The 54,982-nt window shown below is 58.4% G+C and carries 59 protein-coding genes; 33 read left to right on the top strand and 26 right to left on the bottom strand.

Annotated elements, in window-relative coordinates:
* The first annotated feature begins 334 nt into the window (after positions 1–334).
* The 8 genes from AB5Z05_RS17510 to AB5Z05_RS17475 all read left to right on the top strand — a co-directional run bounded on the left by AB5Z05_RS17510 (position 335) and on the right by AB5Z05_RS17475 (position 6,113).
* Positions 335–1,192 carry a hypothetical protein gene (locus AB5Z05_RS17510; protein WP_338773690.1) on the top strand — a complete coding sequence of 286 codons (858 nt, stop codon included), beginning with the start codon at positions 335–337 and terminating at the stop codon, positions 1,190–1,192.
* A 274-nt stretch (positions 1,193–1,466) separates the two neighbouring features.
* Entirely contained in the window at positions 1,467–1,814 is a 348-nt protein-coding gene (locus AB5Z05_RS17505; RefSeq protein ID WP_338773688.1) for a hypothetical protein, read from the top strand.
* 344 nt (positions 1,815–2,158) lie between these two features.
* Complete coding sequence (locus AB5Z05_RS17500) at positions 2,159–2,383, top strand: helix-turn-helix transcriptional regulator (RefSeq protein ID WP_368152415.1); 225 nt, start codon at positions 2,159–2,161, stop codon at positions 2,381–2,383.
* Positions 2,384–2,395: 12 nt separating this feature from the next.
* Positions 2,396–4,078, top strand: coding sequence for a DUF927 domain-containing protein (locus AB5Z05_RS17495; RefSeq protein ID WP_368152413.1), 1,683 nt, complete (start codon positions 2,396–2,398; stop codon positions 4,076–4,078).
* A gap of 50 nt (positions 4,079–4,128) precedes the next feature.
* A complete protein-coding gene (locus AB5Z05_RS17490; protein WP_045523228.1) occupies positions 4,129–4,392 on the top strand; it encodes a pyocin activator PrtN family protein in 264 nt (87 codons plus the stop codon).
* 576 nt (positions 4,393–4,968) lie between these two features.
* A complete protein-coding gene (zur, locus tag AB5Z05_RS17485) occupies positions 4,969–5,427 on the top strand; it encodes a zinc uptake transcriptional repressor Zur (protein ID WP_005335805.1) in 459 nt (152 codons plus the stop codon).
* Entirely contained in the window at positions 5,417–5,878 is a 462-nt protein-coding gene (locus AB5Z05_RS17480; RefSeq protein WP_005335807.1) for a chemotaxis protein CheX, read from the top strand. The genes zur and AB5Z05_RS17480 overlap by 11 nt, the downstream gene beginning before the upstream one ends.
* 4 nt (positions 5,879–5,882) lie before the next feature.
* Complete coding sequence (locus AB5Z05_RS17475; RefSeq protein WP_368152410.1) at positions 5,883–6,113, top strand: hypothetical protein; 231 nt, start codon at positions 5,883–5,885, stop codon at positions 6,111–6,113.
* Between the two features lie 73 nt (positions 6,114–6,186).
* On the opposite strand, the gene brnQ (AB5Z05_RS17470) is transcribed toward AB5Z05_RS17475, so the two are convergent.
* The 3 genes from brnQ (AB5Z05_RS17470) to AB5Z05_RS17460 all read right to left on the bottom strand — a co-directional run bounded on the left by brnQ (AB5Z05_RS17470) (position 6,187) and on the right by AB5Z05_RS17460 (position 10,120).
* Complete coding sequence (gene brnQ, locus AB5Z05_RS17470; protein ID WP_368152458.1) at positions 6,187–7,464, bottom strand: branched-chain amino acid transport system II carrier protein; 1,278 nt, start codon at positions 7,462–7,464, stop codon at positions 6,187–6,189.
* A 449-nt stretch (positions 7,465–7,913) separates the two neighbouring features.
* Positions 7,914–9,218, bottom strand: a complete 1,305-nt coding sequence (brnQ, locus tag AB5Z05_RS17465) for a branched-chain amino acid transport system II carrier protein (protein ID WP_005335813.1) — start codon at positions 9,216–9,218, stop codon at positions 7,914–7,916.
* Positions 9,219–9,409: 191 nt separating this feature from the next.
* A complete protein-coding gene (locus tag AB5Z05_RS17460; protein WP_368152407.1) occupies positions 9,410–10,120 on the bottom strand; it encodes a tRNA1(Val) (adenine(37)-N6)-methyltransferase in 711 nt (236 codons plus the stop codon).
* Positions 10,121–10,239: 119 nt separating this feature from the next.
* Between AB5Z05_RS17460 and srmB the strand changes: the two genes are divergently transcribed.
* Entirely contained in the window at positions 10,240–11,463 is a 1,224-nt protein-coding gene (srmB, locus tag AB5Z05_RS17455) for an ATP-dependent RNA helicase SrmB (protein ID WP_005335816.1), read from the top strand.
* A gap of 72 nt (positions 11,464–11,535) precedes the next feature.
* On the opposite strand, the gene AB5Z05_RS17450 is transcribed toward srmB, so the two are convergent.
* The 4 genes from AB5Z05_RS17450 to rnr are packed head-to-tail and all read right to left on the bottom strand — an operon-like array spanning position 11,536 to position 15,762.
* Complete coding sequence (locus AB5Z05_RS17450) at positions 11,536–11,991, bottom strand: GNAT family N-acetyltransferase (RefSeq protein WP_368152405.1); 456 nt, start codon at positions 11,989–11,991, stop codon at positions 11,536–11,538.
* Between the two features lie 56 nt (positions 11,992–12,047).
* A complete protein-coding gene (locus AB5Z05_RS17445; RefSeq protein WP_368152402.1) occupies positions 12,048–12,620 on the bottom strand; it encodes a Crp/Fnr family transcriptional regulator in 573 nt (190 codons plus the stop codon).
* Between the two features lie 2 nt (positions 12,621–12,622).
* Positions 12,623–13,372 carry a 23S rRNA (guanosine(2251)-2'-O)-methyltransferase RlmB gene (gene rlmB, locus AB5Z05_RS17440; RefSeq protein WP_040093937.1) on the bottom strand — a complete coding sequence of 250 codons (750 nt, stop codon included), beginning with the start codon at positions 13,370–13,372 and terminating at the stop codon, positions 12,623–12,625.
* Positions 13,369–15,762 carry a ribonuclease R gene (gene rnr / locus AB5Z05_RS17435; RefSeq protein ID WP_368152401.1) on the bottom strand — a complete coding sequence of 798 codons (2,394 nt, stop codon included), beginning with the start codon at positions 15,760–15,762 and terminating at the stop codon, positions 13,369–13,371. Before rnr ends, rlmB begins: the two co-directional genes overlap by 4 nt.
* Positions 15,763–15,896: 134 nt before the next feature.
* On the opposite strand from rnr, the gene AB5Z05_RS17430 reads away from it, so the two are divergent.
* Positions 15,897–16,919, top strand: coding sequence for a GGDEF domain-containing protein (locus tag AB5Z05_RS17430; RefSeq protein WP_019445736.1), 1,023 nt, complete (start codon positions 15,897–15,899; stop codon positions 16,917–16,919).
* A 131-nt stretch (positions 16,920–17,050) separates the two neighbouring features.
* On the opposite strand, the gene ompA is transcribed toward AB5Z05_RS17430, so the two are convergent.
* Together ompA and AB5Z05_RS17420 are read right to left on the bottom strand one after the other, a co-directional pair.
* A complete protein-coding gene (gene ompA, locus AB5Z05_RS17425) occupies positions 17,051–18,085 on the bottom strand; it encodes a porin OmpA (RefSeq protein ID WP_042052454.1) in 1,035 nt (344 codons plus the stop codon).
* A 265-nt stretch (positions 18,086–18,350) separates the two neighbouring features.
* Positions 18,351–19,388 (bottom strand): SGNH/GDSL hydrolase family protein, encoded by a 1,038-nt coding sequence (locus AB5Z05_RS17420; protein WP_368152398.1) that lies wholly within the window; start codon positions 19,386–19,388, stop codon positions 18,351–18,353.
* A 254-nt stretch (positions 19,389–19,642) separates the two neighbouring features.
* Here AB5Z05_RS17420 and AB5Z05_RS17415 point away from each other — a divergent pair, with 254 nt between their 5' ends.
* A complete protein-coding gene (locus tag AB5Z05_RS17415; protein WP_005335826.1) occupies positions 19,643–20,029 on the top strand; it encodes a YgiW/YdeI family stress tolerance OB fold protein in 387 nt (128 codons plus the stop codon).
* Positions 20,030–20,114: 85 nt separating this feature from the next.
* Here AB5Z05_RS17415 and mltC read toward each other — a convergent pair whose 3' ends face one another.
* From mltC to mutY, 3 genes are all read right to left on the bottom strand, one after another.
* Entirely contained in the window at positions 20,115–21,218 is a 1,104-nt protein-coding gene (gene mltC / locus AB5Z05_RS17410; protein WP_042052484.1) for a membrane-bound lytic murein transglycosylase MltC, read from the bottom strand.
* A 117-nt stretch (positions 21,219–21,335) separates the two neighbouring features.
* A complete protein-coding gene (locus AB5Z05_RS17405) occupies positions 21,336–21,608 on the bottom strand; it encodes an oxidative damage protection protein (RefSeq protein ID WP_005335828.1) in 273 nt (90 codons plus the stop codon).
* A gap of 8 nt (positions 21,609–21,616) precedes the next feature.
* Positions 21,617–22,669, bottom strand: a complete 1,053-nt coding sequence (gene mutY / locus AB5Z05_RS17400; RefSeq protein ID WP_139495088.1) for an A/G-specific adenine glycosylase — start codon at positions 22,667–22,669, stop codon at positions 21,617–21,619.
* 236 nt (positions 22,670–22,905) lie between these two features.
* Between mutY and AB5Z05_RS17395 the strand changes: the two genes are divergently transcribed.
* Positions 22,906–24,144, top strand: coding sequence for a multifunctional CCA addition/repair protein (locus AB5Z05_RS17395; RefSeq protein WP_368152394.1), 1,239 nt, complete (start codon positions 22,906–22,908; stop codon positions 24,142–24,144).
* A 118-nt stretch (positions 24,145–24,262) separates the two neighbouring features.
* Here AB5Z05_RS17395 and AB5Z05_RS17390 read toward each other — a convergent pair whose 3' ends face one another.
* A complete protein-coding gene (locus tag AB5Z05_RS17390; RefSeq protein ID WP_005335834.1) occupies positions 24,263–25,861 on the bottom strand; it encodes a BCCT family transporter in 1,599 nt (532 codons plus the stop codon).
* A 9-nt stretch (positions 25,862–25,870) separates the two neighbouring features.
* Complete coding sequence (locus AB5Z05_RS17385; protein ID WP_368152456.1) at positions 25,871–26,398, bottom strand: hypothetical protein; 528 nt, start codon at positions 26,396–26,398, stop codon at positions 25,871–25,873.
* 163 nt (positions 26,399–26,561) lie between these two features.
* Between AB5Z05_RS17385 and AB5Z05_RS17380 the strand changes: the two genes are divergently transcribed.
* Positions 26,562–27,041: a MarR family winged helix-turn-helix transcriptional regulator gene (locus AB5Z05_RS17380; RefSeq protein ID WP_042081587.1), complete on the top strand. Its 480-nt coding sequence runs from the start codon at positions 26,562–26,564 to the stop codon at positions 27,039–27,041.
* Between the two features lie 69 nt (positions 27,042–27,110).
* Here the strand turns inward: AB5Z05_RS17380 and AB5Z05_RS17375 are convergent, their stop codons facing one another.
* On the bottom strand, positions 27,111–27,692 hold the full coding sequence (locus AB5Z05_RS17375; RefSeq protein ID WP_128814904.1) for a YjaG family protein: 582 nt from the start codon (positions 27,690–27,692) through the stop codon (positions 27,111–27,113).
* Between the two features lie 162 nt (positions 27,693–27,854).
* Between AB5Z05_RS17375 and AB5Z05_RS17370 the strand changes: the two genes are divergently transcribed.
* Positions 27,855–28,799: a D-2-hydroxyacid dehydrogenase gene (locus AB5Z05_RS17370; protein ID WP_236767055.1), complete on the top strand. Its 945-nt coding sequence runs from the start codon at positions 27,855–27,857 to the stop codon at positions 28,797–28,799.
* 71 nt (positions 28,800–28,870) lie between these two features.
* Here the strand turns inward: AB5Z05_RS17370 and mepM are convergent, their stop codons facing one another.
* Positions 28,871–30,208 (bottom strand): murein DD-endopeptidase MepM, encoded by a 1,338-nt coding sequence (gene mepM, locus AB5Z05_RS17365; RefSeq protein ID WP_236767054.1) that lies wholly within the window; start codon positions 30,206–30,208, stop codon positions 28,871–28,873.
* Positions 30,209–30,468: 260 nt separating this feature from the next.
* On the opposite strand from mepM, the gene AB5Z05_RS17360 reads away from it, so the two are divergent.
* Both AB5Z05_RS17360 and AB5Z05_RS17355 read left to right on the top strand, forming a co-directional pair.
* Positions 30,469–31,767, top strand: coding sequence for a LapD/MoxY N-terminal periplasmic domain-containing protein (locus AB5Z05_RS17360; RefSeq protein ID WP_368152390.1), 1,299 nt, complete (start codon positions 30,469–30,471; stop codon positions 31,765–31,767).
* Positions 31,764–32,705, top strand: coding sequence for a TAXI family TRAP transporter solute-binding subunit (locus AB5Z05_RS17355; protein ID WP_362786263.1), 942 nt, complete (start codon positions 31,764–31,766; stop codon positions 32,703–32,705). The genes AB5Z05_RS17360 and AB5Z05_RS17355 overlap by 4 nt, the downstream gene beginning before the upstream one ends.
* Here the strand turns inward: AB5Z05_RS17355 and AB5Z05_RS17350 are convergent.
* Together AB5Z05_RS17350 and znuA are read right to left on the bottom strand one after the other, a co-directional pair.
* Complete coding sequence (locus AB5Z05_RS17350) at positions 32,700–33,374, bottom strand: transglutaminase-like cysteine peptidase (RefSeq protein WP_042052461.1); 675 nt, start codon at positions 33,372–33,374, stop codon at positions 32,700–32,702. The genes AB5Z05_RS17355 and AB5Z05_RS17350 overlap by 6 nt on opposite strands.
* 67 nt (positions 33,375–33,441) lie before the next feature.
* Positions 33,442–34,380, bottom strand: coding sequence for a zinc ABC transporter substrate-binding protein ZnuA (znuA, locus tag AB5Z05_RS17345; protein ID WP_368152388.1), 939 nt, complete (start codon positions 34,378–34,380; stop codon positions 33,442–33,444).
* Between the two features lie 93 nt (positions 34,381–34,473).
* Between znuA and znuC the strand changes: the two genes are divergently transcribed.
* Both znuC and znuB read left to right on the top strand, forming a co-directional pair.
* Positions 34,474–35,250 (top strand): zinc ABC transporter ATP-binding protein ZnuC, encoded by a 777-nt coding sequence (znuC, locus tag AB5Z05_RS17340; protein ID WP_236767051.1) that lies wholly within the window; start codon positions 34,474–34,476, stop codon positions 35,248–35,250.
* 21 nt (positions 35,251–35,271) lie between these two features.
* On the top strand, positions 35,272–36,051 hold the full coding sequence (znuB, locus tag AB5Z05_RS17335) for a zinc ABC transporter permease subunit ZnuB (RefSeq protein WP_005354863.1): 780 nt from the start codon (positions 35,272–35,274) through the stop codon (positions 36,049–36,051).
* Positions 36,052–36,060: 9 nt separating this feature from the next.
* Here the strand turns inward: znuB and AB5Z05_RS17330 are convergent, their stop codons facing one another.
* Complete coding sequence (locus AB5Z05_RS17330; RefSeq protein WP_042052463.1) at positions 36,061–36,951, bottom strand: LysR substrate-binding domain-containing protein; 891 nt, start codon at positions 36,949–36,951, stop codon at positions 36,061–36,063.
* A 91-nt stretch (positions 36,952–37,042) separates the two neighbouring features.
* On the opposite strand from AB5Z05_RS17330, the gene AB5Z05_RS17325 reads away from it, so the two are divergent.
* Positions 37,043–37,900 carry a DMT family transporter gene (locus AB5Z05_RS17325; protein WP_021231711.1) on the top strand — a complete coding sequence of 286 codons (858 nt, stop codon included), beginning with the start codon at positions 37,043–37,045 and terminating at the stop codon, positions 37,898–37,900.
* A 4-nt stretch (positions 37,901–37,904) separates the two neighbouring features.
* On the opposite strand, the gene AB5Z05_RS17320 is transcribed toward AB5Z05_RS17325, so the two are convergent.
* Positions 37,905–38,492, bottom strand: coding sequence for a uracil-DNA glycosylase family protein (locus tag AB5Z05_RS17320; RefSeq protein WP_368152383.1), 588 nt, complete (start codon positions 38,490–38,492; stop codon positions 37,905–37,907).
* 99 nt (positions 38,493–38,591) lie between these two features.
* Here AB5Z05_RS17320 and rarD point away from each other — a divergent pair, with 99 nt between their 5' ends.
* Positions 38,592–39,482, top strand: a complete 891-nt coding sequence (gene rarD, locus AB5Z05_RS17315) for an EamA family transporter RarD (protein WP_069526909.1) — start codon at positions 38,592–38,594, stop codon at positions 39,480–39,482.
* On the opposite strand, the gene AB5Z05_RS17310 is transcribed toward rarD, so the two are convergent.
* Positions 39,464–40,198 (bottom strand): substrate-binding periplasmic protein, encoded by a 735-nt coding sequence (locus AB5Z05_RS17310; protein WP_368152380.1) that lies wholly within the window; start codon positions 40,196–40,198, stop codon positions 39,464–39,466. The two genes, rarD and AB5Z05_RS17310, sit on opposite strands and share 19 nt — an antisense overlap.
* 44 nt (positions 40,199–40,242) lie before the next feature.
* Here AB5Z05_RS17310 and AB5Z05_RS17305 point away from each other — a divergent pair, with 44 nt between their 5' ends.
* Positions 40,243–40,587 (top strand): GIY-YIG nuclease family protein, encoded by a 345-nt coding sequence (locus AB5Z05_RS17305; RefSeq protein WP_005335870.1) that lies wholly within the window; start codon positions 40,243–40,245, stop codon positions 40,585–40,587.
* Positions 40,588–40,677: 90 nt separating this feature from the next.
* Here AB5Z05_RS17305 and pspG read toward each other — a convergent pair whose 3' ends face one another.
* From pspG to AB5Z05_RS17285, 4 genes are all read right to left on the bottom strand, one after another.
* Positions 40,678–40,896 (bottom strand): envelope stress response protein PspG, encoded by a 219-nt coding sequence (pspG, locus tag AB5Z05_RS17300; protein ID WP_005335871.1) that lies wholly within the window; start codon positions 40,894–40,896, stop codon positions 40,678–40,680.
* 48 nt (positions 40,897–40,944) lie between these two features.
* Positions 40,945–41,151: a PspC domain-containing protein gene (locus AB5Z05_RS17295; RefSeq protein ID WP_005335873.1), complete on the bottom strand. Its 207-nt coding sequence runs from the start codon at positions 41,149–41,151 to the stop codon at positions 40,945–40,947.
* 2 nt (positions 41,152–41,153) lie between these two features.
* Positions 41,154–41,816 (bottom strand): phage shock protein PspA, encoded by a 663-nt coding sequence (gene pspA / locus AB5Z05_RS17290; protein ID WP_368152378.1) that lies wholly within the window; start codon positions 41,814–41,816, stop codon positions 41,154–41,156.
* Between the two features lie 210 nt (positions 41,817–42,026).
* The gene (locus AB5Z05_RS17285; RefSeq protein ID WP_005335875.1) at positions 42,027–42,755 is read right to left on the bottom strand and encodes a 1-acylglycerol-3-phosphate O-acyltransferase; all 729 of its coding nucleotides are present in this window, start codon (positions 42,753–42,755) and stop codon (positions 42,027–42,029) included.
* A gap of 181 nt (positions 42,756–42,936) precedes the next feature.
* Here AB5Z05_RS17285 and AB5Z05_RS17280 point away from each other — a divergent pair, with 181 nt between their 5' ends.
* Genes AB5Z05_RS17280 through AB5Z05_RS17265 form a run of 4 tightly spaced genes read left to right on the top strand, consistent with a single transcriptional unit; the run spans position 42,937 to position 46,682 of the window.
* Positions 42,937–43,314, top strand: coding sequence for a hypothetical protein (locus AB5Z05_RS17280; protein ID WP_005354882.1), 378 nt, complete (start codon positions 42,937–42,939; stop codon positions 43,312–43,314).
* A gap of 53 nt (positions 43,315–43,367) precedes the next feature.
* Entirely contained in the window at positions 43,368–45,410 is a 2,043-nt protein-coding gene (locus AB5Z05_RS17275; protein WP_368152376.1) for a protein-disulfide reductase DsbD family protein, read from the top strand.
* 9 nt (positions 45,411–45,419) lie between these two features.
* Positions 45,420–46,163 (top strand): DsbA family protein, encoded by a 744-nt coding sequence (locus AB5Z05_RS17270; protein ID WP_368152374.1) that lies wholly within the window; start codon positions 45,420–45,422, stop codon positions 46,161–46,163.
* 3 nt (positions 46,164–46,166) lie between these two features.
* On the top strand, positions 46,167–46,682 hold the full coding sequence (locus AB5Z05_RS17265; protein WP_368152372.1) for a protein disulfide oxidoreductase: 516 nt from the start codon (positions 46,167–46,169) through the stop codon (positions 46,680–46,682).
* 76 nt (positions 46,683–46,758) lie between these two features.
* On the opposite strand, the gene AB5Z05_RS17260 is transcribed toward AB5Z05_RS17265, so the two are convergent.
* Complete coding sequence (locus AB5Z05_RS17260) at positions 46,759–47,583, bottom strand: LysR family transcriptional regulator (protein ID WP_368152371.1); 825 nt, start codon at positions 47,581–47,583, stop codon at positions 46,759–46,761.
* 130 nt (positions 47,584–47,713) lie between these two features.
* Here AB5Z05_RS17260 and AB5Z05_RS17255 point away from each other — a divergent pair, with 130 nt between their 5' ends.
* From AB5Z05_RS17255 to AB5Z05_RS17220, 8 genes are all read left to right on the top strand, one after another.
* A complete protein-coding gene (locus AB5Z05_RS17255) occupies positions 47,714–48,592 on the top strand; it encodes an NAD(P)-dependent oxidoreductase (RefSeq protein WP_368152369.1) in 879 nt (292 codons plus the stop codon).
* The gene (locus AB5Z05_RS17250; protein WP_368152367.1) at positions 48,589–49,341 is read left to right on the top strand and encodes an SDR family NAD(P)-dependent oxidoreductase; all 753 of its coding nucleotides are present in this window, start codon (positions 48,589–48,591) and stop codon (positions 49,339–49,341) included. The genes AB5Z05_RS17255 and AB5Z05_RS17250 overlap by 4 nt, the downstream gene beginning before the upstream one ends.
* Positions 49,342–49,621: 280 nt before the next feature.
* Positions 49,622–49,906, top strand: a complete 285-nt coding sequence (locus AB5Z05_RS17245) for a DnaJ domain-containing protein (protein WP_115521264.1) — start codon at positions 49,622–49,624, stop codon at positions 49,904–49,906.
* Positions 49,907–49,929: 23 nt separating this feature from the next.
* Positions 49,930–50,472, top strand: coding sequence for a hypothetical protein (locus AB5Z05_RS17240; RefSeq protein WP_368152366.1), 543 nt, complete (start codon positions 49,930–49,932; stop codon positions 50,470–50,472).
* A gap of 12 nt (positions 50,473–50,484) precedes the next feature.
* On the top strand, positions 50,485–51,252 hold the full coding sequence (locus AB5Z05_RS17235) for a hypothetical protein (RefSeq protein WP_005343119.1): 768 nt from the start codon (positions 50,485–50,487) through the stop codon (positions 51,250–51,252).
* An 11-nt stretch (positions 51,253–51,263) separates the two neighbouring features.
* Complete coding sequence (locus AB5Z05_RS17230; protein ID WP_368152365.1) at positions 51,264–52,166, top strand: hypothetical protein; 903 nt, start codon at positions 51,264–51,266, stop codon at positions 52,164–52,166.
* A 215-nt stretch (positions 52,167–52,381) separates the two neighbouring features.
* Positions 52,382–52,765 carry a hypothetical protein gene (locus AB5Z05_RS17225; RefSeq protein ID WP_368152363.1) on the top strand — a complete coding sequence of 128 codons (384 nt, stop codon included), beginning with the start codon at positions 52,382–52,384 and terminating at the stop codon, positions 52,763–52,765.
* Between the two features lie 634 nt (positions 52,766–53,399).
* Positions 53,400–54,887 carry a peptide MFS transporter gene (locus AB5Z05_RS17220; protein ID WP_368152362.1) on the top strand — a complete coding sequence of 496 codons (1,488 nt, stop codon included), beginning with the start codon at positions 53,400–53,402 and terminating at the stop codon, positions 54,885–54,887.
* The last annotated feature ends 95 nt before the right edge of the window (positions 54,888–54,982 follow it).

Raw genomic sequence — 54,982 nt, 5'->3', positions numbered from 1 at the left:
GCATCGTAATTTTGGTCACTCTATTCCTTTTCCTTCTAGGCGTTGCGGTAGCTGCTGCATATCTCTACAGAGAGAAGCTTAAAATTTCACGGGTGAAAGATGCGGATCGAAAAAACCAGTAGAACATTCAAATCAAAGCTCCTATGTAGCTCACTGTGGGCAGCTACAACACTCCTGGTCATTAATGTTGCAACCCAGCTTAGGCGTTCTATCCAGCAACATTAAAAATGTTCACCATGTACATATGTTTAATTATTTCAATGAGATAGATGCATGTCGTTGCTTTTTATAGGATTCATGGCACCCTAGAGCTAGCTCCACACGAGACATAGAGATGATGAAAAAACTAACCACCATAATCGTTGCAACCGGGCTGGGCTTGGCCTCTGGTTGTGCCATGACACCAAATCGCTACCAGTACAAGGCAGACCACAGCCGCGCCTACAACATCGCCGAGGCTGGTGGTTTGATTACTGGAATTAAGGATACAGCTGTGCCACGTGACCAGTTGGAACGCATGACAGATACCAAAACCTTTGGTGCAGCTTATGTTATGTCCGGCTATATCGCTCCCAGTGTGGGAGGCCTATCAAACTGGCAAGGTGGCGTAGTCAACATGGCTAATTGGGCGTTTGGCCCCAAGCAGCATGGCGCCCGGAATAGCTTGATAGCCTGGATGCCTGTAAATGAGGCTGCATCGTCAGCCGATGCTCAGACCAAATTAATTTCACATATGAAGCTTTCTATCGAGTCATCTCTGACCGAACTGGGTGCAAAATTCGACCTGTTGTACGATAAAGATGGCAATCTGACATATCATTTTTACAGCAACGAATGGGATTGTCCGACTTGGGCCAACGGTAAAAGCAAGGTCTCGGATATGTGCTCTATTAAAGTACGAATCGTAGAGCCGAATCAAGACAAGGCACCAGCCTTTATTACTGGAGCTCGAGGGAATGCTTATGCATTCACTTCCGGCCATGACACGGATTTTAATTTTATTAATGTTACGAATGGAGAGGCTAGCCATGCACCAGAACAAGCCGTATACAGCAAGATCAGTGAGAAGCTACCAGTGTGGGCCTTCCTGTACCTAGCACCTCAACAAGTCAAAATAAATAATAGCGACAAGATCGTATTTCCCTACCTGCTTGAACAAGGGAAACCAGAGCTCTTTGTCTACCCATTCTGATAAAACATCGCACCACTGGCCGCCTCCGTGCGACTTTTTGTTCGTTTTCAAATGCTGTAGCACTCAAGAAATATGCTATCTCTTTAGGCAGCAGCCATGACGGCTCAGATATTTTCATACGTGAAACTTTTTAGCTCTGATGGCGAATGTTGCCGACTCAACTAATGAACATTACCCTATTCCTTCACTCATTAATGATTAAATCATAGCCTTCTTAAAGTTGCATTTTATGAAATCGCGATAATATGGATATGAAATATTAAGGGAGGTTACTGTGAAAGATTTAATTAATATATTTTTGATGGCTGTTGTCGTCCTTGGCTGGACACTTCTTGAGGTCACTGGCTGGGGTTATGCCGTTTTAGCCATCCCAGTTGTTTACTGGCTCAAACCCGTGCTTGATCTGCTCCACAAGAACTACTGGGTGGGCCTTGCCTTCTGGGGGCTGGTGGCCTTGTTTACTTGGCAGGGAGCTCTTATTGGAGGGATGTTCTATGGCTTGCTCGCTGCACCAAAGAACGAGGCTACGGGCAATGTAGTCAGAAAAAAAAGCTCAATCCGGCTTGTTTCCAATGGCTATGACATACATACCGGGGAGTACGTTGGCTCACCTTTTTGGTAATGCTTCGGCCAATTGAGGCAGTAGCCGTCCTACTAGATACCACTTTATGTAAATATCTTATACACAAGTCCCCGGTCATCGCCCGGGGATTTTTTTAACCTATTACACCAGTCTGTGAACTCACTCTGGGTTACGGACCAAGATGACGCAAAAAATTTCACATGTGAAATTTCCGTCAGATTAGCGAATCAAAAAATAATACGGTAATAGCCAATAAATGGTGGAATAGTCGGCACCAAGAAATACTTTATCCTAACCCTTTGTTTTTATAGTGAAAATCATTTTTCAAGTTCGTCCCAAAAAGGCACTTCCAGCGACGATGTTTTCTGAAAACAACATGCAGAATGCTCCTGACAACACATGAAACATCAGGAGGATGTATGGCTGAAACACCGCAAGAAAAATTGATAACAGTTGCTGAGGTGGTCGAACTGACGGCTCTTTCGCCATCAACAATACGACGTCTAGTGAAATCTGGAAACATACCAGCCCCCATCAGGCTAGGCCCCACCGGACGTTCAATCAGATTCAGGCTATCTGATATCCAGCTGTATCTGAAGAACATTTGACAGGAGGTGCTTATGGAATTTCGATTACTGCCGGATGCACTGGAATGCAGGGAGTCCGAACGCTGGGTCAAGCTAGGGGGTTATATCAACGTGCTGGCTCGAACCCGCTCTTCAGATCAGAGACGCAGCTACGGCATTTTACTGGAGTGGAAGAACCTGGACGGTGTTCAGTTGCAAGATATTGTCCTTATTCGGCATCTCCAGGGTGATAACAGTAGGCAGGTTCGGGAAATGCTGCTCGACTCAGGCTATCCATTGGAGCTAAACCCTCACGCTTGGCCACGTATCCAGCGTTATCTACTCGATGAGATCCAACGTGCGGAACCTGCGATCTGTGTTGAACGAACCGGGTGGCATCAAGAAGGTTTTGTCACTCCAGGCTGGAGTGCCCACAGAGATCGCACAAAGTTGTATCTGCTACGCAAGGGGATGGATATGGAACTACGGTCATCTGGCACGCTGGAACAGTGGCAGGAAGAAATTGGAGAGGTCTGCATTGGTAATCCGCTGCTGATTTTTTGCTGTGGAGCCGCTTTGAGTGCACCTCTGCTCAGCAGCTCAGGTGTCGAAAACACGATTTTCCACATATATGGTGATTCAGGGTCAGGCAAATCTACGGCCTTGAAGGTCGCAACGTCAGTACTAGGTGATGAATCGATCATGAGAACATGGTTGAGTACTGCGAATGGTCTGGCTGCGGCCGCAGCACTTCACCACGATGTCCCCCTCTTTCTGGATGAATTATCTCAAGCAAGGGCCGAGGATGTGGATACTGCCGTCTACTCCATATGCAACGGGCGACCCAAGCTTAGAGCCAACGAAACTGGCCAGCTGGCCATAGGCGAACCTTGGCGAACCATTGCCTTATCTAACGGAGAGGTGACTCTGGAGGAGCATATGGCGCAACTGGGTAAAGTACCGCTGGCTGGACAGCTGAGTCGGGTGGTTGAAATACCCGCTGTTGGTCAACATGGCGTGTTTGATGCGCTCCATGGTCACAATGGGCCAGATTTGCTGGCAGATGAATTGCAGAGACGCTGCAAGCGTTACTATGGATCCCTGTTTTCGGCATGGATAAATCGACTAGCTGGCTACGATGAAGCTGAACTCACGCGCAAGGTTTTGCAGCACCACTCGTATCGCTGTGCACTCATGAAGGAAAATGCCGAGACTCTCTTGGGCTACCATATTAGCCCCCAGGTGATGCGGGTAATTCGTCGGTTTGCCCTAGTTGAGGCCGCATTGGTCATGGCTAACCAGTTCAATCTCCTGCCGTGGCTCGACCACCACTCTGCGAATGCTGTTGAGCACTGTTTTAATCTATGGCTAAAAAACCGCGGTCATGGTCTGGACACTGAGGATTACCGGTTGTTCTGTATGCTGAAAGCAGCCATACAGGGCTGGGGGCCGTATATAAGACCCCTGGAGGGCCGACTGAGCTCTAGTGTTGGTTACAGTCGAACGTATCAAGGGGAGTCGCAATGGTTAGTCAAAACTGACGTGCTGAAACAAGCTCTGAATTTGCGCCCTCAATACCGCTCACAGATGCTGCGATTAGTTAAAAGAGATTGGTTGCAATTCAATGAGTTAGATAGATTGACTCTCAAAGTCATACAGGAGAAAAAATCGGCCCGCTATTTTGCCATCTGGCCAGAACGTATCAAGAGAGGTCTGACCGAGCTGGAGGTGGATTAATGGATTTCCCGGTTTTCCCAGTTCCACCAACTCTGCTGTGAGGTGACAGCATGCAAACCGTTTTTATGCTCTTGGCGCAATACGAGAAACCTGTCGTGCCGCTTAAAGACATTTGTAGTGACTATTTTGGTCTGTCATATCAAACAGCCAGACAGCGAGCAAATGCCGGGATGTTACCCATCCCGACGTTCAGAACCAGCCAAAAGAGCGACTATCTGGTGCACCTGACAGACTTAGCCAGCTATATAGATCAGCAGAGAGAGAAAGAAGTGCGCAGGCTAACTGCGATCACGAAGATGGAGGCTCGAAGATAATCTTCTGGAAGGGCAAGCCCGCGAATCGCGGGCTTTTTTCATTTTTTGTCTTTGTCAGTGGCCTGGGTCAGGTGGTAGGCGCTCCTGCTAGCACAGCAAACAGCTCAAGGAAGGCATATAGGTAGAACCGTATGACGATGCTCCTACCCATGTTCCCTCCTATTCGCTCTTAAGATCTCGAGTGGGTATAATCAAATGGTCATCAACATAACCTGTTGATGATGTTGATTTTTGTCTTTAACGAACAAAGTTGTTGGGACATATTCGCAGAGTAGACAAGAAGAGCTGAAAGGCTTGAGAACCCCCCTGATTAAAGCCGTTTTGGCAACCACCTGCCCCATATCTGCCCCACGGAAATTGAAGGCCGCGCTTGATAAGGGCTAGAGAAAAAATCTCACCAATCCAGCATGGGGGCGATGGAAAAACGCTGCGCCTGCATAAAAATCATCCGGGTTGGCTAAAGAAAGGGGCGGATTTTATCACAACGTGAAGCAGCCCCAGAAAATGAATTTTGTCGCCGCGCCATGCGAGGCCCTGTGATAGTATCCGGCTAATAGAAAGGGTATCTGCGCGATCATGAATCAAGACCAACTTTTACAACGAGCCGAGCGACTCTGTATACAGCGAGGGATCCGCTTCACCCCGACCCGACGTCAGGTATTTCGCCTGCTGGCGGCACACGGCAACGCCATCAGCGCCTATGATTTGTTGGCCCAGCTGCAACAAACCGAAGCCAATGCCAAGCCGCCAACCGTCTATCGGGCACTCGATTTTTTGCTCGAACAGGGCTTTGCTCACAAGGTGGAATCTCTCAACGCGTTTATCTTCTGCTGCCACTTCGATCACGCTCACCCGATGCAGTTGCTGATCTGCGACGAGTGCGGGGATGTGGTCGAGCTTCACGATACGGCGATCGATAGCGCGTTTTCCGAGCAGGCCCACTTGCATGGTTTTACTATTACCAATAAGACGATAGAGGCACATGGCCAATGTGCCCGTTGTACGCCCACTGTAGGAAGTCATCATGAAGGCTGATTTTGTAAATCCGTTCCTGCTATCCCTGCTCAATGTGCTCTCGACCATGGCACAGCTGGAACTCAAACCGGGCAAACCGAAACGCAAGATGGATGAGCTGGCGCGCGGCGACGTCTCCGGCCTGATCGGCATGGTCGGCCCGCAGACCCGTGGCTCCCTCTCCATCAGCTTCGAGAAGGGGCTGGCGCTGGAGATCATGCGCCGCATGCTGGGGGAAGCTCCCGCCAACATCAACGAAGAGGTGACCGACATGGTCGGTGAAATCACCAACATGGTGACCGGCGGTGCCAAGCGGATGCTGGGCGAGAAGGGCTACGAGTTTGACATGGCGACCCCCATCATCGTCTCCGGTCCCAACCACACCATTACCCACCGTGCCGATGGCACCAAGATCATGATGCCGTTCGAATCGGATTTCGGTCGCGCCACTATCGAAATCTGCTTCGAGTAACCCTATGTGGAAAGCATTGAAATGGATTTTCATCTACTGGGCCCTGCTGTTGATCCTGTCGGACATTCAGATCAGCACCTCCCTCTACAAGTACGAAGATAACCGGGTGCTCATCAACTTCCCGCGCTGGGAAGCCAAGCAGCCCTGGGGCACCTTCGAGTGGCATGCCGGACGGGTAGAAACCCACTGGTATGGTCTGGAGGGCAAACCCAAGCCGTCAGGCCCGCAAATCTGATCCGGTAACGGATCCGGCAGAAACAGAAGAGGCCAGCAGTTGCTGGCCTCTTTGCTATCTCGTTGTTTCTGAATTAAGCCGCTTCGGCAGCCAGCTTCCCGCGTGGCCGCACCAGGATGCCGACGATGCAGGCCAGCAAAGTCGGCAGCAGCCAGGCAAGCCCCTTGTCGAACAGCGGCAGGAAGGCAAAACCGTCCATAGCTATCCCGGCAGCCCCCAGCCCATCGAGGCAACCAAACAGAAAGGCGACCGTCAGCACACCGCGAAACACCAGCTGTGGCTGGGCAAACCATCCCTTGAGGAAGGTCACCAGCACCAGCGCGATGGCAACCGGATAGATGGCCACCAGCACCGGGATGGAGAGGCCGATCAATTCGCTCAACCCCACATTGGCCACCAGTGCACAGAGCGCCCCCAGCAGGATCACCCAGTTGCGATAGGCCCAGCCAGTCAGGCCATGGAAGTAGTCGGCACCGGCACAGAGCAGGCCGACCGCACTGGTAAAACAGGCCAGGGTGATGATGGCAGCCAGAATAAACTGCCCCGGTTGGCCAAACAGGCTCAGGACGTAGGCATTGACGATGGCGCCGCCGTTGCTGATATCGCTCACCACCCCACCGGCGCTGTTGCCCAGCTGAAAGAGCGAGACATACACCGCCGACAACCCGACCGCCGAGATCAAGCCCGCAATGGTCAGATATTTGAACTGGCTGCGATAATCCTCGATCCCCTTCTGGCGCAGCAACCCGATGATCAGGGCGCCAAACATCAGGGAGGCCAGGGTGTCCATGGTGTTGTACCCCTCCAGCATCCCTTTGGTCAGGGCTGCATCTATGTACTCACCGCTGGCATCAGGCATGGTGCCCTGCGGCGTCATAAAGACCCCGACCGCCAGAATGAACAACATCGCCATCAGGGCTGGGGTCAGATACTTGCCGACCGCATCGAGCAGCTTGCCCCGATCGAGCGTCACCAGGATCACCAGCGCAAAGAAACTCAGGGTGTAGATCAGCAGTCCCGCATGACCGGTATCGCCAAACCAGGGCTTGAGCCCCATCTCGTAGGCGACCAGACCGGTGCGGGGAATGGCAAAGGCGGGTCCCATGATGATATAGATGGCGATGGCCAGCGCCGTCGCCGCCCCGGCGGGCAGATAGCGGGTCATTCCGGTCCAGCCACTCGCGCCGCCCCCCGAGCTCCCCTTGGCCACCGCAATCAGGGTGATCAGCGGCAAACCCACTGCCGTCAGCAAAAAGCCGCACATGGCGGCCAGCAGATGCTCACCGGCCATAAAACCGGCCAGCGGCGGAAAAATGATATTGCCTGCCCCCAGATAGAAGGCAAACGTCATAAACCCCAATCCGAATACATCGGACAACTTCAATGATTTCGTCAAACTCAACCTCATCTGCCTTATCAGCTTGTTATTGATTGCACCCACTGCCTGGCAGATAACCGGTAACAATACCTCTCGCCCCCACACGGCCCGCGGACCGGATGAGGCGCACCACCTTTAGCATAAAGAAGAGGAGTTCGATCTCAATCACCAATTAATATCTTGAAACAATTTACCGCTGTGGAATTAATCGCCGAATAACTCAGCGCTCCATAAACAGGTGTCGCATGTGGCGTATGGGAGGTGAGAAGGGGGGGACAGGTTATAGCGGCCAAATACGGCTGCTCAGGTGCTATCTGCGTACGGTGACAATTACGGCAGCAAAGCGAGGTGAAATGCGAGGCTCACAGAAAACAAAAGAGCCTGCACGGGGCAGGCTCTTGGCAATATCAGATCGGGAGTGATCAGGCTGCTTCGGCAGCCATCTCGGTCGGACGCACCATCACGCCAACTACGCAGGCCAGCAGGGTCGGCATCAGCCAGGCGAGGCCCTTGTCGAACAGCGGCAGGAAGGCAAACGCATCCATCTTCATACCGGCAGCACCCAGACCATCCAGGCAACCGAACAGGAAGGCAACCATCAACACCCCACGGAACACCAGACGGGGACGGCCGAAGTAACCCTTCAGGAAGGTGACCAGTACCAGCGCCACGGCAACGGGATAGATGGCAACCAGCACCGGAATGGAGAGGCTGATCAGCTGGCTCAGGCCCACGTTGGCCACCACGGCACAGATAACGCCCAGCAACACCACCAGCTTCTTGTAAGCCATACCGGTCAGATTGTGGAAGAAATCGGAACAGGCGGAGATCAGACCGACTGCAGTGGTAAAGCACGCCAGAGTGATGATGGCCGCCAGAATGAACTGACCCGGCTGACCAAACAGGCTCAGTACGTAGGCGTTGACGATAGCGCCACCGTTGCTGACATCGGTCGCCACACCGGCTGCAGTGTTACCCAGCTGGAACAGGGAGACGTACACCACGCTCAGACCAACGGCAGAGATAAGGCCGGCAATGGCCAGATACTTGAACTGGCTCTTGTAATCGTTGATGCCTTTCTGGCGCAGCAGATCGACGATCAGAGCGCCAAACATCAGGGACGCCAGGGTGTCCATGGTGTTGTAGCCTTCCAGGATCCCTTTCACAAACGGGCTGTTCTGATAGTCACCGGACGCATCCGGCATGGAGCCTTGCGGTGCTACGAATACCCCGATAGCCAGAGTCAGCAGCAGCAGCATCAGTACCGGAGTCAGGTATTTGCCGATGGCGTCCATCAGCTTGCCCTGGTTCATGGAGACCAGAATGGCCACACCAAAGAAGATCACGGTATAGGCCGCCAGACCCGCTTGCCCCATGTCACCGATGAACGGCTTGAGGCCCATCTCGTAGGCAACCAGACCGGTACGGGGCGCGGCAAAGGCCGGGCCTATGATGATATAGATGGCAACGGCCAGCGCAGTCGCAACACCGGCAGGCAGCAGCTTGGTCATGCCAGCCCAGCCGTTACCGGCTTTCGCCACGGCCAGAATGGTCACCAGAGGCAGGCCCACGGCAGTGACCAGGAAGCCAAACATCGCCAGGGAGAGGTGCTCACCAGCCATGTAACCGGCCAACGGCGGGAAAATGATGTTACCGGCGCCCAGGTAGAAGGCGAAGGTCATAAACCCTAATCCGAGTACATCGGACAATGTGAGTGATTTCGTCAAGTTCAACCTCGTCTGTCTTGTAAATTATTGCTTGTTATAGTTTTTATCGGTCGCTGACCGGGTGTGTTCAGGGGGTATAAAAAAAGAGCCCCGCATGTTTTTTCATCGCAACCAGTGGTTTTAGCTGGTCTGGAGCGGGCGCTCGATCTGGAACCAGCATAATGGCGTGAAAAAATAGTTCAAGACGAAATTTACATCTTCAAATAGAAGGGGTTGGTCAGTTGGATATATCTGTCGGAATAGGCCCCATCAGCAGAATGGATCACAATTTCACCCCTCTCACACCTGTTTAATCCTCTGCCAAGTAGCAATAAAACACGATTTGCCTCTTTACCCTCTCTGGTGATAACAGCTGTATAACAAATGCCATGCAGATCATAATTCGCCGAAATGCATAAAATTTCATCGGCCATCGCCGTCGGCAGCACCAGCGCTACCCGCCCGCTCGGGCTCAGCAAACGATTGCAGGCCGCCAGTAATGCGTGGCTGTCGAGGGCGCCGGTATGGCGGGCCAACGCCCGCGCCGGATCGCTAAATGACTGGCCTGCCAAGAAATAGGGAGGGTTGGAGACGACAAGATCGTAAGGGGCGGCCTGATAATCCTGAATGGCACTCTCTATGACGGTCACCCGATCGGCCCAGGGAGAAGCAGCCGCATTCTCCCGCGCCTGACTGGCCGCATTAATATCCAGCTCGACCGCATCAAGACGGCAGTCAGATCTGCTGCGCTGGGCCAGCATCAGGGCGATCAGGCCGCTGCCGGTGCCGATATCGAGCACTCGACGCGCCTGTTCGACCGGCGCCCAGGCACCGAGCAAAATGCCATCGGTACCCACCTTCATGGCGCAGCGATCGTGATTGATATGGAACTGTTTGAAGGTAAATCCGCGACTACGTCCCATCTGGCCCCCGTCATCTGCAAAAATGGTGGGCGATTATAGCGGCTAAGACACACTCACCAATAGGAGCCGACGAGATAATCGCCTATAATCTGCCGTTTCCTTAATGACCGAGTATTGCCATGAGCCAGTCCTTTGATGATTTCGACCTGCACCCAGCCCTCAACCGGGCCTTGGCCGAGATGGGATTCACCCGCCCCACCACCATCCAGCAGATGGTGCTGGAGCCAGCCCTGGACGGCCGCGATATTCTGGCATCCGCTCCGACCGGTACCGGCAAGACCGCCTCTTTCCTGCTGCCGGCACTCCAGCACCTGCTGGACTTCCCGCGCCGCAAGCCGGGCCCCTGCCGCATGCTGATCCTGACCCCGACCCGCGAGCTGGCCCTGCAGGTGACCGCCCACGCCAAGGCGCTGGCGGCCCACACCAACCTCAGCATCGAGACCATCATCGGCGGCGTCAGCCATGAAGAGCAGCTGCCTGCCCTGACCAAAACCACCGACATCGTGGTGGCCACCCCGGGCCGTCTGCTCGAATACATCGAGAAAGAGGAGTTCGAGAGCCACGACATCGAAGTGCTGGTGCTGGATGAAGCGGACCGCATGCTGGACATGGGCTTTATCAAGGATGTGAACCGCATCGTGGAAGAGGCGCGCTACCGCAAGCACACCATGCTCTTCTCCGCGACCCTGGAAGGGGCCGGCCTTGAGAAGTTCGCCAACGAGATCCTCAAGGATCCGGTGGAGCTGCATGCCGAACCTCCCCGCAGCGAACGTCGCCCCATCACCCAGTGGATCCATCTGGCCGATGACGCCGCCCACAAGCTGGCGCTGCTGACCCACATCCTGAAAGATCCGGAAACCCAGAAAGCCATCATCTTCGTCAAGACTCGCGAGCGTCTGGCGGAGCTCTCCGGCCAGCTGCAGGCGGCAGGTATCTCCTGCGCCTGGATCCGTGGCGAGATGGAGCAGAGCAAGCGTATCGAGTCGATCCGCAAGTTCCACGAAGGGGAAGTACCCTTCCTGATCGCCACCGACGTCGCCGCCCGCGGCATCGACCTGCCGAACGTCAGCCATGTCATCAACTACGACATGCCCTACGGCGCTGATGTTTACGTCCACCGTATCGGTCGTACCGGCCGCGCCGGCAACCGTGGCTGTGCCATCAGCCTGGTAGAAGCCCACGACATGGCGATGGTCGCCAAGATCGAGCGCTACACCGAGGAGCGCCTCAAGCGCCGGGTGATCGACGAGCTGCGCCCGAAACACAAGGAAGCGCGGGTACCGGTGAAGAAGAAAAAGCCGGTCGACAAGAAGAAGTCCGCCAAGAAAAAAAAGAAGAAGTGATCGCCTGGCAATAAAGAGAAGGGCCATCCCGCGGGATGGCCCTTCTGCATTCTGAATCACTCTGACGAGTGGTTATGCCGCCACTCTGCGCATTCCCATATGGGGGATATCATCTTCGAGATAGCCTTCCCCTTCCGCCACAAAACCGTGTTGGCCGTAGAAGCCTTGCAGATGAGCCTGTGCCCCCAGCCAGATGCTGTGAGTCGGCCAGCGCGCCTCGCACGCCTTGACCGCCCCGCTGATCAGCTGGTGACCGAGACCGCCGCCACGCGCCTTGGGTGAGGTCACCACCCGGCCGATGGCGGCGCCGCTCTCATCGCCGATGCCGGGCGCCATAATCCGCGCGTAAGCAGCAAGCTGGTCGCCCTGATAGCCGAGCAGGTGCCAGACCCCATCGCGGCGATCCAGCCCGTCCAGATCCTGAAAGGGGCAGGTCTGCTCCACCACGAACACCTCGGCCCGCAGCGCCAGCAACTCATACAACTCGTCAGTGGTCAGTTCAGACCAGGGTTTCAGGATCCAGTTCATCGGCAACTCCTTATCAGTTCGGCCTGCCAGCATAATCGTGGCGCCAGCGCCCTGCATTAACCTTTGTTAAGTTCTTTCAGCCGCTTGCGAATGCGACTAAGGCTGATGGGAGTAATGCCAAGATAGGCGGCAATCTGGTGGTCTGGCACTCTGGCATCGAGAGCAGGGAAACTGTCGAGAAAGTGCTGGTAGCGCGCCTGCGGGCTGCCGGTCAGCAGCAACTGCTCCTTCTCCTCCTTGATGCGCAGCTGCACCTCCAACAGGTGCTGGTACCAGCGCAGCCAGCCGGGCAGCTGGCGCAGGTCAGCCAGACTGAACAGCTGCAGATGGCAGGGCTCCAGCGCCTCCACGCTGTAGCGGGCTGGCTCGCCACTAAGCAGGTGGTGGAAGTCGAGAAACTCGTCCCCCTCCCAGTAGAACTCCTTGATGTACTCGCGGCCATCCTCCAGCACCAGCTTGGCCCGCAGCAGCCCCTGCTCCACCCTGACCAGCAGATCCGGGCTGTCGCCAGCGTGCCAGAGGCAGCTTTTCGGGCTGAGGGCCAGCGGGCGGGCAAAAGAGAGGAGGCGCGCGGCCTCCTCTTTATTTGCGACCTGCGCCCAATCGAAGGGGGGTCTGTCAGTCAACATGATTAACCGCGACGCTGACGCACGGCTTCAAACAGGCAAACGCCGGTTGCCACCGAGACGTTGAGGCTGGATACCGCCCCTGCCATCGGGATGCTCACCAGCTCGTCGCAATGTTCGCGGGTCAGGCGACGCATACCTTTACCTTCGGCACCCATCACCAGCGCCATCGGGCCGGTCAGTTTGGCCTGATAGAGGTCGTGATCGGCCTCGCCAGCGGTGCCGACAATCCAGACGCCGCGCTCCTGCAATTCGCGCAGGGTGCGGGCCAGGTTGGTGACCTGAATGAGCGGCACCACTTCGGCCGCGCCACAGGCAACCTTGCGCACGATCGGGGTGAGACCCGTAGCCTTATCCCGCGGCACGATGACCGCATGAGCCCCGGCAGCATCGGCGCTGCGCAGGCAGGCGCCGAGATTGTGCGGATCGGTCACGCCATCCAGCACCAGCAGGAAGGGCTGGCTCTGTTGTGCCGCCAGCTCGTCCAGCAGGCTGGCCAGATCGTGCTCGGCGAGCTTCGGCGCCTCTTTCACCCGGGCCATGATGCCCTGGTGATTGTTGCCTTCCGCTTTGTCATCAAGGGTCTTGCGGTTCACGCTCTGCACCTTGAGGCCGAGGGATTCCAGCTCGGTCAGCAGAGGTTGCAGCCGGTCGTCATCCCGCCCCTTGAGCGCCCATACCTCGATGAAACGCTCCGGGGTGCGCTCCAGCAGCGCGGATACAGCGTGAATGCCGTAGATCAGTTCAGTACTCATTTAGTGCTCTTGGCCTTATCGCGAGCCTTTTTGCTCGGTCGTCTGTTGCTCGGTTTGGCGCGGCCACCCTTGTCGGATTTGCCGTGATCCTTGCCCTCTTTACGTTTTTCGTGGCGCTGGGCGCTCTTGGCCTTCTCTTTCTTGATCTCGGCCTGCTTGCGCGCCATCTCTTTGGCGTTCTTGCCGGTGGCCTTGAGCGGCTCTTCCACCATCACGAAGTCGATCTTGCGATCATCCAGGTTCACGCCCATCACCTTGACCCGCACCTTGTCGCCCAGACGGTAGCGACGGCGGAAGTTCTCGCCAATCAGCTGCATGTGCAGGGGATCAAACTGGTAGTAGTCGTTGGTGAGGGTGCTGACGTGCACCAGACCATCGATATGGATCTCAGCCAAACGGACGAAGAAGCCAAAGCCGGTGACGCTGGCGATAACGCCGTCAAACTCGTCACCCACGTGATCCAGCATGTACTCGCACTTGAGCCAGTCGGCCACGTCTCGGGTCGCATCGTCGGCACGGCGCTCGGTCATGGAGCAGTGCTCGCCCATCGGGTCCACTTCTTCCAGCTGGTAGTGATAACCACCGCTCGGGGTCCACTTGTGGCGCAGGTTGCCCTGCTGCTCCTTGGCAGTCTGGTACTTGATCGCCCGGTGCAGGATCAGGTCGGGATAGCGACGGATCGGTGAGGTGAAGTGCGCATAGGACTTCAACGCCAGACCGAAGTGACCGATGTTGTCGGCCTGATAGATGGCCTGACGCATGGAGCGCAGCAGCATGGTGGAGAGCAGCTCCGCATCCGGGCGCCCTTCAAACTTGGCGGCCAGCTCGGCAAAGTCTTTCGGCTCGGGCTCGAGGCCGCCTTTGAGCTCCAGACCCAGTTCGGCCAAGAAGTCGCGGAAACCGGTCAGACGCTCTTCGCCAGGACGATCGTGTACCCGGAACAGGGCAAAGGCTTCGTTCTTCTCGATGTAACGGGCAGCAGCCACGTTCGCCTGGATCATGCACTCTTCGATGATCTTGTGGGCATCGTTGCGCACCAGTGGCACGATGCGGTCGATCTTGCGCTGGGCGTTGAAGATGAAGCGGGTCTCCTCGCTCTCGAACTCCACCGCGCCACGCTGGTGACGGGCATGCTTGAGCGCCTTATAGAGGTTGTTCAGCTCTTCGATGTGGCCCACCAGCGGATCATACTGCTGGCGCAGCTTGGGATCGCCATCGAGGATCGCGGCAACCTTGGTGTAGGTCAGACGGGCGTGAGAGTTCATTACCGCTTCGTAGAACTTGTAGCCGGACATGCGACCAGCGGCGGAGATGGTCATCTCGCACACCATGCAGAGGCGGTCAACTTGCGGGTTCAGGGAACACAAGCCGTTGGAGAGCACCTCCGGCAGCATGGGCACCACGAACTCGGGGAAGTAGACGGAGTTGCCACGCTGATACGCTTCGGCATCCAGCGCCGTGCCGGGCTTCACGTAAGCGGAGACGTCAGCAATGGCAACCCACAGACGCCAGCCACCACCGCGTTTGGCTTCACAGAAGACAGCGTCATCGAAGTCGCGGGCATCTTCGCCGTCGATGGTGACCAGCGGCAGGGCGCGCAGGTCGATGCGGCCCTCTTTGGCTTTCTCCGGCACCTGCTCACCGAGACCGGCAACCTCTTTGGTCACCTCTTCCGGCCAGGTGTGCGGGATACCGTGGGTACGCAGGGCAATTTCGATCTCCATGCCCGGCGCCATGTTCTCGCCCAGCACTTCCAGTACGGTGCCGACGGCATTGATGCGGGAGGTGGCGCGCTGATTGATGCGCACAACCACGACCTGGCTCTGGCGAGCCCCTTTGTTCTCCCCTTCCGGGATGATGATGTCCTGGCCGATACGGCTGTCATCCGGCACCACGAAACCAACACCATTCTCGACGAAGTAACGGCCGACAATGTCTGCCTCACGGGACTTGAGCAGGCGCACCAGACGCGCTTCCTGACGACCCTTGCGGTCGATCTCGGTCGGCTGCACCAGCACGTAATCGCCATGCATCAGGCGTTGCATCTCTCGGTTGTTCAGATACAGATCCGGACCACCACCTTCCGGACGCAGAAAACCGAAGCCATCCTTGTGGCCGATTACATAACCTTTGACCAGATTCAGGCGATCCGGCAGGGCATAACACTGGTTGCGCGTGAAGACCAGCTGTCCATCGCGCTCCATGGCACGCAGACGGCGACGCAGGGCTTCCAGTGGCTCTTCATCGGTCAGCTTGAGAACCTTGGCCAGCTCTTCCCGTGACATGGGTTTTTCGTGGCCCTTGATGAGGTCGAGGATCATCTCGCGACTGGCGATGGGATTCTCGTATTTTTCGGCCTCGCGTTCGAGGAAAGGATCTTTTTGAGACATAAGCAGGCCTTAGGGTAGGTGGTAACGGTGCCATTATATCGGAGGGGGGGGCGAATGGCATCCATCGGCTGCCTTTTGGCCAATCTCTCTGTCATACTATCTTCAGTTCGCTGGCATGATGAGACACAGAACTCATGAGTAAGGACACATTTGCCCAATCCGCCGCCTATCTCAAACAGGCGGTTCCCTTGATGATCAAGTACCAGATCCCCACGACGCCGGACAATTACCACCTGTGGTACAACTATGTCTCGGCCAGCATGCCCGAGCTCAACCAGGCGATTGATCAGGCAGTCAAAATGCAGGGAACCTGCTCACTCACCACCTGCGAGCGGCTCTATCACCAGTATCTGGCCGCTCAGGACGAGAAGCAGATGGAGGCGATGAAACTGAGTCTCGCCGCCATGGCCAACGAGCTTGGCCACTCCATGCAGGACGCCATCTCCGATACCGGCATGTTTCAGGAGATGCTCGACAAGAGCTTCGACAAGCTGAGCCGTATCGACGATGAGGGTTTCAGTCTGGAAGACACCATGGGGATCCTGCGGGAGCTGGTGCGCGAATCGCGGGATGTGCGCATGTCCACCATGCACTTTCGCAACCAGCTCAGCAATGCGGAAAAAGAGATCAAGGAACTGCGGGCCGCGCTCAACGAGACACGCAAACTGGCCAACGAGGATGCCCTCACCAACCTGCTCAACCGCCGCGCCTTCGATCTGGAGCTGGAAGGATTGATCCGCAGCCAGCACCCCTTCTCGCTGATCCTCGCCGATATCGATCGCTTCAAGAACTTCAACGACGAGTACGGTCACCTGCTCGGCGATCAGGTACTGCGCGCCTTCAGCAAACGGCTGCGCGATGCCTGCAAGGAGGGGGTCACCGCCTATCGGCTGGGTGGGGAGGAGTTCGCCATGCTGGTCCCCCATCGCTCGCTGGCGCTGGCCAGACAGATGGCGGAAAGCATGCGCCGCGCTATCGAGCGGATGTCGATTCTGGATCGCAAATCGGGCCGCCGCATCGACCACATCACAGCCTCGTTTGGCGTGGGCGAGTTCAACGGTCAGGAGAGCGCAGACTGTCTGGTCGAACGTACCGACAAGCTGCTCTACAAGGCCAAGGAGCTGGGGCGCAACCGGGTGATGCCGCTCCCTTCCTGATTTAGTCCCCAGCCCGACCGCAATGCCAATGTAAAAAGCCAGTCAGATCAACTGACTGGCTTTTTGGTCTCTCTTGCTCCGACAGGGGCTGTTCATTCCAGCCCCAGTGAAGATCAGCTCAGTGTGAAGGATTACTCCTGCACCTCGCTGACACCTTCGACTTTCACATCAACACGACGATCCGGAGCCAGACAGACGATCAGCTCACGCTTGGACTTGCTGACGCAGCTGTCGCCGGTAACGGGTGAGGATTTACCACGCCCTTCCACATTGATCTTGGCGGCCGGGATCCCTTTACCAACCAGATAGTTGGCAACGGTCTGGGCACGCTGTTCGGAGAGCTTCTGGTTGTAGGCATCGGAACCGATACGGTCGGTGTGACCAATTACGGTTGCCACGCCATCTTTGGGTCGTGCTTCTTCAATCTGGCTATAGAGGCTATCCAGTGCCTGACTGGCCTCTGGCTTGAGGGTCGCCTTGTTGAAGTCAAACAGCACATCGGAGCTCAGGGTGAACTGCTTCTCAACCATCACAGGTGCAGGAGCAGGTTCCGGAGCCGGAGCGGGCGCCACAGGGGCAACCTGACCAAAGCGATAGACTGCGCCCACAGAGAGCAGGCCATTGTCCATACGCAACCCGGTATTGTCTCGACTGCCGTAGGGGGTGGTGTATTGATATTCAAGACGGGCAGCCCAGTCACGATTGAACGCATACTCGGCACCCAGCGCGCTGACAAAGTTGAACCGGCCATCACCCCCTTTCAGGTCACTATTAGCGGCCGCATAACCACCGCCGATACGTCCGTACAGGTCGAGGCTATCAGTTACAGGGAAGCCCAGCTTCAATGATAAATGAATAAGTTGGGCCTGAACTTCATCTTGCAACGCTGCGCCCGTCGCTGAGCGGGCATCATATTTGTACTTACCTAGATAATCGTAGCCATACTCGATACCCAGGTTCTTGTTAAGCTGATAGCCGGCAAATACGCCAGCCCCAAGAGCATCATTGGTCTCATTGCCGAGGGTAAAGCTGTTGCTTTCATCAATGCCGTAGAAGTTGGACCAACCCAGTTTGGCACCGCCATACCAGGTGTTGTCTTGACCGGCAGCCTGGGCATTGGCCGCCAGCAAGCCGGTAACCAGCAAGGTAATCAATGATTTTTTCATGTTTGAGCCTCTGCAACTTTATGTAGGAGGAGGTTGATTGATATCACCTCGTCTTATAGGTGCAACCACCCAAAAGCGATCGCAGCATATCAACGTTAGCCTATTTTCAAGTCACTGATATCAATTAACAAAAAACACTCTAACGCAACCACGTTACAAAAACAGCAACAAACGTTTGTTATATGAACTGAATGTGACGCAAAAAGACGCACTGATGAGGATAGATAGGAGAAAAAGGCCAGCAACATGCTGGCCCGAAGCGATATCAGTGACGAACAAACTCGTAGTGCTGATCGATAAAGTCAGCAACACGCTGGCTCAGTACCTTGTGCACCGTCCTGGTCGGATGCACCTGATCCCAGAACATATGCTCATCGCAGTTGAGAGTCGCAGCTCGCCCTTTTGCCTGCCCGCTCACCACCGCCTGCGCCAGGAGCGGGTTACCGGCAATAGCCACTCTTTCGGAGACACTCAAAGCCGGGGTCGCAGCCACCTCGGCGGCGCTGCCGGAGAACGGCTTCCACGTATAGCCGCCACCGTAGCAGGCGTGTTCTGTGTCACTCAGTCCGAACAGCTGAGGATCGCGCATCATCTCGTCAAACTGCTTGTCCACTTCGAACAGCTTCACGACGCCAAGGGGAGCCAGCTCTCGAGTGAGGTTCTGCAACTTCTGGTTGTGGTAGCTGGCCACATGGCGCACCTTCTCCACCACCTTCATACTGCGGGCTGACGGGGTCTGCCCCAGATCAGGAATGTTGAACAGCAGGATCTGCTGCGCGCCGTTGAGCACCAACCGGTTGGATGCCAGCCGGATGGTATCGATCACCCGATCCGCATCCCGCTCGGTGTTCCAGCCATAAGCCAGATAGTCGTTGGCACCGACCCAGATAACCACCAGATCATCGGGGCGGAACTTGTCCTTTTTCAGGAACTGATCGATCTCGTAATCGAGGTTGTTGATCACCTGATATTTGGGATCCCAGGACCAGAAACCGAGCCAGCCGTTCAGAGCCCCCAGATGGTTATAGGCCACCGCGGTCGCACCGCCTTCCGCCTCGTTGGCCACGACCAGACCGGGGAAGCGCTCGTCACCCAACTGCTCCAGCCACACCGGGCCGTTGCTGAAACGCCCGTTGAAGTAAGGTGGGCTGGAGGGGAGATACCCCCGCATCTTCTTGTACATCTTGCCGGTGTCGGAGAGGCTGTCACCAAACATCACAACCCGGGAAAAAGGTTGGCGTCCCTCTGCCGCTTGCGCGGTCAATGCCATTAACCCCAATAAACAAACAAGCCATTTTTTCATATTGTTATGCTCTTCGATTAAGCAGGTGAGACCTGCGGACTTCTCCTCGAGTGGCGACAGGCATGGGAAGAGTCTGCTGCCACTGACTTCTGGTGAAGGCGACAGATTACAGTTCCAGATGAAATCACACATGTTCCGCCACCGATGAAATCGCTTGCGCTCACAAAACAGACAATCACACCAGCCTATTTCTTTCACGCTTGTTTCACGCCCCCCCCGGCACAATGCCCTCATACCAACGACAGGAGTATGAAATGAACAAGGCAAGCGCAAGCGTAATCGGACTGTTGACCCTGATGTCTGTCTCCTCTTTTGCCATGGCGGCCTACACAGGCCCGCAAGAGCAGAACAAGGTTTCCGTTGCTCAGCTGAAAGATCTGGCCGATGACAGCTGGGCCACCCTGGAAGGGAAACTGGTCAAGCACCTGGGCGGCGAGAACTATCTGTTCCGCGATGCCAGCGGTGAGGTGGAGGTCGAAGTGGATCAGGATGTGTGGCGTGGCACCGAAGTGGGCCCGGATGATCAGATCCGCATCCGTGGTGAAGTGGACCACAGCTGGAACAAAACCGAAGTGGAAGTGAAAACCCTGGAGAAAGTGGGCGCGGCCCCGCAGACCAAGGGCGGCTTTATCGCCAAATAAGGCCACTTCAACGATGAACTGGCCAGACGTTAAAAGGGCGCTTGATATCAAGCGCCCTTTTGCATGGTTAACCCAGCGTCACAGCTTAACCGGCCCGACTGGCAAAGGCTCTCTTGAACCCCTTCTCGGCCTGATTGACCTTGTAGAGGTAACGGCGCGCCTCCTCTTTGGGATGCTGCTCGGTCAACACCTGATAGACCGCCTCGGGGGAGAGCCGGTTGATCCGGCCCGGCGCCGCCTTGCGATCGCTGGAGAAGGTATTGAGTACCCCGCCCGCACCACCGTTATAGGCGGAGATCACCGCATAGCGACGGGAGCGCGGATCCTCGATATCCGCCAGATAGACGGTCTGCAACAGGTGGAGATAGGCGGTACCGACATCGATGTTGTAGGCCGGGTTGAACAGCTCCTCCCGGGTCGGCTGGCCGTTCTTGCCCTTGACTCGCACATAGACGTCACGCCCAGCCGTAGCCGGAATGACCTGCATCAGGCCATAAGCGTTGGCATGGCTCACCGCATAGGGGTTGAAGCTGCTCTCGGTCTTGATCACCGCATAGATCAGGCTCTCCGGCACGCCGTATTTGCGCGACGCTTCCCGGATGATCCCCGCATACTTGTAGCCCCGTCGATCTTCATGGTTGGCCACCATGGGAATATCAACGAAGAAGATGGTGCGAATCCCCAAAGTGCGCTTCTTCATCGCAGTGTTGAGCAGGTAATCGGCATAACGCTCGGCGCGCCAGGAGGCGCGGATTGGCTGGCGCTGGTTGTCCAGCACCTGACCATAGAGGAAAGGCTCGCCGCCGGTCAGAATTTCCCGATCGGAGTAAAGATCCACTTCGGCCGGATCGTCCGGCGTCAGCAGGGTCTCGATAATGGCGCGACGCAGGTGAGCGCGGGGATCGATGCCAGATACCGTCTCTACCATGATGTGGCCGCTGGAGAAGTCAATGTGGGCCCGGCTCTTGTACTGATCCGTGTATTTGACGTAGTCAAACTTGCCCGCAAACAGCGCCTCCCGCCCCCATATCTCGTTCACGTTATGGGAGAGCGCGCTGATCATGTGTTCAAAACCGCGGATGTCCTTGCCGTTGACCAGATCGTCATCCTCACTCCCGCTGGGCTTGGGGGAAGATGAGCAGGCAGAAAGAAACAGCAGGGTGCACAGCAGCCAAAAAATTCGGCCCATAGGATCCTCAAACCGGGCAGCAGAGCTGCCCATCATTCATTTGCTGCGACTTCAGGAGCGGTCACGCCAGTGTGGCGCCATTCCCGCACCTGTTCACACGTACAACAGCCGGAGAGCTTACTGGGCAGGCGGGGTGTAACCTTCGATCTGCACTTCACCTGCATCAAACAGGTAGCTGACCATCTCTTTTTCCAGCAGTTGGCGATGCTCAAGATTCATCATGTTGAGCTTTTTCTCGTTGATCAGCATCACCTGTTTCTTCTGCCACTCGGCCCAGGCTTCCTTGCTGATGTTGTCAAAAATCCGCTTGCCGAGCTCACCGGGATAGAGTTGGAAATCCAGACCCGGGCCCTCTTTTTTCAGGCGTTGGCAAAATACAGTACGGCTCATGTTGACCTCTATGGTTGTAACTCTGGATAGGCGAGCAGACGGGCCGTGGCGGCCGCCAGCCCCACCTCGGCAGGATGGCGTAAGTTATACCAGAGTCGGTTATCTGCTTCCATGAGCCGCAGCGGCTGCGCCTCATCAATGTCAATCAGCAGCGGCTGAATATCGAGATGGAAGTGGCTGAAGGTATGGCGAAAACCGGCCAGTTCACGATAACTGTGATGGCTCAGGCCGAGGGACGCCAGCAGACCATCCACCTCCGCCAGCGAGGCCACCTGCGGGAAGCAGTAGAGCCCGCCCCAGATCCCCTGTGGCGGCCGCTTCTCCAGCAGCAACTCATCGCCGTGACGGATCAGCAGCATGATGCCATCGCGGGCCGGAATGCTCTTCTTGGGCTTGCTGTTGGGATAAGCGGTAGGCTTGCCTTGCGACAGCCCCTGGCAATCGGCCCGCACCGGACAGCGATCACAGGCTGGCTTGCTGCGGGTGCAGATCGTCGCCCCGATATCCATCATTGCCTGATTGTATTGCGCCACCCCCAGCTTGGGGGTGAGCCGGATGGCGATCTCCCACAGCTCGTTCTCCACCTGTTTTTGACCGGGCCAGCCCGGCAGCGCCAGCCAGCGGGTGAGTACCCGCTTCACGTTGCCATCAAGGATGGCATGAGGCTGACCAAGAGAGAGCGACAGCACGGCCCCGGCGGTAGAACGGCCAATGCCCGGCAGCGCCATCACCTCGTCAAAGCGCTCGGGAAAGAGGCCATGGTGATGATCGCGGATCTGCTGGGCCGCCTTGTGCAGGTTGCGGGCCCGGGCGTAGTAGCCAAGCCCGGTCCAGTGGTGCAGCACCTCATCGACAGGGGCATCGGCCAGCGCCACAACATCGGGGAAGCGCGCCATAAAACGCTGGTAATAGGGGATGACTGTGGCGACCTGGGTCTGCTGCAGCATGATCTCCGAGACCCAGACCCGGTAAGGGGTCTTCTCCTGCTGCCAGGGCAGGGTTTTGCGGCCATGAAGCTCGTACCACTCCAGAACCCGGCTTGCGAAGGTTGATTGATTCACGTTGTTCTCATGTCGTTGATATATGGGGAACTCTGCGGTTCCTTCGGCTCATCTGGCCTGCGTGGGCATAAAGTCATCCCGCGCACAGCGTCAGCTGTCTGGTGCGGCAGCGTAAGGCCTCGTCACGCCCAAGTCAAAGCCGCGCTGACTGACGCTGCGGGCAGGTGGTGGCCAGGCAGCAAAGCGGTAACAAAGACGATATACTCGGCCCCACGATTGATGACGGGAGAGACGGTTTGCAGACTTATCTGGTTGGGGGCGCAGTGCGGGATCGCCTGCTGGGATTGCCGCAGGGCGACAGGGATTATCTGGTGGTCGGCGCCACCGTGGAGCAGATGCTGGCGCTGGGGTTTACCCAGGTCGGTCGCGACTTTCCCGTGTTTCTTCACCCCAAAACCCAGCAGGAGTATGCCCTCGCCCGTACCGAACGCAAACAGGGTCAGGGCTACACCGGCTTTGTCTGCCACGCCGCCCCCGATGTGACGCTGGAGCAGGATCTGCTGCGCCGGGACCTCACCATCAACGCCATCGCCGAAGATGATCAGGGCCAGCTCCATGATCCCTACGGTGGCATTGAGGATTTGGAAAAGCGGCTGCTGCGCCACGTTTCCCCTGCCTTTGCCGAAGATCCGCTGCGCATCCTGCGGGTCGCCCGCTTCGCCGCCCGCTTCCACGCTCAGGGCTTTACCATAGCGCCGGAAACCCTCGCCCTGATGAGCGAGATGACGGCCGCTGGCGAGCTGGCCCACCTCACGCCGGAGCGGGTTTGGAAGGAGCTGGAAAAAGTGCTGCTGGGGCCGACCCCGCAGATCTTTATCGAGGTGCTGCGCCAGTGTGGTGCCCTCAAGGCGCTGTTCCCAGAGATTGATGCGCTGTTTGGCGTCCCCGCCCCAGCCAAGTGGCACCCGGAGATCGACACCGGCATCCACACCCTGATGGTGCTGGAGCAGGCGTGCCGGATCTCCCCCGAGCTGACCGTGCGCTTTGCCGCCCTCTGCCACGACCTTGGCAAGGGAGTGACCCCCAAGAAGTTCTGGCCCAGCCATCACGGTCACGGCCAGAAGGGGCTGCCGCTTATTCGCGCCCTGTGCGAGCGGTTCCGGGTTCCCAACGAGTGCCGGGATCTGGCGCTGCTGGTGAGCGATCTGCACACCCACATCCATATCGCTTTTGAGCTCAAGCCCGCCACCCTGCTCAAGGTGTTTGACAAGGCAGATGCCTGGCGTCGCCCCGAGCGCTTTGCCCAGTTGCTGGATGCCTGCCGCGCCGACTTCCATGGCCGTACCGGTTTCGAGGAGCGGGTCTACGCCGAGCCGGACTATGTGGCCGAAGCGCTGGCTGCCGCCCAGGCGGTGCCGGTGAAAGAGATAGTGGCGGCCGGTTTCAAAGGGGAAGAGATCAAGGAGCAGCTCGCCAAAAAGCGGACCGATGCCATCAGCCGGGTCAAGGATGAGTGGACCTTTATCGAAGAGTAACTTGGGCCCCATAACAGACGGCCGCCCTGATGATGAGCTCCGCAAGGAGAACATCGCCAGGGCGGCCGTTTTGCATCCAGATTGATATGTGAGGGGGCGCTAACCCCTGCTGGTGCCGTTATGCCGGACCAATTCGCTCCATCAGGCTCATATGGGATGAGCCATCGTGGCGCTTGAGGTTCTGACGATACTCAAACTGGCGCTGGCTCTCTTGCTTGAGCCCCAGCATCAGCGAATAGCACATCGCCAGCATGATCACCGAGAAGGGCAGCGCGGCTATGATGCTGGCCGCCTGCAAGGCCGCCAGGCCGCCGGAAACCAGCAGGATGGCGGCAACCAGCCCCTGCCCCAGACCCCATACGGCGCGGTGCAGTACCGGCGGCTCCTGATCACCGATGGAGAGCAGGGTGGTGATGACCAGCGTACCCGAGTCACTGGAGGTGATGAAGTAGGTGCAGATGAGCAGGGTTAGCACGGCCTTGGCGATCCAGCCGAAGGTATCCCAATGCAGCAGCTCGACCGTCTTGTAGAGCGCCAGCGTCACATCCTGATTGACCGCAGCGACCACGCCGCCACCGCCAAACAGCTCCAGATTCATCGCCGTACCGCCAAACACGGTGAGCCAGAACATGCCGAGCAGTGAGGGTACCAGCAGCACACCGAGCACAAACTCGCGAATGGTACGCCCCTTGGAGATACGGGCGATAAACATGCCGACAAACGGCGCCCAGGCAATCCACCAACCCCAGTAAAACGCCGTCCAGCTCGACTGCCAGGCCGAGGTGCCGTTGGCCTCGGTGTTGGTCCAGAAGCTCAGTTTGACGATGTTCTGCAGGTAATCGCCGATGTTCTGTACATAGGCGTTGAGGATATAGGTGGTCGGCCCCAGCACCAGAAAGAGTGCGAGAACGAAGACGCTCAGCCAGATATTGAGCTCGGAGAGGATCTTCACCCCGCGCCCGACCCCGGAGACCGCCGACAGGGTGGCGATCAGACTGATACCGCCAATCAGCCAGAGCTGGTTGGACTGCGACACCGCCATACCAAACATCTGGTTGAGGCCGGTATTCATCTGGGAGACCCCCAGACCAAGGGAGGTCGCCACCCCGAACACGGTGCCGAACACGGCCAGCACATCGGCCGCATGGCCCCAAAAACCGTAAATCCGCTCGCCAAGGATAGGGTAAAGCACGGAGCGAATAGCCAGCGGCAACTTGCGACGATAACTGAAAAAGGCAAGTGACAGGCCGACGATCACATAGATGGCCCAGGGGTGCAGGCCCCAATGGAAAAAGGTGAGGCGCATGGCGATCTGGGCCGCTTCCGGGGTCATCCCTTCGGTAATGAACGGATTGCCCTGCAGATGGTTCATCGGCTCGGCGATGCTCCAGAACACCAGACCGATCCCCATGCCAGCGCTAAATAGCATGGAGAACCAAGCGAAGTAGCCGAACTCCGGTACCTGGTCGTCGTCACCCAGCCGGATGCTGCCAAAACGGCTAAACATCAGGTAGACAGCGAAGAACAGGAACAGGGCGACCACCAGAATGTAGTACCACTTGAACCCGGCAATAATCTGATCCTTGGCACCGACAAACCAGGCGGCCGCGGTATCGGGAACAAATACGCCAAACAGCAAAAACAGGGTGATCACGGTGAGGGCCGTCATGGCCATAGTCGGGTTGAGGCCTTTCAATAGCCCTTTGCTTGCTCGCATCCAGCCTCCTTAGTCGTTGTTGAAAAAGTCTTCGCCCACATGATCACCGGCACCGCCGATGGCGCGATAGACCAGCTTACCAGCTGCCTGTTCGCGGTGATCCACCAGCGAAACCGAGGGCTGGCCATTCACGGCGTGACGCTTGCCAAGGAAGATGGCCATGGGGACGCCCAGATTGGAGATACCGCTGGTGATCCAGAGGCGGTTGAAGTCGTAAGAGCCACCGATGAACTCCAGCTGTGCCAGGCCGGTATCGAGGCCAGTCAGATAGAAGTTCATGGCACTTTCGTCAGGAAAGAGGTGCACCAGCACATAGGCGTAGCGTAATTCATTCACCAACTCCTTTAGGTTGAAAGTACCTGTCTCACTGCAAGAGAGGGGTAACTCACCATCATAGTGGTGTACCTTGAGGTTGTTCGGGTCTTCATCATAGGCAGGCTGATAGCGCACAAAAGCCGAGGTATCCGGCAGTTCATAGCGCACTCTGACCACACGTAACTCGGCCACCAGAGACTTGATATCCAGCTCGTCATGCATCATTTCGCTCCTCAAATGTCAGGGTGAATTCCGTGAAATGCCCGTCAACCTAACACAAAATTAATTAGAGCAGAAATTATTACAACAAAAACCATATTGACCTTGTGACGAATTAGGCGGAAAATTTTTCGCCTCTCCATAGCCCTCCAATGACGCACACCCCATGGAAAAACATGATGAAGTGCTGGTTGCCCTGCGCCAGATTATTCGTGCCATCGACATGCACTCCAGGCGCTTGATCAAAGAAGCCGGGCTCACCTCCCCACAACTCTTGCTGCTCAAAGGGATCGACGAGCTGGGACAGATCTCCATGCGTCAGCTGGCCGATCACACCAACATGAGCCAGGCCACCGCCACCACCATCATGGACCGATTGGAGAGCCGCCAACTGGTGCAGCGCGTTCGCAGCAATACCGACAAGCGCAAGGTTCACGCGACACTGACTGACGCAGGCCGCGCCCTGCTGGCCCAGGCTCCCACCCCGCTGCAAGAGCGCTTTATCCAACGCTTTCAATCCCTTGAAACCTGGGAGCAGACCCTGCTGCTCTCTTCCCTGCAACGCATCTCCTCCATGATGAATGCAGACGAAATCGACGCCGCCCCAGTGCTGAGCGTCAGACCCCTCACCGAAGAGCAGGCATAAGCTGCTGAACAATTTCAGGCATAAAAAAGCTCCCGAACGGGAGCCTTTTCGATCAGGGGCCACAGAGGATTACTCTTCCAGGCTGATCCCGATATTGGAGACGCCATCCTGAGAGGCGAATGTTCTGATGGCAAGGATACGATCGCTATCGCGTTCATGGGCGACCCGCTTGAGTAGTTCGACCTGAAACTCCAGCTCGGCTTCCATGTACTCGTGCTCGTAGAGCTCCTCTTCGGTCAGATCCCGCTCTTCCAGCAGCTCGATAAAACCGGCCACGGTACCGACCGACGCATGACTGGCATCGTTGGCCTCTTCGCCAACCCGGCAGATCACCGAGTTATAGGCGCAGCCCAGCGCAACACAGGCATCAAGCGCCGGATAGGCACCGTAGGATTCAAACTTGCGGGGATCCGGAATGTGAGACTCGAACTCTTCGAGAATGGCACCCAGATTGACCCGGGATCCCTTGACGGTGAGATAGACCCACATCTGATCCAGCGCATGCCGGAAAGCGCCAGCATTGCCAAAGCCGGAAGCCTGACAGAACAGGGCATAGTTGGGGTACATGCGCTCTGCCAGCGCTAGGGTGTAGACGGTCTGTTGCCAAGGCTGTAGCTCGGCCAGTCGCTTATAAAACTTGTCACCAAACACTGGAGTCGGATCCTTTGCAAAATGTGGGGCAGATTGTAGCCCACGAGGCGCGCGGCGAAAACGAAAAAGCGCCCTGGTCGGCTATGTTGCGATATGAAGTCAGGTAAGATGGGCCGAGAGCGGCATCTTGTTGCGCCGCAAATTCTGATAAGGAACAAGAGTATGAGCCAACGTACCCTTCTTTTGCTCAGCCAGGATAATGCTCACTACGAACGGCTGCTCAAGGCCGCCAATCTCCCCCATCTGCGCATTCTGCGAGCCGATAATCCGGGCGATGCCGAGAAGCTGATCGGCGAAGCCCATATTCTGATGGCCGAACCGGCCCGTGCCAAACCGCTGCTGCCCAAAGCCAACAAGCTGAGCTGGTTCCAGTCCACCTACGCGGGAGTCGATGTGCTGCTCGACCCTGACAGTCGCCGTGATTATCAGCTCACCAATGTGCGCGGCATCTTCGGCCCGCTGATGAGCGAGTATGTCTTTGGTCATCTGCTCAGCCTGATGCGCCAAATCCCCCTTTATCGGGAGCAGCAGAAACAGCGACTGTGGCAAAGCCACCCCTATCAGGGCCTCAAGGGGCGCACCATGCTGATCCTGGGGACCGGCAGCATTGGCCAGCATATCGCCCACACCGCCAAACATTTTGGAATGAAGGTGCTGGGCATCAGCCGCAGCGGTCGGGAGCGGGCCGGATTTGATCAGGTTTATCAACTGCCGGCGCTCAACAAGATGCTGGCGCAGGCCGATGTCATCGTCAGCGTGCTGCCAGCCACCCGCGATACCCGTCATCTGTTCAATGCCGCCCGCTTCGAACACTGCAAACCGGGCGCCATCCTGTTCAACGTCGGCCGTGGCAGCGCCGTGCACTCTGGCGATCTGCTCACCGCACTGCGTACCGGCAAGCTGGCGATGGCGGTGCTGGATGTGTTCGAGCAGGAGCCGCTACCCGCCGACAGTCCACTGTGGGGCCAACCCAACCTCATCGTCACCCCCCACAACAGCGCCTACAGCTTCCCGGATGATGTAGCCCAGATCTTTGTGCGCAACTACATCCGCTTTATCGATGGCCAGCCACTGGATGGCAAGATCGACTTCGACAAGGGTTATTGACCCTCACGGCGCATGTAAAAAGGCCCCGCCAATCTGGCGGGGCCTTTCATTTCAAGCTGTGACGACAGGAATCAACCCGCGGCCAGCTCCTTGCGATAGCTCTTCACCTTGGCAAGGAACTGACGACGCTCCTTGCCGCTGAGCGGTTCAGCCATCGGCAGCTTGGCGGTCATGGCATTGACTGGGCGGTTGTTGATCCGCAGCTCGTAGTGCAGGTGAGCACCGGTCGAGCGACCTGTGTTGCCGGAGAGGCCGATCTTGTCACCCATCTTCACTCGCTGGCCGGTTTTGACCAGCAGCTTGCTCAGGTGCAGATAACGGGTAGAGAGAGTACGGCCATGCTTGATGACGATATAGGTACCCGCCAGCGGGTGGCTGGTTGCCTTCTGGACGATACCATCGCCAGTCGCCAGCACTGGCGTGCCTACCGGCACCGCAAAGTCAGTGCCCTCGTGAGGACGCACCATACCGGTTACCGGATGTTTGCGCGCCGGGTTGAAATTGGAGCTGATCCGATAGCGGCTGTGGGTCGGGTAGCGGCGGAAACCGCGCTCCAGACTGTTGCCCTGACCGTCGTAATAGTTGCCGTCATCGGAGAGCCAGGCCGACACCGTCTTGCCCTGGCTAGTCACTTCCACACCCAGCAGCTGGCTGTTGCCAGTGCTCTTGCCTTCCACCGTCTCCTGGCGTACCAGCACTTTGAACTTGTCGCCCTTCTGCAGATCCTTGGCGAAATTCATTCGCCACTGGAACAGGTTGGCAATTTTCTGGATATGGTTGGCCGGAATCCCCGCATTGCGGGCACTGACATAGAAGCTGCCGTTGATCACGCCGTTGTAACGCTGCGGTTGCCACTCGACCTTCTCATTGATCATGGAGGCGGTATAGGCATCATCGCTGCGCGCCATCACCAGCGTCTGCTTGATGTTCAGGCGGATTTTGAGTTGCTGCAGGATGTTGTCCTGATCGATCAGCAGCTCGATATTCTGGCCCGGCTTGAGGCGCGCCAGATAGTTCTTGTTGTCCGCGTCCAGCACCTTGTAGAGGGTGGTGGTGGAGAGACCGAGATTGTTAAAAATGGCGGTCAGGTTTTCGCCGTTGCGGACCCGGTAATCCTGCCACTGGGGGGTGGTGTCGACCGGGATGTCGTCATCCGGCACACTCTGATCAACCAGTTCGTGATCGGGAATTTCGTTAAAGTCGGTGTTGTTTTCGTTGGTTGCCGTACCTGCGGTATCAATGGGCAACTCAAGACGCAGCGGCCGCTCGAGGATGTCACCCGGAGCTGGCAATAATGCCACTGCTGACAGGGTCATGGCCGTCAGCATCAGCATGGCGTAAAAGTGTTTGCGGGGAACCGGTGGTTCCCAATTGGCAGCCTGTACTACCAAGGGACGGAGACGTTTCATCCGCTATCCTGTATTTAGATCTAAAGAGTGTGAGTTGCGATGTCAGTTGTGACAAAACCGTATAAAACTGTTTGTTGGACACAAATAGTTACAAATAGTTCATCACAATCTGCATGAACCTCACATTTTATGCATAACGCGCCCGGATGGGCAGAAATGATCGTCTTTTTTAACCATTTTTTCCTATTTTTAAGAACCGGGTCGGATTCGATACTGAATAGAAACCTGAAATGTTGCGATAACTTTTCCATGGAGTGGATATGTCGTTAGCAAAACTGTTAATCAGAATAATTGTCGTCCTGTTCCTGATCGGTGCAGCGCTGCTGTTTGCACTGGAAGTCACGACGGTCCGCCAATCCATCCTCGACCAGATGTCAGCCAACCTGGAAACCGCCATCACCGCTCTCGGGCTGGTGCTGCAAGGAACCCTGCTCAATGACGACAATGTGCTGGCCGAGACCATCGTCAATGCCATGTTCGATGGCGGCTTCGTCAGCTCGGTCATTCTGGTGGATCCGGATGGTCAGGTACTGTTTCAGAAGGCATTCCACTCTACCCAGCAAAATGTCCCCGGCTGGCTTCCCTCGGTTATCGGCATGCCGCCCGTCAAAATTGAGCAAGAGTTGACCGATGGCTGGCGCATGCTGGGCACTCTGACCCTTGAGGGGCATAGCGGCTACGCCTATCAGCATCTGTGGAATGCCATCAGTCGCACCGGTCTGGCGCTGCTGGCGGGCCTCGTCGTATTTACCCTGATCATCTCCCTGGTGTGCAAACGCCTGCTGCAGCCCCTGGAGCAGATCAACCTGCAGCTGATCCGTATCCGCAAACACCAGTTCAACAGCACCCTGCCCACTCCCTGGTTGCAAGACCTCAAAGAAGTGGCACTTTCCATCAACCAATTGGTTTCCGAACGCAAACGGGATCTGCTGCAACAACGACTCAAAATCACCCAGCTGGGAAAACAGCTGCCACTGACGACCCCACAGCCGCTGCAAGGAGTAAGCCCGCTGCCGGAAGGTGGGCAACTGCAAAAATTTGTCTCCACACAAGGGGAGATCGCGCTCTATCAGCGTTTCTTGCCCAGTCAACCCCTCGGTGCCGACAGCGAGCTCGCAACCATCCAGAGCGCCCTGCAACAGTGGCAGCACTCTCATATAGAAGGGATCTTGCTGCCCCTCTCCCTGCTCAATCACCCGCAATGGTCCGAGATTGCCCCTCTGCTAAGCCAGGGTCGAGGAAAAACACTGGATTGGCGCTGGGATGTGGCCACATTCCCCGCCCACGGCCAGTCCACATTGGCCGCGCTACAGGAACAGGGGTGTGAGCTCGCCTTCAGCGCCATTCCCCTCAATGCAGACACCTTCAATCAACTTGATCCGCTCAATCCCATCTTTATCAGCTGTCAGCTGACCGATGAGCCGCTCTACTGGAATCTGCTCTCCCAAACCATGCATGCTGCTGGCTATACCCTACTGGCAGAATCGGGAGAGTGCCGCGACATCGACAAACTGCGGACCTGGGGTATCGATGGTTATGCCAAGGAGGCGCAATCATGAAGAAGCTCGCCATGCTGTTGCCCCTGCTGTGGCAACCCGGCCTGATGGCTGAAACCGTCACTATCACCACCGGGGGTGAGCAGGGGATTTATCACCAGATAACCAAAGAGTTTTGCCGTCTGGCTCATGAGGTCGACGAGCAACTTGCGTGCACACTGCAGAGCTCATCGGGTTCAATAGAAAACCTGACGCGACTCAAGAGTGGCGAGACCGCCTACGCCATGGTGCAGTCAGACTGGCTATATCAGGCAAGCCAGGGCTTGGGCCCTTTTGCCACGCAGCCGCAACCTGAGCTGCGCGCCCTGTTTGCCACCCATGCCGAGCCCTTCACCATAGTGATCCGTGCCGATGGCGATATTACTTCACTGGAACAGCTCAAGCTCGCCCCCATCGACATGGGGTTGAAGAGCTCGGGAACCCGCCAGACGGCGCTGACCCTGTTCAACATCTTGGGAGCGAAAGAGCAGGATCTCGATCTGAAGAGCATGGCCAACCTGCCGGATGCGCTCTGCAGCAAGCAGATCGACGCATTTGCACTGGTGATGGGACACCCGAACCGGATTGTGCTCGACACCGCCAAACGTTGCGCGGTCAGTTTCCTCCCCATTGATGGGGCCACCCGTGATCAGCTACTCAAGGGGGTCAAATATTACCAACGCAGTCAGGTGCCTGCCCGCATCTACCCCGGCAATCTGAAGGCAACTCCCACCTTTGCCATTGCCGCCACCCTGGTTACCAATGCCACCATGCCGGAAGAGTCTGTCTATCGTCTGACCAAGGCCATGCTGACCCAGCAGACCAAGTTCAATGAGCAGACTTATGGCTACGCCAATATGTTTCACCGGGCACGCAATAAAACCGGCCCGGTGCTGAGTATTGAACAGCATCCGGGCGCGGCGAAATATTTCGATGAGTTGAAGGCGGCGGGCAAGCTATAACTGACGACGAGGAGAGCGCAGTTGCTCGCTGGAGAAACGGGTCTTCATAGATGTCCACTGCGCCAACCGATCGGCACTCCCCGCCAGCGTCCCTTCCCGCCGTGACTTCATGATCCAGATGCTTTTGGCATCGAAACTGTAAACGGGAATGAGATCGGTACGCTTGCTGCCCGGCAGGATCCGGCTGTTGATGTTGTCGAGCACCAGTGGGTCAGCCTTGGGTGTCGGGAAGTAGAGCGTCACCATGTGGAACTGGTTGTAACGCACCGCCTTGACGTAGGCCAGTCGCAGCTTCTTCTCATCCACCCCCAGCTCCATCAGGGTGTAGTACTTGGAGATGCTGTAATCCTCGCAATCCCCACCCCGGGCGCCGATGAACTCCAGCGGATTGGCCCAGTAATCCTCATCTCCCCACAGCTTGGGATCCTCGCTATAGGTCAGATTGTTGAAGTAGTTGTTCACCAGCTCGATCTTCTGCTGGTCGGTTGTACCCGCTCTGGGGGTGAGCAGGCGAGAAAATGCCTCGGCCCGCTGAATGGCGCGGCCACCATACACTTCCTGCAGCTTGGCCCGCAGATCCGGACTGGCAATATATTCGGAAAGACGCGAAGCCTGCACGCTGGCGCAACATAGCGCCAGAGTACAGGCCGGGATCAACAACCATTTCATACCGGACACTCCATGTCAGATGCTGGAGGTCAGTATAGTCCCTCCGGATGAGAGGCTCAGCAGGCGATCAGCGACACTGTGCGAATGCGTCTGCCAGTTGCTGCATGAATTGGGGATAACCATCCGAACCGAGTGGCACCTGTTCACCCACCTCATCAAGCAACAGTACCTTGGCGCCGGTATTGCGTGCCACCGATTCGATCACAGCCGGTGAGAATTGCGGCTCGGCATAAATGCAGCTCGCCTGCTTCTCTTCCAGTGCCTTGCGGATATCCACCAGGGTCTTGGCGCCTGGGCGACGCTCAGGGCTCACGGTAAAGTGACCTTTTGAACTCATGCCGTAGTGGCGCTCCCAGTAGCCATACGCCTCGTGGAAGACAAAGTACCCCTTCTCATTCACTGCCTTCATCTGGCCGGCAATCACCTTGTCCTTGGCATCTACCTTGGCATCAAATGCCGCGAGGTTGGCGTCATAGCGAGCCTGATTGGCCGGATCCAGCTTGCCCAATTCACTTGCGATCGCCTTGGCAATCACCTTGGCCTGCGTCGGGCCAAGCCAGATATGGGGATCGACCCCTTCGTGATGATGTCCCTCATGCCCTTCATCATGATCATGGTTACCGTGCTCGTGGGCGGCATGATCGTGATCATCATGGTCATGGGAGTCATGACTATCCTGAGTCGCGTAGTTGAACAGCGGCATCCCCTCAACCTGAGTCAGGGCCAGAGCATGGGGATGATTGGCCAGCGGCTTGGCCATAAAGCCTTCCAACTCGGGGCCAACCCACACCACCAGCCCAGCACTGTTGATGTTGCGAATATCGGAAGGGCGCAGGGAGAAATCGTGGGGAGAGGCGCCGGTCGGCAACAATACCTTGGGCTCACTCACGCCATCAGTGATCGCTGCTGCGATGAAGCCAAGGGGCTTGATGGTGGTCAGTACCTCAATGGCACGAACAGGCAAACACACCGCCAGCAGGGCAGTGAAAAGCGCAATAATTCTCATTGGTGAATCTCGTCAGGGGGTGAGTATGTGATAATATAACAGCTGCTTTTTGTTATATTATAACTCTCACTGGCTGTAAACCCCGGAGTTGTCATGAGCCAACTGTTAGAGCTGAAAGAGGTCTCTCTCTCGTTTGATGGGCGCTCTGTGCTCGACAAGGTCTCCTTTACCCTCAATAAAGGCAAAATCACCACGCTAGTCGGCCCCAACGGGGCGGGCAAGAGCACTCTGAGCAAGCTGGTGCTGGGCCTGCTCACCCCGGATTCGGGCAAAATCACCCGCAGCCGCGACCTGAGAGTCGGCTATGTGCCCCAGCGCCTCTATCTGGATCCCACCCTGCCGCTGACGGTGCGCCGCTTCCTGCAACTGGGCAAAAACAGCCGCCTCTCCATCGAGGAAGCACTGGCCCGGGTAGGCGCAGAGGGATTGCTGGAAAACCGGATGCAAAAACTCTCCGGCGGCGAGATGCAGCGGGTACTGCTGGCCCGCGCCCTGCTGGTCAAGCCCGAGCTGTTGGTACTGGACGAACCGGTTCAAGGCGTGGACATCACTGGCCAGATCGAGCTCTACGCCCTGATCGGCCAGCTCGCCGCCGAGTTCAATTGCGCCGTGTTGATGGTCTCCCACGACCTGCATCTGGTGATGGCCAGCACCCACGAGGTGATCTGCCTCAATCGCCACGTCTGCTGTCATGGCGAGCCGGAAAGCGTGGCGCGCCACCCCGAATTTGCCCGTCTGTTCGGGCGACCGGAGCAGGAGGTGCTGGCGGTCTATACCCACCATCACCACTGCGACGGCGAACACCATCATCATGAACCGCAGGCCCCCGTCATCCGCCTGCCTTCTCGCAACAACGCTCACAGCAAATAGCGCAAGCAACAGGACATTCAAGTGGACAGCTTTCTGTTATACGCCCTCGCGGCCGGTCTCGGCATCGCCCTGCTGGCCGGCCCCCTCGGCAGCTTCGTGGTATGGCGCAAGATGGCCTATTTTGGCGACACCCTCTCCCATGCCTGTCTGTTCGGCATCGCGCTGGGCATCCTGCTGCAGGTCGATCTCACCCTGGCGGTGGTGGTCTGCTGCCTCGCCATGGCGATGCTGCTGGTGATCATGAGCCGCAACCAGCAGGTAGCAACCGATACCCTGCTCGGCATTCTGGCCCACAGCGCCCTGTCCCTCGGTCTGGTTACCTTGAGTTTTATGGATAACGTGCGGGTGGATCTGATGGCCTACCTGTTTGGCGACCTGCTCTCGGTACAACCGATGGATCTGCTCTGGATTTACGGCGGTGGCGCGCTGGTACTGCTTACCCTGTGGCGACTGTGGGATCCCCTGCTCTCCATGACCATCTCGGAAGAGCTGGCACGGGTAGAAGGGATCCGGGTCGATGTGCTGCGCTGCGTACTGATGCTGCTGATCGGGCTGGTGATTGCCGTGGCGATGAAGTTTGTCGGCGCGCTGATCATCACCTCCCTGCTGATCATTCCCGCCGCCACCGCCCGCCGCTTCAGCCAGACGCCGGAGCAGATGGCTGGCTTTGCCGCGCTGATTGGCTGCCTCGCCGTGCTGGGTGGATTGACCCTCTCCTGGTATCAGGACACCCCAGCTGGGCCTTCGGTCGTCGTCTGTGCCACCAGCCTGTTTGTGCTGAGCCAGTTCAAGAGAGCGTAACGGTGCAGGCTAGAGCGGCATACTCTGGCGTGTCTCCATCATCAGCCACTGGCGCAACCGGCTGATAGCGGGCTCATGGGCCCGCGAGCGCTTGCAGGTAAAGTAGAAGGCATCCCCCGTCTCCAGCTGGTGTACCGGCAAGGCCACCAGTTGGGGATCATCGGGCCGCAGCATGTAGTCATTCACGAACGCCACCCCCTGATCCCAGGCTGCCGCCTCCATCGCCAGCAGCACATGGCTGAAGTGGTGCATTCGCGCCTCGTCAGGGATCACCAAGCCACCTGCCTTGGCCCAGCGCTGCCAATCCTCCCCCCGCGCCTTGTAAATGGACTGCACCGAGAGCAGCGGCAGCTGCCAGATGGCCTCAGGCCACTCCCCGCTTATCTGCTGCAACAGGCGGCGACTACAGACCGGAAAGAGCCGCTCCTGATAGATAAGATCGTGGCAATAGCCACGCCCGTGGGGTGAGACTGTGATAAAGCAGTCCGCCACTCTATCGGAGAGTTCGGGGTCTTCCGCCACCATCTCCAGACTCAAATCCAGCTCGGGGTAGAGCTGGCGCAATCCCGCCAGGCGGGGGATCAGCCACTTAACCGCAAACGAGCTGTAGACCGCAAGCCGGACTCGCATCTCGCCACCACCACGCAGCTGTTCGCTGCTTTGGGCAATCTGGCTAAGCCCGGCAGCAATCCCTTCGAAGTAGCTCTCCCCCTGCGGCGTCAGCGAGAGCAACCGCCCCTGACGCAGCAGCAAGCGCTCACCCAGAAAATCTTCCAGCAGGCGGATCTGGTGGCTGACCGCACTCTGGCTGACGTTCAGTTCAAGGGCGGCGCGGGAGAAGCTGAGCAACCGGGCCACCACCTCGAAATATTGCACCGCACGCAGGGGAGGAAGCTTCATTATCTAAATATCTCATGAGTGGTCATTTTTTATCATTTTACTGGATATCAACCGGCACGCTACCCTCCCCGAATCTGAAGTGGGAGGTGGTATGAATGCAGTAGGGATCGGCATCCTTTATCTGGTGCTGGGCAATATGGTGGCGGTTTTTTCCGATGCGCTGGTCAAGGTGCTGGAGCCGGATCAGCCCATCTTCCAGTTTGTCTTTTTCCGCCAGCTCTCGGCCGCCATTCTGCTGATGCCCTGGCTGCTCTGGTCATGGCGCCGCAATCCACCGGTGGCCATCAAGTGGCACCTGCTGCGGGCCCATATCTGGGCGGTCGGCGTCTGCCTGATGGTAGTGGCCCTCACCCGCTTGCCGCTCGCCACTGCCAATGCCCTCTTCTATGCCGCCCCCCTGATGATGGTGCCGCTGGCGGTGTGGATGGCGGGGGAAGCGATCTCGCGCCAGAAGGTGCTGACTGCGGTTATCGGGTTTATCGGGGTATTGATCGTACTGCGCCCGACTGAGGTGAACTGGGCCGCGCTGGCTGCCCTCGGGGTGGCGCTGTCGATGGCGCTCAACAATCTGCTGATCAAGCGGATCCCGCTCAAGCAGCCCATCGCCCAGACCCTGTTTTTCACCAACGTGCTGAGCATGCCCTTCATTCTGGCGCTGGCATTGTGGGAAGGGGGCAACTGGCAGTGGCAGATGTGGTGGCCCGCTTTTGGCTCCTCGGCACTGATCATGGTCTATGCGGGCTTGTGCGTGGTGGCCTATCGCAAGGCAGAGGCGAGCAAGATCGCCTCGGCGGAGTACACCGGTCTGCTGATGGCGGTGGCCATCGGGGTGTGGCTGTTTGACGAGCAGCCCGGTCTGCCGCTGCTGCTGGGCTGTATCTGCATCGTCCTGCCGCTCATCGCCATGGCGCGCAGCAAGCCAAAACCGCTGGCCGAACCGGCGCTTTAAGCGCTCAGGGTCGTTCCAGCAAAGGGGCGACCCTTTGCTGCAGATGGGGGACCATCTCATCCTCGAACCAGGGATTCTTTCTGAGCCAGAGGGTATTGCGCGGTGAAGGGTGAGGCAACGGCAGCCAGCCGGGGCCATAGTCAGCCCAGCTGCGCACCGTCTCGGTGAGCGACCCCTTGGCCGCCCCCCGCAGGTAATGGGCTTGTGCATACTGGCCGATCAGCAGGGTCAGCTCGACATTGGGTAGCAGCATCAATACCTTGTCGTGCCAGTTAGGCGCGCACTCGGGTCTGGGCGGCAGATCGCCCGACTTGCCCTTGCCGGGATAACAGAGCCCCATCGGCATGATGGCGATGCGGGATTGGTCGTAAAAGGTGGCCTTATCGACCCCGAGCCACTGGCGCAGCCGGTCACCGGAGGGGTCATCCCACGGGATCCCGCTGGCATGCACCCGGGTGCCGGGCGCCTGACCGATGATCAGCAGGCGGGCACTCTCGGCCCCGCGGATCACTGGACGAGGCCCCAGCGGCAGGTGAGCCTCACACAGACGGCAGGCCCTGATTTGCTCAAACAACTTATCGATTCGCTGCATGACGTTGATAGTACCAGCATTTCCCTGTTTTCCCTCTTGTGGAAACAGGGCGCGCGCCCTACTATCGCCATGAGTGTTTAATTTAATAAACGGATAATAATGAAAAACTGGCTAGGTACCGGCACCGCGACCCTCTCCTTCATCCTGTGGGGGATGCTGCCGCTCTATTATCAATTCATGCCCGAGGTCAACATGTGGGAGCTGATCTCCCACCGGGTGCTCTGGTCTGTGGTGCTGCTGGGGGCCCTGTTTTTGCTGCTTGGCCACAAGGTACCTTGGGCACAACTGCGCAGCGAGCCGCGCCAGCTCGGCCTCATTCTGCTGGCGGGCCCCGTCATGTCCATCAGCTGGTGCATGTTCACCTGGTGCCTCACTACCGGGCAAGTGCTGACCACCAGCCTCGCCTTCTTTATGACCCCACTGTTCAATATCGTATTCGCCGTCATCTTCCTCAAAGAGCGGCTCACCCCGCAAAAGCATCTGGCGGTCGCCCTGGCGCTGGCGGGGCTCGCCTACATGCTCTTTTGCTACGGCCAACTCCCCTGGTTCTCCCTCATCATGGGGGCCAACTTCGCCTGCTACGGCCTTATCAAGAAGAAGATCCACTACGACACCGGCACCAGCCTCTATCTGGAAGCCATGGTGCAACTGCCCATCGCGCTGATCATCATCGGCACGCTTGCATGGCACGGGGAAGGGGCATTCGTGAACGGGGATCTGGCCGACAAGCTGCTGCTGATGGGCAGTGCGCCCGCTACTCTGCTGCCGGTGGGGCTGTTCTGCTATGCGGTGGCGAGAACCCGGATGAGCACTGTGGGGCTGCTGCAATATATCGAGCCCAGCCTCGCCTTCCTGCTCGCCATCTACTGGTTTGGTGAGGCGCCGGACCCCATCAAGGCGGTCGGTTTCGCCTTCGTCTGGGCTGGTCTGCTGGTGAGCCTGTTGCCGCTACACCGGCTCAAGCGCCGCCCTCAGGGCGTACCGCGATAGGACTCCAGCACCTTGTGCCAACGGGGATCCCTGTCCATCTGCTCGGCGATGTCGTTGAGGGTGGCATGCAGCTCGGGACGGGATTTGGGCAGCAGGATATGGCGGGTATAGCTGGATTGGGGGAAGGGTGAGATAAACAGCTTGCCCTGATAGTGCTGTGCGTCGATGAAAAAGCCCAGCGATGAACCACTCACCAGCGTCACATCGATGCGGCCGCGCACCAGCAGCTCAAGATTGGTCTTCACCTTCTTGGCATCCTGACGTACCAGCTCCCCGCGGCCAGCTGCATCATCGATCCCCTGATAGCGGTAGCCCTCCACCCCGCCATACACCAGCCCCTTGAGGGAGTCTGGCCCGCGATAGGTGACCGGGTTGTCAATGTTCGAGACCAGCTCGTTGGTGTCGCGCATCACCGGAAAGGTCCAGAGATAGCGTTCGCGATGGGGATCCCCCACCCAGGCGGGATTGACCCAGACCACCAGACCGTCAAAGTCGGGATCTGCCATCTCCAGCGCCAGCCGGGCGCGATTGACCAGCCAAAGCTCGATTCTGGGTTCACCCCCCAGCTTTTCATTGAGATACTTGACCAGCTCGCGGCTCAGCCCTGCATCCACTCCGGCGTTGAAGGGGGGATGCTGATGGTAATCGTAGAGACGGATCGTCTCCCCCAGAGCCGGGACCGACAACAGTAACCACAACCAAAACCAGACTCTCATCGCACCTCCTTGAGCTGCCTCTGAGTTTGGCACAGAGAATTTGAATGAGAGAACCCGCGACCACCACTCCAGCGCTGCAACCATCTGCCCCTTCCCGCTGGTCTGTCTATATGGTGCGTACAGCCACCGGCCTGCTCTATACCGGGATCAGCACGGATCCGCTGCGCCGCCTGCGCCAGCACCAGAGTGGCAAGGGCGCTCGCGCCCTGCGCGGCAAGGGGCCACTGACGCTGGCGTGGCAACAGGAAGTCGGCGAGAAGGGGGCGGCTCTGCGCATCGAATATCGCCTCAAGCAGCAGCCGAAATCCTTCAAGGAGCAGCTGATCCACAGCCCGGCACTCTGGCAGAGCTGGAGCGCACAGTGGTTAACCGAAACGACTCGGCCTTAAGGGGTGCAGGCAAAAAAAGGCCACTCGATGAGTGGCCGGAAAGGGGAAATCAGGGAGCATCACACAACGTCTTGCACAACCTCAGGCGGGTTAGAGGTAGGTATTGGAACGCTTGCTGCGGTTGCTGATCAGCCAGCAAACCGCCAGCACCAGCAACAACCAGGGGGCCAGCTTGATGATCAGAGCAAGCATGCCGCCCAGCGCCCCAAGCAGCACGAACAGGCCGCTCACCAGCAACATGGCTACCAGGGTAAAACCGGTCAGTGCCATGACCAGCAGCACCACCAGCAATATGAAAAATTCCAGCATAACTTGCTCCTTATCAGTACCTTGTCTGCCGGCTGATCAACTCTTCGGTCAATCCAGCCAGCGCTTCAATTCATAACGGGGCGGCATCACCAGCACCGCCAGCAGATAGGCGGCCAGTGCCAGCGGCGGCATCAGGATCAGGGCGAGCAGTGCCACCACCCGCACCGTGACTCTGGAGACCCCCAACCGCCTGGCAATACCGGCGCAGACCCCGGTCAGCTTGCGATGCACCAGATCCTTGGGCCAGGGGCTCATAATTACACCTCCGCCTTCTGGCCTTTGAGGCGAGCCAGCTCGCGCTCGATCTCGTCATTGAGCTCCAGCTCGCGGAACTGGGCCTCCAGCGAGGGATTCTGCCCCAGAGTGGCCGCCTCCAGCTGGGCTTCCAGCTGATCGACCCGGCCCTGAAAACCATCAAAGCGCGCCATCAGCTCATGCATCCGCTGGTTGTCCACCTGGGCGCGAGCACGAATGCGGCTGTGGGCCGTCTGCTCGCGCAGGGTCAGCAGTTTCTGCTTCTCGCGCGCCTCGGTCAGCTTGGCCGCCAGCCGTTCGCTATCGGCGGTAAGCTGGGCCAGCACCTCGGCCACCCGTGCCTTGTCCTGCTCCAGCTGTTCACATTTTTTGGCCTCCGCCAGCTTCTCGGTGAGGGCTGCGCGGGCCAGATCCTCACGTCCCTTCTGGATGGCGAGCTCGGCCTTGGCCGACCACTCCAGGATCTGCGCCTGCAACCCCTGCTGGTGACGCTCCAGCTGTTTCTGTTCGGCAATCACGCGGGCGGCCTGGGTACGCATCTCGACCTGCACCTGCTCCATCTCTTCGATCATCAGGCGCAGCATCTTCTCCGGCTCTTCACTCTTGTCGAGCAGGCTGTGCAGGTTGGCATTAATCACGTCGGTCAGGCGGCTGAATACGCTCATGGTCTGGCTCCTTGTTGATGGGATGGCTATCTATTCCCATTGCATTACAAGAGCCGTGCCAAGAAAAATTATTGTTGTTTTACATATAGATGGGAATTTACCGAGGAAATTCAATAAGAGATTGTTGGTGAGAATAGCCAACCAGGTGGTGATTTTCACCAATAAAAAAGGGAGCCTCTGGCTCCCTTGTCGATTCGTCTGCGCTATCCGTCAGGCGGCGTGGCTGTGGCCCAGCTTGCTGTCCAGTTCGGTCAGCTTGGCCTCCATCCGGGCGCGGCAGGTGTCGGAGAGATCGCGAATGCCGCTGGCACCGTGCTCCTTGCTGCAGACCGGGGCCATCACTTCCACCAGCACTTCGCCGTTGTCCCAGCGATTGAGGTCGACCTGACCGAAGTAGCTGGAGCAGACGATGGGCACAACGGGCACTTCAGCCTGTACCGCAGTGTGGAAAGCGCCCGCCTTGAACGGCAGCAGGCCACGCCCCTGGGAGCGGGTCCCTTCCGGGAACATCCAGATGGAGGTGCCGCGGTTCTTGATGCGATCCACCACCTGACCTATGGTGCCGATGGCACGGGAGCGGTTGGAGCGGTCGATCAGCACGTTGCCGGAGAGCCAGAAGATAAGGCCGAACAGCGGCAGCCAGAGCAGGCTCTTTTTGCCTACCGCCACCACGCCGGGCTGCACCGCACCGGTCACGGTGAAGATGTCGAAGTTGCTCTGGTGGTTGCAGACGTAGACCGCCGGGCCGACCGATTTGACCTCGTCGGCCACCGTCACCTTGACTCGCAGCCCGATCAGCGGGCAGACCGCGTGATACATGCGGGCGAAGACATAGACGTTGTTGGGATGGCGCGGACGAACCAGACAGAGCAGCAGGCCGAACAGGAACCAGAAAATGAGCAGCAGACCAAGCAGCAGCACACGGGCAATTTTGAGCATCGAACACCTCGAGTTTTAACTCGGCGCAGTATACTGATCCCCCTTTTAGCGAACAAGCGTTCGCCAAACAGAACCGACCACCCCGTCGCGCCACACACATTGCTGCTCATCAATACGCCGCCGACTTGCCCCACCCGCCATTGGTCGTTAGGATGGCCCCATCTTGATGGACGGGGCGAACATGATGTTGCAACAACGGGTAGCGAAACATCTCCTGCTGCTGGTCTGCCTGCTGGTGCTCAATTGTGCGGCCCAGCCGCTGGCCCGGCTTGCCCTGCTCGATCACGCCCTCAGCTGTCAGGCACTGCCCGTTCCAGGCTCGGCAACGGATCAAGAGGATGCCAAACCGGCCAGCCCGCAACCCACCAGCTGCCAGCTCAACGGCAAGTGGCTAAGCGCCGCCACCCTGCTCTGCGTCGAACAGCTATTCTTTGCCGTGGCCGTACTGATCGCCCTGCTGGCCCCCCTTTGGCGCTACACACCGCCACTGCCCCCTCCCAGAGTCATCTCGCCGCCCGAGCGGCGTCTGCACCTCACCCTCTGCGTCTGGCGGGAATGAGTTCGGCAGCGTTCTTTCGTTAGCTGTCACTCAATTTTTGCGAGACCAAAAAGATGTCGAATCTCTTCAAGGCGGCCCTGCTACTGGGCGGTCTGCTGTGGCAATCCATGGGATTGGCCAGCGACACGGGCTGGCTCACCAGCCCACAGAATGATCACGCCCGGGTACGGCTGCAGGCCGACCGCAGCACGGCAGATCAGACCCGCATCCTGCTCGATGTCGAGCTGGAGTCGGGCTGGAAAACCTACTGGCACAGCCCGGGAGAAGGGGGCATTGCCCCCCAGATCCTGTGGGACGAGCCGGTCGGAGACTTTCAGTGGCACTGGCCGGTGCCACGTCACTTCGAGGTAGCCGGGCTCAGCACCCAGGGTTATCAGGGTGAGGTGACCTTCCCCCTCAGCCTCAACTATCCCGCCGGGCAACCGCTCAAGGGGACTCTACGCCTCTCCACCTGCAGCAATGTCTGCATCCTGACCGACTTCCCCTTCACCCTCGCGGTGGATAGCGCCGCCCCGGCCGACTTCGATTTTGCCTGGGCGAAAGCGATGAGTACCCTGCCCCAGCAATTGCCTGCCGAAACCCGGGTCGAGCTGGGTTATCAGCACAACCAGCTGCAACTGCGCGCCGAGCGGGCAGAGGGCTGGCAATCACCAGCGCTCTTTATCGACGCTCTGGAGGGGGCTGAGTTTGGCAAACCGGCGCTTGAGGTCGAGGGCAACACCCTGATCGCCCGGGTGCCGGTGAGCGATGGCTGGCAGGGGGATGCGCCGGATCTGCGCGGCCAATCCCTCGGCCTGCTGCTCACCAGCGGCGAACAGGCGTGGCAGGGCAAGGGGACGATCGGCGCGCCACTCGCACTGCCCAACCAGAGCCATTCGCTGCTCTGGTTGCTGGGAGCAGCGCTGCTCGGCGGCCTGATCCTCAACCTGATGCCCTGCGTGCTGCCGGTGCTGGCGCTCAAGCTGGGAACTGTGTTGCAACATCAGAAGCGTGAACAGGGAGCGGTGCGCAAGCAGTTCCTCGCCGCCAGCGCCGGGATCATCGCCTCCTTCTGGGTGCTGGCGGCCATGAGCAGCCTGCTACGCGCCACGCAAGGTGCCGTCGGCTGGGGCATCCAGTTCCAGAGTGCCGGTTTTATCGGCTTGATGGTGCTGGTCACCCTGCTGTTTTGCGCCAACCTGTTGGGGCTGTTCGAGATCCGCCTGCCCAGCGCCCTCAGCACCCGCCTCGCCACCAGCGGCGGCAACGGCCTCGGCGGTCACTTCCTGCAGGGGAGCTTCGCCACTCTGCTGGCGACCCCCTGCTCGGCACCGTTCCTCGGCACCGCGGTGGCCTTTGCGCTGGCGGCGCCGCTCGGTCAGCTCTGGCTCATCTTCACCGCGCTCGGAATTGGCATGAGCCTGCCTTGGCTGCTGGTGGCAGCCCTGCCATGGCTCGCCCTTTGGTTGCCGAAACCGGGGCGCTGGATGAACCATCTGCGCATCCTGCTCGGCCTGATGATGCTGGGCTCCAGCCTCTGGCTCACCAGCCTGCTCGACAACCATCTCGGCAGCTATGCCACCGGCTGGCTGATGGTTGCCATGCTGCTGGCACTGCTGAGTGGCATCATCTGGCGTTATGGCATCCGCGGCTTCACACTGGCGATCGCCCTCGCCGCCCTGATTGGCAGCCCCTTGCTGCTGAGCGGCGCCTTTAGCGCGCAGGGCTCGGCCAGTGTTGACAAGGTGGTCTGGCAGCCGCTCTCCGAACGCGCCATCACAGATGCGCTGGCCCAGAACAAGCGGATCTTTATCGATGTCACCGCCGACTGGTGCGTTACCTGCAAGGCCAACAAATACAACGTGTTGCTGCGCGATGAGGTGCAACAGGCCCTCTCTGCCCCCGATGTGGTGGCCCTGCGCGGCGACTGGAGCAAACCAAGCGACACCATCGCCGCCTTCCTGCGTAAGCGGGGCGCGGCGGCCGTCCCCTTCAACCAGATTTACGGCCCGGAGTTGCCGCAGGGGGTCACGCTGTCACCCCTGCTCGACAAGGACGATCTGCTGACCACATTGCACAAGGCTGGCCTGCTTCAGGCTGGCACCACCCGATTTTAAGGAGCAACCATGAAACCGACTCTGAGCGCCCTGACCCTGCTGGCCTCCCTTTCCGCAATCCTGCTGGCTCCGGCCCTGCACGCCGCCCCTTTCACCCCGGAGCAGGAGGCGCGCATCAAGGAGCTGATCCGCGAGACCCTGATCGCCAACCCCAAGATCCTTGACGAGGCGGCCGAATCCTGGGAGAAGCAGAACGCGGCAGCCCAGGAGGCGCAGCTTGGCAACTTCATCAAGGGCAACAAGGATGTGCTGTTCAACAGCGCCACCAGCCCGCGTCTGGGAGCCAAAAACCCCAAGCTGACGCTGGTGCTGTTCACCGACTACAACTGCCCCTACTGCAAGCAGTTCGATCCCCAGCTGACCAAACTGCTCAAGGCCTATCCGGACGATCTGGGGCTGGTGATCAAGCTGCTGCCGTTCAAGGGGCAGACCTCCGCCAAGGCGGCCCAATACAGCCTGACCCTGTGGCAGCAGGATCCCGCCCGCTTCCTCACCCTGCACGACAAGCTGATGAGCAAGCAGGGGATGCTGACCAAGGCGGACATCAACAAGGCGCTGGCGGCCACCGGCAACGTGGCGCTCAAACCAGCCGCCAAGGCGACCGAAGAGCTGCGCAACAGCCTGCGCATCGGCACCATTCTGGGGGTACAGGGCACACCGGCGACGCTTATCGGCAACCAGCTGGTGCCGGGCGCCATACCTTATGAGGAGCTGGAGCAACTGGTGAAGGCCGAACTGGCCAAGCTGGGGTAAGGGATGACAACCAATCCTCAACCCCGCTGGCGCCGCTGGGGCAAGGAGGCGCTCTGGCTGCTGCTGATGGCGCTGATCATCTCGACCCTGCTGGATCTGTGGCGCAGCCCGACCCTGCCAGAGGGGGCGATGAGCGCCCCCGTCACTCTGCAGGATGGCACCAGTACGGATCTCGCCACCCTGAGCCAGGGCAAGCCGCTGCTGGTCTACTACTGGGCCAGCTGGTGCGGTATCTGCCGCTTCACCACCCCGGCGTTGCAGCAGCTCTGGCAAGAGGGGGAAAACGTGCTGACGGTGGCACTGCGCTCCGGCAATTCGGAACAGTTAGCCAAGGGAATGAGCAAGAAGGGGCTCACCTTCCCGACCCACAGCGACGAGTCGGGGGATCTAGCCGCCAAGTGGCAGGTGGGGGTCACCCCGACTTTTCTCGTCATCAAGGATGGCAAGCTGGTGAGCAGCACCACCGGCTGGAGCTCGAAGTGGGGCCTGCAGCTGCGGCTCTGGTGGGCGTCGCTCTAGCCACGCAACAACATTGCCTGCAACAGGGCCATCCCACCGGATGGCCCTTTTTTATGCCGACATTTTTATCCCGACATCAGGCGGGGAGCTGCATCCCACGCACCTGCTCCAGCAGGGCAGTCACCGCCGCCGAGCGTAACGCATCGGGGGCGTAGCAGAGCCCCACCCGCCGCTTGAAGGAAGAGGCCGCCAGCTCGGCGACTGTACAGCCGGGCGGACAAAGCGAATGGGGCAACCAGGCGATCCCCGCCCCGGCGGCCACCATGGTAGCCGCCAGTCGCAGCGACCCTGCCCGCCGTGGGTAGAGGGGCGCCTGATTGCCGAGAATGGCGATCAGCCGCAGGTGGGAGTCGTGGCGCGGGCAGGTGACCCAGGGCTCGTCCGCCAACGCTGCCGGGGTGAGCGCCCCCTTGCCCGTCAGCGGGTGATCCGGCGGTAGCACCAGCACAAACTCCTCCTCCAGCAGGGGGATAAAGAGCTCGTCGCCACAGCGCAGGGATTCGCACCCCAGCCGCACATCGCCACAGCAGCCCTCCTCCAGAGTCAGCAGGATCTCCTCGTGGGCGAGCGCCCCTTGCACCAGCGTCCCCACCACGCCATCACCCAGATCCGCCTCAATTCCCATCGTCAGCTCGAGGCAGGGGGAGGTTTCACGAAACTCGCGGGCGAGGGAGTCGGTGTCGGCGATCAGCCGCTTGGCGCGGGGATAGAGCCGGTGCGCCGCTTCGGTCCCCTCAACCCCGCGCGCCTGCCGCACAAACAGGGTCACCCCCAGTTCATCCTCCAGCATTTTGATGGTGGTGGAGAGGGTGGGCTGGGTAATGAAGAGGCGGGTGGCCGCCGCCGTGATGTTGCGCTCCTCGAAGACAGCCACAAACGCACGCAGGGTTCGCACATCCATAGAATTCACCTATACCAGACAGTCATAAAAGCCATTTTTCACGGCGACACGGGGCAAATATAGTGGCTTACCTGCCACAAGGCATCCCAATTTTCTATATCAGCGTCTATCAACACAGCCAGGAGCCATCATGCGCCATCTCTCTGTCATCGGCCTCGGGGCCATGGGCTCCGCCCTCGCCACCACCTTGCTCAAGGCGGGCCATCCGGTCACCGTCTGGAATCGCAGCGCCGCCAAGGCAGCCCCGCTGCAAGCGCTGGGTGCAACACTCGCCCCCTCGGTTGACGCAGCCATCGCCGCAAGTGATATCACCCTTGTCTGCGTCGATAACTACGCCGTCAGCCAGCAGCTGCTGGATGAGGCGAGCGACGCCGTGGCGGGCAAGCTGATGGTGCAGCTCTCCACCGGCAGCCCGCAGGGGGCCAGAGCGCTGGAGAGCTGGAGCCACGCCCGCGGCGCCCGCTATCTCGATGGCGCTATCCTCTGCTTCCCGGATCAGATCGGCACCACTGATGCCAGCATCATCTGCTCTGGTGCAAGCGCTGCCTTTAGCGAGGCCGAGCCGGTGCTGCGCCTGCTCGCCCCCACCCTCGACCATGTGGCCGAGGCGGTGGGTGCCGCCGCGGCGCAAGATTGCGCCGTCGCCGCCTACTTTGCCGGTGGTCTGCTCGGAGCCCTGCACGGCGCGCTGATCTGCGAGGCGGAAGGACTGCCGGTGGCCAAGGTGTGCGCCCAGTTCAGCGAGCTCTCGCCCATTCTCGGTGGCGATGTGGCCCACCTGGGCAAGACGCTGGCGAGCGGCGATTTCGATCACCCCTACGCCAGCCTGAAAACCTGGAGCGCCGCCATCAGCCGCTTGGCCGGTCATGCCACCGACGCCGGGATAGACAGCCGCTTCCCGCGCTTTGCCGCCGATCTGTTTGAGGAAGGGGAGGCGCAAGGGTTTGGCCAGCAGGAGGTGTCGGCCCTCATCAAGGTGCTGCGGGCGCGCAATGGAGCGGCACAATGAACGAGCTGACCAACCACACCCCAATTGCACTGGTCACCGGCGCCGCTGGCGGGATTGGCCGCCAGCTCTGCATCGGGCTGGCCGAAGCGGGTTATCGGGTGATCGCCACCGATCTGGCTCCTCACGCTTTTGACCATCCCGAGATCCACTTTCACCCCCTCGATCTGCGGGATGAACAGGCCATCGTGGGGCTCTTTGCCGAGGTGCGCGCGCAGCATGGCGGCGTCCATCTGCTGATCAACAACGGCGCCATCAGCAAGTTCCACACCCGCTTCGAGGATCTGAGCGCAGCCCAGTTCGATCAAGTGATGACGGTCAATGTGCGCGGCGCCATGCTCTGCGCCCGCACCTTTGTGCAGGCCAACCGCGGGTTGCCCTATGGCCGCATCATCAATATCGCCTCCACCCGCTGGCAGCAGAACGAACCGGGTTGGGATGCCTACGGCGCCTCCAAGGGGGCACTGGTCGCCCTCACCCAGTCCCTCGCCAACTCGCTGGCCGACCATCCCATCACGGTCAATGCCATCAGTCCGGGCTGGATCCAGGCAGAGGATTACCACACCCTGACCGAGGCGGATCACCGCCAGCACCCGAGCGGCCGGGTCGGGCGCCCCGACGACATCACCCGCGCCAGCCTCTTTCTGGCGGATCCTAGCAACGACTTTATCAACGGTGCCAATCTGGTGGTCGATGGCGGGATGAGCAAGAAGATGATCTACCACACCTCCGCCTCCTTCTGGGAGGAATGACCCCTGCGGCGGCAGCCTCGCCTCGGCCTGCCGCCCGCCCCTTTCCTGCCCGTTTTTTCATCGCTTTTGCCCCGCCGCCCTTGCACTGGCCAGACCGACTGGCAACAATAGACGCTCAACTGACACCTCTTCATCTCGCCCGTTAATTGATCGCCCAACTCATCGCGTTGGCGGGCTGTTTCCGTTAAAATGACGGGTTTTTGCCGTGCCTGGTTTGCCAATCCCCACCATCAGGCACTCGCAGCGTGAATCCTATGATGCCAGTGATGCAGGATCTGCCATGAACAACTACTTTCGGGTGCTGGGCGTCAAGTCCAACGCCAGCGAAAACGACATCAAGAAAGCCTATCGTCGGCTATCGAACCAGTACCACCCCGACAAGCTGCACGGGGCCAGTGAAGAAGAGAAAGAGCAGGCAGCCATCAAGCTGCACCAGGTAAAGCAGGCCTATGAAGTGCTGTCCGATCCGAAACAGCGGGCCGCCTTTATCAAGGATTTCAACAACGTCATCGTGACCGACCCCACCTCCGCCATGCAGGAGATGTGGGATCAGTTCTACCCCTGAAACAGCAGGCAGAAAGAGCAACTATGCAAAAGAGATGGGACCAGGCGCGGCTCAAGTCGCTGCAAAGCGATGCCAGCGAAAACATCGAATCCTACCGGGATCAGGACGACCCCAAGGGGCTGGAACAGTTCACCGACCAGATGAAGAGCCTGCTGCTGGCCGATATGAGCATGCTGGAGTTTATGCCCGAGTATCTGCCGCTGGCCCTCTATGGCCGGGTGCAGTTCCCGGCCAAGGCCAAGTCGCAGTGGAACAAGTGGCTCGCCAGCGGCGAGCAGCCGGGCTGGGACGAGTTCAAGGTGAGCGTCGGCTTCAACAACGCCGCCCTGCCGCTGGTCAAGGCGGTGCGGGCCCAGAGCGAAGACCAGCTGATGGAAGCCTGCGCCGTGCTGTTCCTGCTCGACAACCCGCTGCCGCGCGGCAGCCACCGTGCCGACAACGACTATGAGCTGCGCGACGAAGAAGATGAAGACGGGGAAGATGCCGACGCCGACTACCACGGCGGCAGTGACCGCTATGGTGATGACGACGGCGATCAGGATATGTACGACGAAGTCCGTTTCTAATTGGGGCAAGGCATGAGCAACAGTCTGATAGAAATTACCGCCATCGAGATCAAAGAGCTGGCCGTTATCGAGCCGAAGCAGGCCAGCGAGAAGTTCGAGCTGATCGCCAAGACCATGTCTGACGACCAGCTGGCAGAAGTGATTGAAAACATTGATATCGTTACCCTGACCCAAATCAACGGCCAGCACGACATCTCCTTCCCCTCCATCATCTCCGAGCTGATGACCCCGGAGCGGATCCGCGACATCGTCTGCCAGCAGCCGCTCTATTGGGAAGAGGCGATCAAGAACAACGCCGACGAGCTGCAACAGCACACCTTCGACTTCCTCAACTACCTGATCCGCACCCAGGATAGCGAAGCCAAGCAGCGCGAGATCCTCGAGTGCGTGGCCGAAGATCCGGCCGGTCTCTTCTACCTCGCCATCCCCTTTATCGAGTTCTATCGCGGCGATCGCTATGAAGAGGACGAAGGTTATCGCGACGTGCTGCACGCCGAAGAGGAAGATCTCGAAGAGTCCCTGCGCTACAGCGAGCGCCAGCAGAGCGAGGATGTCCACGACTATGCGCTGGATGACCCGCGCAGCCTCTTGATGCTTATTCGCGAGCTGGCCCCCGAGGTAGAGAAAGCCATCAAGGCGCTGCTGCGCAACGAGCACTCCAGCTGGGACGGCATCATCAACAAGTTTGCCGCCGAACTGGTGATGCAGGCCAAAGAGAAGAACAAGGTCGAGGAAGACGAGTACGGCGACGTCGACGACATGTTCAGCTTTCTGGATTAAGGAGCCCATTCATGCAGTTAGTCATTCGCGATGCCAACCAGGGTCCCTTTCTGAGCCAGGTGCTGCGCTTTGGCCGCGACAACGAACTCTTGAGTCAGCAACAGCTCGCCGCCATCAAGGGCAAGGCGGTGCTAATGAGCCTGAAATTCGCCGACAAGTACTACAACAAGTACAAGATGCACCTGCTGGAGCAGGCCGCCCACGACGTCATCGGCGTGGTGAGCCTCGGCCTGCAGGAGCTCTCGGCGCGGGATCCGGCCAAGGCGCTGGCGCTGCTGCAGGCGCCAGAAGGCCCCATCAAGCCGTTCCAGAAGGGCTGGTCGATGCTCATTACCGTCAGCCCCAAGCAGGCTGGCAACAGCCTCTACGGTGACGTGGATGCGCGCCTCTTGGACAAGATCTCGAGCCCGCCCGATGTGGAGGAGTGGCAAGGGTGGCAGGAGTACGAGAAGGCGCTGACCGAGCACAACAAGAGCCGCCTGATGGAACTCATCGACCAGCACTTCTTCGCCTGCGAGAGCGACCACCCCACCATGGAGGACAAGCTGGCCGAAGCGCTGCTCTACCGCATCCTCTGCGGCAAGGGCAGTGGCGCCGCCCCGCTCAAGGTGAAGCAGGATCTCAAGCGCAAGCTGGCGCGGGAGATTGAGCTCGACGAGGGCTGGTACGACACCGACTACCTCGCCGCCCAGCTCGCCCTGATGCTGAGCGCGCTGCCTGCCGACATGGCCGCCGCCCTGCGTCAGGAGCTGAGCCCGGGCTTTGTGCCCAACCTGCTGCACACCCTCGGCTTTGTGCGCCAGTACCAGCTGCTGCAAAAAGAGAACGCCTCACCGGAGAAGCTCGACAACGTCGAGATGCGCGCCGGTCTCAAGCACCCGCTGCTCGGCTGGCCGCTCTACCACAACTTCTAGAGCGCGCTTCGCCGCCTCTTTTGTTGCCCCCCATGTGGGATGACCCAACGCCCGGCCCGCCGGGCGTTGTTTTATCTACGTCATCAGCCCCCACGATTGACGTAACAAATCGGGATGCAACCAGTTCAGATGGCTTCATTCAAACCTTTTTCGCAGCTATACTGCGCCCCTGATTCAGGGCTGAATAAACCGGTCATAATACAGGTCAGATTTTTATGCTGCTGCCACTTTTAATGCTTATCAGCGCCAATACTCCGCTACTGTCAGATACCCGCCTTTATCGAGAAGTTGCCAATAATTGTAAAAATGTAGATTTGGAAAATTGGCAACATCCGACCAGAAAGGTATTCCTGGAACGAGGCGTTATATTAAAAAAAGTCGAGTTATGTAACGATGGTAAATATCCAATCTATCATGTTCGACTCCCGTATGACCCGGCTGGTCAGACTCAAGATTATTTCAACCCACTCTATGTGGCCATGTACGGAGCCAACGGAAAATGGCCATATGCCATGGTCGATGAGGAAGGGACTATTGTCTATATGACCTATCGGAAAGGTTCTATTATCACACCGGACTACGAGCTTTTCTCACCATAATCAGATTTTATCTCTGAGGGAAATACTCAAAGCATGCAAAGGAAATATATTTTCATACAAGATAGCATCACGACTCCCGGCCCCAAAATGCTCTGATTGATATATTATCAGACTATCTTAAGTCACCTATCTGCCGAAACTAATCTGTACCACGTTATTACAACAAGAATATATATTAGCCCCTGCGATGAAACGCTCAGAAATTCCCCACACCATCAGGTTCTGAGCAAGCCCTCATTTTCAATATTTATTCACTCAAACAGTGAAACTGAATAAATAAGCTGCCACTCAACATGTTGGCGGCGATGGCGAAAGAGCAGCCAAAAGCGGGATGGCGATCTCACTATCAAATCAGATCAGGCCAAAAAAGGTTCCATTCAACCCCACCCACTCTGATGCCTATCCAGCCAGCGCCAGCTTCTCAGCAGTCAAAACCGCATAAAAAACCGGAATAGATCAATAAAAGACAATTAATCTCGCCAGATTAAATTTCAGGTATGGCTATTTGCACCGCTTGGCCGCTAAATGACAGACCGGCCTTCAGACCAGCATGGAAGCGCACAAGGCTAGCCGGCAGCAGACCGGTACGCTCTCAGGACGAGTTATGATTTTCTTCTCTCACAGGAGACAGACCGTGAGCGCTTCGAATCAACACCCCACCATTCCCCCCGGCTCCGGGGCGCTGTTCTTTATCCAGACCTTCTCGACCCTGGGGTTTGCCGTGCTCTACTCGACGCTGGTGCTCTACGCCACCAAGCGACTCGGCTTCAGCGAATCCCAGGCCAACGCCATGATGGGGGTCTTCGGGGCCTTCAACTATGGCCTGCACCTGTTTGGCGGTTATCTCGGCGGGCGCTACCTCAGCAACCGCAACCTGTTCGTGATGGGGATGGTGCTGCAGGTGATCGGCTGCTACTTCATCGCCGAGATGGGGATCACCGGCCTCTACTGGGGGCTCGCCATGTTCCTCACCGGCAGCGGCCTCAACGTCACCTGCCTCAACATGATGCTGACCCAGCGCTTCGCCCCAGATGATCACCGCCGCGAGAGCGCCTTCCTGTGGAACTACGCCGGCATGAATCTGGGCTTCTTTATCGGCTTCACGGTGGCGGGCTACTTCCAGCTCACCGAGGATTACCGCACCCTGTTCCTGTTTGCGACGCTGGGCAACATCATCGCCATCATCGCCACCTTCGCCTGCTGGCCCATTCTGGCGGATATCAGCACCCCGCTGCGCCATGTCAAAGGGAGCGGCTTCTACCGCCGCATGCTGGCCGGGATCGCCATTCTGGCCATGCTGGTACCGGCGCTGCGTCTGCTGCTGACCCACGCCAGCTTCAGCGGCAGCTTCGTACTGATCCTGGGCGCCGTAGTGCTGGTACTGCTCTGCGTGATGACAGCCCGCCACCCAGACGCCGCCGAGCGCAGCCGCATGGTGGCCTACCTGATCCTCGCTCTCGGCTCCCTTATCTTCTGGTCGCTCTACCAGCTGGCGCCCATGGGGCTGATGCTCTTCTCCGAGCACAACATCAACCTCAACGTGTTCGGGCTGCGGGTCGCCCCCCAGTGGATCCAGAACATCAACACCCTCGTCATCGTCATCGGTGGCCCCCTGATGGCGCTGCTGTTCAAGCGACTGCGCGAACAGGGGTGGAATATCGACATCCCCTCCCAGTTTGCCGCCTCCCTGTTCTGCATGGGGCTCGGCATGCTGGTGCTGCCGCTCGGCATCCATCTGGCGGGGGCCGACGGGCTGGTCGCCTTCAAGTGGATCGCCATCAGCTATGTGCTGCAGAGTTTTGGCGAGCTGCTGATCTCCCCCATCGGCTACGCCATGATCGGCAAGCTGGCCCCCGCCAGCCTGCAAGGCTTGATGATGGGCTGTTGGATGATGGTGACCGGCGTCGCCTCGGTGCTGGCGGGCTATGTCTCCAGCGCCATGCCGCAGAATATCGGCAGCTCTCCGGTGGCCACCAACCCGGGCTACAGCTCGGTGTTCAACATGCTCGGCTGGGGCTCACTGGCGGGCGGCGTGGTGTTGCTGCTGCTGGTGCCCCGCCTGCGCCAACTGATCGCCTCGAAAATTGCTCCGCCACCGGCGGCGACAGCCATTCCTGTCTGACCGGGTTCGGGCCAGCCATTTCAGTGGCCCCTGCCAGCGCGAACGGTTGAATCCGCGACACAGCTGATAGTGCAAGGGGCCCCGCCATCATGGAT

This window comes from Aeromonas sp. R2-4, from assembly GCF_040908365.1.
Lineage (GTDB): Bacteria > Pseudomonadota > Gammaproteobacteria > Enterobacterales > Aeromonadaceae > Aeromonas > Aeromonas veronii.
The sequence above is the reverse complement of the archived record's forward strand: the minus strand, read 5'-3'. Positions and strand labels throughout refer to the sequence as shown.

What these genes read in the sequence shown, in the direction of transcription:
- AB5Z05_RS17510 (WP_338773690.1), top strand. Translation starts at nt 335, where the DNA reads ATGATGAAAAAACTAACCACCATAATCGTTGCAACCGGGCTGGGCTTG.
- AB5Z05_RS17500 (WP_368152415.1), top strand. Translation starts at nt 2,159, where the DNA reads ATGCTCCTGACAACACATGAAACATCAGGAGGATGTATGGCTGAAACA.
- AB5Z05_RS17495 (WP_368152413.1), top strand. Translation starts at nt 2,396, where the DNA reads ATGGAATTTCGATTACTGCCGGATGCACTGGAATGCAGGGAGTCCGAA.
- AB5Z05_RS17490 (WP_045523228.1), top strand. Translation starts at nt 4,129, where the DNA reads ATGCAAACCGTTTTTATGCTCTTGGCGCAATACGAGAAACCTGTCGTG.
- zur (WP_005335805.1), top strand. Translation starts at nt 4,969, where the DNA reads ATGAATCAAGACCAACTTTTACAACGAGCCGAGCGACTCTGTATACAG.
- AB5Z05_RS17480 (WP_005335807.1), top strand. Translation starts at nt 5,417, where the DNA reads ATGAAGGCTGATTTTGTAAATCCGTTCCTGCTATCCCTGCTCAATGTG.
- AB5Z05_RS17475 (WP_368152410.1), top strand. Translation starts at nt 5,883, where the DNA reads ATGTGGAAAGCATTGAAATGGATTTTCATCTACTGGGCCCTGCTGTTG.
- brnQ (WP_368152458.1), bottom strand. Translation starts at nt 7,464, where the DNA reads ATGACGTTTGCCTTCTATCTGGGGGCAGGCAATATCATTTTTCCGCCG.
- AB5Z05_RS17460 (WP_368152407.1), bottom strand. Translation starts at nt 10,120, where the DNA reads ATGGGACGTAGTCGCGGATTTACCTTCAAACAGTTCCATATCAATCAC.
- srmB (WP_005335816.1), top strand. Translation starts at nt 10,240, where the DNA reads ATGAGCCAGTCCTTTGATGATTTCGACCTGCACCCAGCCCTCAACCGG.
- AB5Z05_RS17450 (WP_368152405.1), bottom strand. Translation starts at nt 11,991, where the DNA reads ATGAACTGGATCCTGAAACCCTGGTCTGAACTGACCACTGACGAGTTG.
- AB5Z05_RS17445 (WP_368152402.1), bottom strand. Translation starts at nt 12,620, where the DNA reads ATGTTGACTGACAGACCCCCCTTCGATTGGGCGCAGGTCGCAAATAAA.
- rlmB (WP_040093937.1), bottom strand. Translation starts at nt 13,372, where the DNA reads ATGAGTACTGAACTGATCTACGGCATTCACGCTGTATCCGCGCTGCTG.
- rnr (WP_368152401.1), bottom strand. Translation starts at nt 15,762, where the DNA reads ATGTCTCAAAAAGATCCTTTCCTCGAACGCGAGGCCGAAAAATACGAG.
- AB5Z05_RS17430 (WP_019445736.1), top strand. Translation starts at nt 15,897, where the DNA reads ATGAGTAAGGACACATTTGCCCAATCCGCCGCCTATCTCAAACAGGCG.
- ompA (WP_042052454.1), bottom strand. Translation starts at nt 18,085, where the DNA reads ATGAAAAAATCATTGATTACCTTGCTGGTTACCGGCTTGCTGGCGGCC.
- AB5Z05_RS17420 (WP_368152398.1), bottom strand. Translation starts at nt 19,388, where the DNA reads ATGAAAAAATGGCTTGTTTGTTTATTGGGGTTAATGGCATTGACCGCG.
- AB5Z05_RS17415 (WP_005335826.1), top strand. Translation starts at nt 19,643, where the DNA reads ATGAACAAGGCAAGCGCAAGCGTAATCGGACTGTTGACCCTGATGTCT.
- mltC (WP_042052484.1), bottom strand. Translation starts at nt 21,218, where the DNA reads ATGGGCCGAATTTTTTGGCTGCTGTGCACCCTGCTGTTTCTTTCTGCC.
- AB5Z05_RS17405 (WP_005335828.1), bottom strand. Translation starts at nt 21,608, where the DNA reads ATGAGCCGTACTGTATTTTGCCAACGCCTGAAAAAAGAGGGCCCGGGT.
- AB5Z05_RS17390 (WP_005335834.1), bottom strand. Translation starts at nt 25,861, where the DNA reads ATGCGAGCAAGCAAAGGGCTATTGAAAGGCCTCAACCCGACTATGGCC.
- AB5Z05_RS17385 (WP_368152456.1), bottom strand. Translation starts at nt 26,398, where the DNA reads ATGCATGACGAGCTGGATATCAAGTCTCTGGTGGCCGAGTTACGTGTG.
- AB5Z05_RS17380 (WP_042081587.1), top strand. Translation starts at nt 26,562, where the DNA reads ATGGAAAAACATGATGAAGTGCTGGTTGCCCTGCGCCAGATTATTCGT.
- AB5Z05_RS17370 (WP_236767055.1), top strand. Translation starts at nt 27,855, where the DNA reads ATGAGCCAACGTACCCTTCTTTTGCTCAGCCAGGATAATGCTCACTAC.
- mepM (WP_236767054.1), bottom strand. Translation starts at nt 30,208, where the DNA reads ATGAAACGTCTCCGTCCCTTGGTAGTACAGGCTGCCAATTGGGAACCA.
- AB5Z05_RS17360 (WP_368152390.1), top strand. Translation starts at nt 30,469, where the DNA reads ATGTCGTTAGCAAAACTGTTAATCAGAATAATTGTCGTCCTGTTCCTG.
- AB5Z05_RS17355 (WP_362786263.1), top strand. Translation starts at nt 31,764, where the DNA reads ATGAAGAAGCTCGCCATGCTGTTGCCCCTGCTGTGGCAACCCGGCCTG.
- AB5Z05_RS17350 (WP_042052461.1), bottom strand. Translation starts at nt 33,374, where the DNA reads ATGAAATGGTTGTTGATCCCGGCCTGTACTCTGGCGCTATGTTGCGCC.
- znuA (WP_368152388.1), bottom strand. Translation starts at nt 34,380, where the DNA reads ATGAGAATTATTGCGCTTTTCACTGCCCTGCTGGCGGTGTGTTTGCCT.
- znuC (WP_236767051.1), top strand. Translation starts at nt 34,474, where the DNA reads ATGAGCCAACTGTTAGAGCTGAAAGAGGTCTCTCTCTCGTTTGATGGG.
- AB5Z05_RS17330 (WP_042052463.1), bottom strand. Translation starts at nt 36,951, where the DNA reads ATGAAGCTTCCTCCCCTGCGTGCGGTGCAATATTTCGAGGTGGTGGCC.
- AB5Z05_RS17325 (WP_021231711.1), top strand. Translation starts at nt 37,043, where the DNA reads ATGAATGCAGTAGGGATCGGCATCCTTTATCTGGTGCTGGGCAATATG.
- AB5Z05_RS17320 (WP_368152383.1), bottom strand. Translation starts at nt 38,492, where the DNA reads ATGCAGCGAATCGATAAGTTGTTTGAGCAAATCAGGGCCTGCCGTCTG.
- rarD (WP_069526909.1), top strand. Translation starts at nt 38,592, where the DNA reads ATGAAAAACTGGCTAGGTACCGGCACCGCGACCCTCTCCTTCATCCTG.
- AB5Z05_RS17310 (WP_368152380.1), bottom strand. Translation starts at nt 40,198, where the DNA reads ATGAGAGTCTGGTTTTGGTTGTGGTTACTGTTGTCGGTCCCGGCTCTG.
- AB5Z05_RS17305 (WP_005335870.1), top strand. Translation starts at nt 40,243, where the DNA reads ATGAGAGAACCCGCGACCACCACTCCAGCGCTGCAACCATCTGCCCCT.
- pspG (WP_005335871.1), bottom strand. Translation starts at nt 40,896, where the DNA reads ATGCTGGAATTTTTCATATTGCTGGTGGTGCTGCTGGTCATGGCACTG.
- AB5Z05_RS17295 (WP_005335873.1), bottom strand. Translation starts at nt 41,151, where the DNA reads ATGAGCCCCTGGCCCAAGGATCTGGTGCATCGCAAGCTGACCGGGGTC.
- pspA (WP_368152378.1), bottom strand. Translation starts at nt 41,816, where the DNA reads ATGAGCGTATTCAGCCGCCTGACCGACGTGATTAATGCCAACCTGCAC.
- AB5Z05_RS17285 (WP_005335875.1), bottom strand. Translation starts at nt 42,755, where the DNA reads ATGCTCAAAATTGCCCGTGTGCTGCTGCTTGGTCTGCTGCTCATTTTC.
- AB5Z05_RS17280 (WP_005354882.1), top strand. Translation starts at nt 42,937, where the DNA reads ATGATGTTGCAACAACGGGTAGCGAAACATCTCCTGCTGCTGGTCTGC.
- AB5Z05_RS17275 (WP_368152376.1), top strand. Translation starts at nt 43,368, where the DNA reads ATGTCGAATCTCTTCAAGGCGGCCCTGCTACTGGGCGGTCTGCTGTGG.
- AB5Z05_RS17270 (WP_368152374.1), top strand. Translation starts at nt 45,420, where the DNA reads ATGAAACCGACTCTGAGCGCCCTGACCCTGCTGGCCTCCCTTTCCGCA.
- AB5Z05_RS17265 (WP_368152372.1), top strand. Translation starts at nt 46,167, where the DNA reads ATGACAACCAATCCTCAACCCCGCTGGCGCCGCTGGGGCAAGGAGGCG.
- AB5Z05_RS17260 (WP_368152371.1), bottom strand. Translation starts at nt 47,583, where the DNA reads ATGGATGTGCGAACCCTGCGTGCGTTTGTGGCTGTCTTCGAGGAGCGC.
- AB5Z05_RS17255 (WP_368152369.1), top strand. Translation starts at nt 47,714, where the DNA reads ATGCGCCATCTCTCTGTCATCGGCCTCGGGGCCATGGGCTCCGCCCTC.
- AB5Z05_RS17250 (WP_368152367.1), top strand. Translation starts at nt 48,589, where the DNA reads ATGAACGAGCTGACCAACCACACCCCAATTGCACTGGTCACCGGCGCC.
- AB5Z05_RS17245 (WP_115521264.1), top strand. Translation starts at nt 49,622, where the DNA reads ATGAACAACTACTTTCGGGTGCTGGGCGTCAAGTCCAACGCCAGCGAA.
- AB5Z05_RS17240 (WP_368152366.1), top strand. Translation starts at nt 49,930, where the DNA reads ATGCAAAAGAGATGGGACCAGGCGCGGCTCAAGTCGCTGCAAAGCGAT.
- AB5Z05_RS17235 (WP_005343119.1), top strand. Translation starts at nt 50,485, where the DNA reads ATGAGCAACAGTCTGATAGAAATTACCGCCATCGAGATCAAAGAGCTG.
- AB5Z05_RS17230 (WP_368152365.1), top strand. Translation starts at nt 51,264, where the DNA reads ATGCAGTTAGTCATTCGCGATGCCAACCAGGGTCCCTTTCTGAGCCAG.
- AB5Z05_RS17225 (WP_368152363.1), top strand. Translation starts at nt 52,382, where the DNA reads ATGCTGCTGCCACTTTTAATGCTTATCAGCGCCAATACTCCGCTACTG.